This is a genomic window from Enterococcus sp. DIV2419, assembly GCF_051711865.1.
Taxonomy (GTDB): Bacteria; Bacillota; Bacilli; order Lactobacillales; family Enterococcaceae; genus Enterococcus; species Enterococcus faecalis.
The window spans coordinates 227,501-285,171 of the sequence record NZ_JBIONS010000001.1 but is presented as its reverse complement, the minus strand read 5'-3'; the positions used below and the strand labels follow the sequence as shown (position 1 = coordinate 285,171).

The 57,671-nt window shown below is 41.1% G+C and carries 42 protein-coding genes, 4 tRNA genes and 1 riboswitch (2 of these 47 running past the window's edge); of the genes, 10 read left to right on the top strand and 36 right to left on the bottom strand.

Features of this window, described 5'->3' with window-relative positions; all coding sequences use genetic code 11:
* A protein-coding gene (locus IGI97_RS01325; RefSeq protein ID WP_438737837.1) for a gluconokinase crosses the window boundary here: on the bottom strand, positions 1-695 show its start. It extends 826 nt beyond the left edge of the window; 695 of the gene's 1,521 nt are visible here — the first part of the coding sequence; the start codon lies at positions 693-695; its stop codon lies off the left edge, out of view.
* Between the two features lie 108 nt (positions 696-803).
* Here IGI97_RS01325 and IGI97_RS01320 point away from each other — a divergent pair, with 108 nt between their 5' ends.
* Entirely contained in the window at positions 804-1,496 is a 693-nt protein-coding gene (locus IGI97_RS01320) for a prepilin peptidase (protein WP_438737835.1), read from the top strand.
* Between the two features lie 48 nt (positions 1,497-1,544).
* Here IGI97_RS01320 and rpoC read toward each other — a convergent pair whose 3' ends face one another.
* The 5 genes from rpoC to IGI97_RS01295 all read right to left on the bottom strand — a co-directional run bounded on the left by rpoC (position 1,545) and on the right by IGI97_RS01295 (position 10,307).
* Positions 1,545-5,198 (bottom strand): DNA-directed RNA polymerase subunit beta', encoded by a 3,654-nt coding sequence (gene rpoC, locus IGI97_RS01315; protein ID WP_002354777.1) that lies wholly within the window; start codon positions 5,196-5,198, stop codon positions 1,545-1,547.
* 166 nt (positions 5,199-5,364) lie between these two features.
* Positions 5,365-8,979: a DNA-directed RNA polymerase subunit beta gene (rpoB, locus tag IGI97_RS01310; RefSeq protein WP_002389470.1), complete on the bottom strand. Its 3,615-nt coding sequence runs from the start codon at positions 8,977-8,979 to the stop codon at positions 5,365-5,367.
* Between the two features lie 370 nt (positions 8,980-9,349).
* Positions 9,350-9,691, bottom strand: a complete 342-nt coding sequence (locus IGI97_RS01305) for a type II toxin-antitoxin system PemK/MazF family toxin (RefSeq protein WP_002354774.1) — start codon at positions 9,689-9,691, stop codon at positions 9,350-9,352.
* Positions 9,691-9,921 (bottom strand): type II toxin-antitoxin system PemI/MazE family antitoxin, encoded by a 231-nt coding sequence (gene mazE, locus IGI97_RS01300; protein WP_002354773.1) that lies wholly within the window; start codon positions 9,919-9,921, stop codon positions 9,691-9,693. The genes IGI97_RS01305 and mazE overlap by 1 nt, the downstream gene beginning before the upstream one ends.
* Positions 9,922-10,091: 170 nt before the next feature.
* Positions 10,092-10,307, bottom strand: a complete 216-nt coding sequence (locus IGI97_RS01295) for a zinc ribbon domain-containing protein (RefSeq protein WP_002354768.1) — start codon at positions 10,305-10,307, stop codon at positions 10,092-10,094.
* A 138-nt stretch (positions 10,308-10,445) separates the two neighbouring features.
* Here IGI97_RS01295 and IGI97_RS01290 point away from each other — a divergent pair, with 138 nt between their 5' ends.
* Positions 10,446-11,438 carry a biotin--[acetyl-CoA-carboxylase] ligase gene (locus IGI97_RS01290; RefSeq protein WP_010778026.1) on the top strand — a complete coding sequence of 331 codons (993 nt, stop codon included), beginning with the start codon at positions 10,446-10,448 and terminating at the stop codon, positions 11,436-11,438.
* 263 nt (positions 11,439-11,701) lie between these two features.
* On the opposite strand, the gene IGI97_RS01285 is transcribed toward IGI97_RS01290, so the two are convergent.
* Complete coding sequence (locus tag IGI97_RS01285; protein WP_002375448.1) at positions 11,702-12,340, bottom strand: lytic polysaccharide monooxygenase; 639 nt, start codon at positions 12,338-12,340, stop codon at positions 11,702-11,704.
* Between the two features lie 428 nt (positions 12,341-12,768).
* Positions 12,769-12,935, top strand: a riboswitch (M-box (ykoK) riboswitch).
* 91 nt (positions 12,936-13,026) lie between these two features.
* Between IGI97_RS01285 and IGI97_RS01280 the strand changes: the two genes are divergently transcribed.
* Entirely contained in the window at positions 13,027-14,643 is a 1,617-nt protein-coding gene (locus IGI97_RS01280) for a phosphatase PAP2/LCP family protein (protein WP_438737833.1), read from the top strand.
* 268 nt (positions 14,644-14,911) lie between these two features.
* Positions 14,912-15,055 carry a type I toxin-antitoxin system toxin PepG1 gene (gene pepG1, locus IGI97_RS01275; RefSeq protein WP_277813408.1) on the top strand — a complete coding sequence of 48 codons (144 nt, stop codon included), beginning with the start codon at positions 14,912-14,914 and terminating at the stop codon, positions 15,053-15,055.
* Positions 15,056-15,244: 189 nt separating this feature from the next.
* Here pepG1 and IGI97_RS01270 read toward each other — a convergent pair whose 3' ends face one another.
* Positions 15,245-19,213, bottom strand: coding sequence for a WxL domain-containing protein (locus IGI97_RS01270; protein ID WP_438737831.1), 3,969 nt, complete (start codon positions 19,211-19,213; stop codon positions 15,245-15,247).
* Positions 19,214-19,598: 385 nt separating this feature from the next.
* On the opposite strand from IGI97_RS01270, the gene IGI97_RS01265 reads away from it, so the two are divergent.
* A complete protein-coding gene (locus IGI97_RS01265) occupies positions 19,599-19,742 on the top strand; it encodes a putative holin-like toxin (RefSeq protein ID WP_002387585.1) in 144 nt (47 codons plus the stop codon).
* Positions 19,743-19,932: 190 nt separating this feature from the next.
* Here IGI97_RS01265 and IGI97_RS01260 read toward each other — a convergent pair whose 3' ends face one another.
* From IGI97_RS01260 to pplA, 6 genes are all read right to left on the bottom strand, one after another.
* On the bottom strand, positions 19,933-22,992 hold the full coding sequence (locus IGI97_RS01260) for a WxL domain-containing protein (protein ID WP_438737829.1): 3,060 nt from the start codon (positions 22,990-22,992) through the stop codon (positions 19,933-19,935).
* A 211-nt stretch (positions 22,993-23,203) separates the two neighbouring features.
* Entirely contained in the window at positions 23,204-27,001 is a 3,798-nt protein-coding gene (locus IGI97_RS01255) for a WxL domain-containing protein (RefSeq protein WP_438737828.1), read from the bottom strand.
* On the bottom strand, positions 26,988-27,350 hold the full coding sequence (locus tag IGI97_RS01250) for an LPXTG cell wall anchor domain-containing protein (protein ID WP_002368511.1): 363 nt from the start codon (positions 27,348-27,350) through the stop codon (positions 26,988-26,990). Before IGI97_RS01250 ends, IGI97_RS01255 begins: the two co-directional genes overlap by 14 nt.
* Before the next feature lie 387 nt (positions 27,351-27,737).
* The gene (menA, locus tag IGI97_RS01245) at positions 27,738-28,685 is read right to left on the bottom strand and encodes a 1,4-dihydroxy-2-naphthoate polyprenyltransferase (RefSeq protein ID WP_002387591.1); all 948 of its coding nucleotides are present in this window, start codon (positions 28,683-28,685) and stop codon (positions 27,738-27,740) included.
* A 13-nt stretch (positions 28,686-28,698) separates the two neighbouring features.
* A complete protein-coding gene (locus IGI97_RS01240) occupies positions 28,699-29,766 on the bottom strand; it encodes an FAD:protein FMN transferase (protein WP_002354751.1) in 1,068 nt (355 codons plus the stop codon).
* Between the two features lie 254 nt (positions 29,767-30,020).
* Positions 30,021-30,950, bottom strand: coding sequence for an extracellular electron transfer flavoprotein PplA (pplA, locus tag IGI97_RS01235; RefSeq protein ID WP_002368513.1), 930 nt, complete (start codon positions 30,948-30,950; stop codon positions 30,021-30,023).
* 277 nt (positions 30,951-31,227) lie between these two features.
* Here pplA and IGI97_RS01230 point away from each other — a divergent pair, with 277 nt between their 5' ends.
* From IGI97_RS01230 to IGI97_RS01215, 4 genes are all read left to right on the top strand, one after another.
* The gene (locus IGI97_RS01230) at positions 31,228-33,174 is read left to right on the top strand and encodes an NAD(P)/FAD-dependent oxidoreductase (protein ID WP_002354747.1); all 1,947 of its coding nucleotides are present in this window, start codon (positions 31,228-31,230) and stop codon (positions 33,172-33,174) included.
* A 217-nt stretch (positions 33,175-33,391) separates the two neighbouring features.
* Positions 33,392-33,814 (top strand): NusG domain II-containing protein, encoded by a 423-nt coding sequence (locus IGI97_RS01225; RefSeq protein ID WP_002358956.1) that lies wholly within the window; start codon positions 33,392-33,394, stop codon positions 33,812-33,814.
* Between the two features lie 11 nt (positions 33,815-33,825).
* Entirely contained in the window at positions 33,826-34,383 is a 558-nt protein-coding gene (locus IGI97_RS01220; protein ID WP_002354743.1) for a Gx transporter family protein, read from the top strand.
* Positions 34,384-34,420: 37 nt separating this feature from the next.
* A complete protein-coding gene (locus IGI97_RS01215; protein ID WP_002358954.1) occupies positions 34,421-35,407 on the top strand; it encodes a polyprenyl synthetase family protein in 987 nt (328 codons plus the stop codon).
* Positions 35,408-36,290: 883 nt separating this feature from the next.
* Here the strand turns inward: IGI97_RS01215 and folP are convergent.
* The 18 genes from folP to IGI97_RS01125 form a co-directional block, all read right to left on the bottom strand.
* Positions 36,291-37,082 carry a dihydropteroate synthase gene (gene folP, locus IGI97_RS01210; RefSeq protein ID WP_438737825.1) on the bottom strand — a complete coding sequence of 264 codons (792 nt, stop codon included), beginning with the start codon at positions 37,080-37,082 and terminating at the stop codon, positions 36,291-36,293.
* Positions 37,075-37,668 (bottom strand): non-canonical purine NTP pyrophosphatase, encoded by a 594-nt coding sequence (locus IGI97_RS01205; RefSeq protein WP_438737823.1) that lies wholly within the window; start codon positions 37,666-37,668, stop codon positions 37,075-37,077. The genes folP and IGI97_RS01205 overlap by 8 nt, the downstream gene beginning before the upstream one ends.
* 3 nt (positions 37,669-37,671) lie before the next feature.
* Positions 37,672-38,241 (bottom strand): GTP cyclohydrolase I FolE, encoded by a 570-nt coding sequence (gene folE / locus IGI97_RS01200; protein ID WP_002383148.1) that lies wholly within the window; start codon positions 38,239-38,241, stop codon positions 37,672-37,674.
* Complete coding sequence (folK, locus tag IGI97_RS01195) at positions 38,235-38,720, bottom strand: 2-amino-4-hydroxy-6-hydroxymethyldihydropteridine diphosphokinase (protein ID WP_010778032.1); 486 nt, start codon at positions 38,718-38,720, stop codon at positions 38,235-38,237. The genes folE and folK overlap by 7 nt, the downstream gene beginning before the upstream one ends.
* Positions 38,721-39,083, bottom strand: a complete 363-nt coding sequence (gene folB / locus IGI97_RS01190) for a dihydroneopterin aldolase (RefSeq protein WP_002354733.1) — start codon at positions 39,081-39,083, stop codon at positions 38,721-38,723. It abuts the gene before it with no gap.
* A 197-nt stretch (positions 39,084-39,280) separates the two neighbouring features.
* Positions 39,281-40,630, bottom strand: coding sequence for a glutathione-disulfide reductase (gene gor / locus IGI97_RS01185; RefSeq protein ID WP_010820365.1), 1,350 nt, complete (start codon positions 40,628-40,630; stop codon positions 39,281-39,283).
* Between the two features lie 86 nt (positions 40,631-40,716).
* On the bottom strand, positions 40,717-41,115 hold the full coding sequence (locus IGI97_RS01180; RefSeq protein WP_002375430.1) for a hypothetical protein: 399 nt from the start codon (positions 41,113-41,115) through the stop codon (positions 40,717-40,719).
* A gap of 74 nt (positions 41,116-41,189) precedes the next feature.
* Complete coding sequence (locus IGI97_RS01175) at positions 41,190-42,743, bottom strand: hydantoinase/oxoprolinase N-terminal domain-containing protein (protein ID WP_438737820.1); 1,554 nt, start codon at positions 42,741-42,743, stop codon at positions 41,190-41,192.
* Positions 42,744-43,838 (bottom strand): DUF917 domain-containing protein, encoded by a 1,095-nt coding sequence (locus IGI97_RS01170; RefSeq protein ID WP_438737818.1) that lies wholly within the window; start codon positions 43,836-43,838, stop codon positions 42,744-42,746.
* Positions 43,839-43,857: 19 nt separating this feature from the next.
* Positions 43,858-45,132, bottom strand: coding sequence for a cytosine permease (locus tag IGI97_RS01165; protein WP_289865711.1), 1,275 nt, complete (start codon positions 45,130-45,132; stop codon positions 43,858-43,860).
* Positions 45,133-45,266: 134 nt separating this feature from the next.
* A complete protein-coding gene (locus tag IGI97_RS01160) occupies positions 45,267-46,829 on the bottom strand; it encodes a PucR family transcriptional regulator (protein WP_126254840.1) in 1,563 nt (520 codons plus the stop codon).
* A 23-nt stretch (positions 46,830-46,852) separates the two neighbouring features.
* Positions 46,853-48,100, bottom strand: a complete 1,248-nt coding sequence (locus IGI97_RS01155; RefSeq protein ID WP_002368523.1) for a peptidase U32 family protein — start codon at positions 48,098-48,100, stop codon at positions 46,853-46,855.
* Between the two features lie 27 nt (positions 48,101-48,127).
* Positions 48,128-49,048 carry a peptidase U32 family protein gene (locus IGI97_RS01150; RefSeq protein WP_002354722.1) on the bottom strand — a complete coding sequence of 307 codons (921 nt, stop codon included), beginning with the start codon at positions 49,046-49,048 and terminating at the stop codon, positions 48,128-48,130.
* Between the two features lie 180 nt (positions 49,049-49,228).
* Positions 49,229-50,263 carry an FUSC family protein gene (locus IGI97_RS01145; protein WP_002354721.1) on the bottom strand — a complete coding sequence of 345 codons (1,035 nt, stop codon included), beginning with the start codon at positions 50,261-50,263 and terminating at the stop codon, positions 49,229-49,231.
* Positions 50,264-50,480: 217 nt separating this feature from the next.
* The gene (locus IGI97_RS01140) at positions 50,481-52,976 is read right to left on the bottom strand and encodes an ATP-dependent Clp protease ATP-binding subunit (protein WP_010821975.1); all 2,496 of its coding nucleotides are present in this window, start codon (positions 52,974-52,976) and stop codon (positions 50,481-50,483) included.
* Between the two features lie 2 nt (positions 52,977-52,978).
* On the bottom strand, positions 52,979-53,446 hold the full coding sequence (locus tag IGI97_RS01135; RefSeq protein ID WP_002354715.1) for a CtsR family transcriptional regulator: 468 nt from the start codon (positions 53,444-53,446) through the stop codon (positions 52,979-52,981).
* A gap of 304 nt (positions 53,447-53,750) precedes the next feature.
* Positions 53,751-54,980 carry an aminotransferase class I/II-fold pyridoxal phosphate-dependent enzyme gene (locus IGI97_RS01130; protein WP_438737814.1) on the bottom strand — a complete coding sequence of 410 codons (1,230 nt, stop codon included), beginning with the start codon at positions 54,978-54,980 and terminating at the stop codon, positions 53,751-53,753.
* Entirely contained in the window at positions 54,958-56,265 is a 1,308-nt protein-coding gene (locus tag IGI97_RS01125; protein ID WP_010710020.1) for a PTS sugar transporter subunit IIC, read from the bottom strand. Before IGI97_RS01125 ends, IGI97_RS01130 begins: the two co-directional genes overlap by 23 nt.
* Before the next feature lie 145 nt (positions 56,266-56,410).
* On the opposite strand from IGI97_RS01125, the gene IGI97_RS01120 reads away from it, so the two are divergent.
* Positions 56,411-57,268 (top strand): MurR/RpiR family transcriptional regulator, encoded by an 858-nt coding sequence (locus IGI97_RS01120; RefSeq protein ID WP_002354705.1) that lies wholly within the window; start codon positions 56,411-56,413, stop codon positions 57,266-57,268.
* Between the two features lie 45 nt (positions 57,269-57,313).
* On the opposite strand, the gene IGI97_RS01115 is transcribed toward IGI97_RS01120, so the two are convergent.
* From IGI97_RS01115 to IGI97_RS01100, 4 genes are all read right to left on the bottom strand, one after another.
* Positions 57,314-57,387, bottom strand: a tRNA-Pro gene (locus tag IGI97_RS01115).
* An 89-nt stretch (positions 57,388-57,476) separates the two neighbouring features.
* Positions 57,477-57,550 (bottom strand) — tRNA-Arg (locus tag IGI97_RS01110).
* Positions 57,551-57,564: 14 nt separating this feature from the next.
* Positions 57,565-57,650 (bottom strand) — tRNA-Leu (locus tag IGI97_RS01105).
* Positions 57,651-57,665: 15 nt separating this feature from the next.
* A tRNA-Gly gene (locus IGI97_RS01100) sits at positions 57,666-57,671 on the bottom strand (it continues 66 nt past the right edge of the window).

Below are 57,671 nucleotides of genomic sequence, written 5' to 3'. Positions count from 1 at the left end.
ACCGTTTCCTCCTCAACACCAAGCATCTCTTGCCAAGAAGGCGCTAACGCTGGAAAAATGAACGTTGACGGGGCAACTTTTGGCAACTGTTCCTCCTCAATAGATAAATACGCTAAAATCGACGATTCCCATTGCCGCGTGTGAATATTAAATAAACCCATTCCTGAAGCACTACTATAATCTGTCCAGTATTCGCCAAAGAAACGGTAAAAAATGTAGTCCTTAATCCCAATAAACTTGGCCGCGCTCTGCGCAACGGCTGGCTGATTTTCCTGCAGCCAGCGAATCTTGTACAAAGGTGCCATTGGATGAACTGGCATGCCTGTCAATTGATAAAACAATTGGGCCGCTGGCGTTTCTTTTAACGCTTCCGCATAATCAGATGCTCGTGTGTCAGCCCAAGTAATCACTTGGGTCAATGGGCGTCCTTGCGCATCCATGGCAATTAAGCCATGCATCGCTGAAGCAAAAGAAATGAGCCCAATTGGTTGATTCTTCACTTGCTGTGTGACGGTTCGAATACAGTTCACCACAGCTTGGAACAGCGTTTCTGGGTCTTGCTCCGCCATTCCTTCAGTCTCTTGAATTAATGGATAACGCACATAGCTAGAAGCTACGACTGTGCCATTTGCTTGAAAAGCCACTGCTTTGGCTTGCGTGGTGCCAACGTCGACACCAATCGCTAATTTTTCCATTTGATTCCCTCATTTCTTGTTTCTTTTATTATTCCTAACAAAAAAAGATTTGTCTAGTCAAATGAAAAAGTTTAAAAAAAGCGTAGTTTATTTTTAAGGAGGTAACCTATGTTTTTCTTGAGTCTCTTTTTGATTGGTGCCTGTTTCGGTTCTTTTTTATGCTTAGTGGCGGAGCGCTTACCAGTAGGGCGTTCTTTGTGGTGGCCCTCTTCCCACTGTCAAGGTTGCCACCAGCCTCTACAACTCTATGAATTAATTCCAGTTGTTTCGATTTTGCTGCAGCGCTTTCGTTGTCGAAAGTGTCAACAGCCAGTAGCTAAGAGTTATCTTTTAGCAGAACTTGTCATGGGCGGCTTAACCGCAAGCTGTTTTTCAGCTGGCCTGACGATTGATGCTTTGATTCTCTGGTGGTGGCTGACGAGTGCTTTCACATTATCCTTGATTGATTACTGGTATTTAGTGGTTGAACCGAAGATTCTTTATCCTAGTTTTTTTGTGCTTTGCTTGCTGAAAGTGGCGGGTCAGCATTCGTTTTACTTACTGACTGGTCTTTTTTGTTTTTGTTTTTTCCGAGCCGTCTTACACTATTTTCCGGAAGCCATGGGGCGAGGAGATCTTTTGTTACTGGGTTTGTGGGGCTGTTTTTTACAGGTACCTCAGTTGCTGATGCTACTATTTTTTGCCAGTAGTTATGGCCTAATCTATGGCTACAGTTGTAAATTTTTGGGGTATCCAGTTGAACAGAAACTTCCTTTTGTCCCCTTTTTAAGTTTGGGTTTACTCACAATCAGTTGGTTATAGCAAATAAAAAAAGCCGCAAGGAGCATGCTCCTTACGGCTTTTTAGGGTTTATTTATTGATGTTTTTCATCGCATCTTCAGCAGCCATTTGTGCTTCGATGTCTGAAATACTATAAACGTTTTCGCTAGCTACGCCAACTTCTTTTGGTTCCATGTTACGGTAACGAGCCATACCAGTACCAGCTGGGATGATTTTACCAATGATAACATTTTCTTTCAATCCAAGTAATGGATCTTTTTTGCCACGGATAGCAGCATCTGTTAACACGCGTGTTGTTTCTTGGAAGGATGCAGCAGATAAGAAGCTGTTTGTTTCCAATGACGCTTTGGTAATACCAAGTAAGACTGGACGACTAGTAGCAGGGACGCCACCAGCAACTAATGTGTCGTAGTTACGGTCTTTAAATTCTGCGATGTCCATTAATGTTCCTGGAAGGATTTCAGTGTCACCTGGATCCATTACGCGGATTTTACGTAACATTTGACGAACCATTACTTCGATATGTTTGTCGCCGATTTCTACCCCTTGCATACGGTAAACACGTTGTACTTCACGTAATAGGTAGTTTTCAACAGATAAAACATCACGAACTTGTAATAATTGTTTTGGATCAATTGAACCTTCTGTCAACGGTGCACCACGGTGGATGATGTCGCCTTCAGCAACTTTCATACGTGCAGTGTAAGGGACAGTATAGGTACGTGTATCTGTTTTTCCTTTGATGGTTACTTCTTTTTGACGTGTGGCAGGATCTTCAGAAATATCGATAACTTCACCAGTTACTTCTGTAATCACTGCTTGCCCTTTCGGATTACGTGCTTCAAAGATTTCTTGGATACGAGGTAAACCTTGAGTGATATCGTCACCGGCAACCCCACCGGTATGGAACGTACGCATGGTTAACTGTGTACCAGGTTCCCCGATTGATTGAGCGGCGATTGTACCAACTGCTTCTCCGACTTCAACGTCAGAACCAGTTGCCAAGTTACGTCCGTAACAGTGCTTACATACACCATGTTTTGTGTTACATGTAAAGACAGAACGGATGGTTACTTTTTCAATACCAGCGTCCACGATTTCTCTGGCAAGATCTTCAGTGATTAATTGATCCGCACCAATGATGATTGCACCAGTTTCTGGATGAACAACTGATTTACGTGTATAACGACCTAATAGACGTTCGTCTAATGGTTCGATAATTTCGTTACCTTCACGAATGGCTTCGATTTCAAGACCACGGTCAGTGCCACAGTCGTCTTCACGAATGATTACGTCTTGGGCAACGTCAACTAAACGACGTGTTAAGTAACCTGAATCGGCTGTCTTCAAGGCCGTATCGGTCATCCCTTTACGAGCTCCGTGAGTTGAGATAAACATTTCTAAGACAGAAAGTCCTTCACGGAAGTTTGAGATGATTGGTAATTCCATGATTCGTCCATTCGGAGCGGCCATCAAACCACGCATACCAGCTAACTGTGTAAAGTTGGAGATGTTACCACGGGCTCCAGAGTCAGACATCATGAAGATTGGGTTACGAGCTTCCATACTTTCGATCAGTTTTTGTTGGATTTCGTCTTTGGCACCGTTCCAAACGCCGATTACACGTTCATAACGTTCGTCATCAGTAATTAAACCACGACGGAATTGTTTAGTAATTGTTTCAACTTGTTTGTGGGCAGCGTCAATGATTGCTTGTTTTTCATGAAGAACCATGATATCGGCAATCCCTACCGTCATCCCAGCATAAGTTGAGTGTTTGTAACCTAAGTCTTTCATGCGATCAAGCATTTTAGAGGTTTCCGTAATGTGGAATCTCTTGAAGACTTCAGCAATGATATTTCCAAGATTTTTCTTCTTGAATGGTAAAACTAATTCTTGCTCTTTAATGTGTGCAGGAATGTCTGTACCAGCTTCTACGAAGTATTTATCTGGTGTTTGAACAGTTAAGTTATAGTCTGTTGGTTCGTTCAAGTAAGGGAACTCAACAGGCATGATTTCGTTAAAGATGATCTTACCAACTGTGGTGATTAAGATTCGTTCTTTTTGCCAATCAGTAAATGGTTTGTCACCTAAAAGTGTTGTTTGAACCCCAATACGTGAGTGTAAATGCACGTAGCCATTTTGCCATGCTAAAACAGCTTCGTTCATGTCGCGGAAGATCATGCCTTCCCCTTCACGGCCTTCTTCTTCCATTGTTAGGTAGTAGTTACCTAAGACCATATCTTGAGATGGTGTAACAACTGGTTTACCATCTTTCGGGTTCAAGATATTTTGGGCAGCAAGCATTAACATACGAGCTTCTGCTTGTGCTTCTTCGTTTAGAGGCACGTGAACCGCCATTTGGTCTCCATCAAAATCGGCATTGTAGGCTTCACACACTAATGGGTGAAGACGGATCGCACGACCTTCTACAAGAACAGGTTCGAAAGCTTGGATCCCTAATCTATGCAACGTAGGTGCCCGGTTAAGTAAAACTGGGTGTTCTTGGATAACTTCTTCTAAGATATCCCAAACTTCATCTTCGCCACGTTCGATTTTACGTTTCGCATTTTTAATGTTTGTCGCAATTTCACGTTGTACTAATTCACGCATTACAAATGGTTTGAATAATTCAATCGCCATTTCTTTTGGTAAACCACATTGGTACATTTTTAAGAACGGACCAACGACGATTACGGAACGACCAGAATAGTCAACACGTTTACCTAGTAAGTTTTGACGGAAACGACCTTGTTTCCCTTTCAACATGTGAGAAAGAGATTTCAATGGACGGTTACCTGGTCCAGTAACTGGACGGCCACGACGACCATTATCGATTAAAGCATCGACCGCTTCTTGTAACATCCGTTTTTCGTTTTGAACAATGATGCTTGGTGCATTTAAGTCTAATAAACGTTTTAGACGGTTGTTACGGTTGATAACACGGCGGTATAAGTCGTTTAAGTCACTTGTTGCAAAACGACCACCTTCCAATTGAACCATCGGACGTAAATCTGGTGGAATAACTGGGATAACATCCATTACCATCCAGCTTGGTTGGTTACCAGAGGCACGGAAGGCTTCTAAGATGTCTAAACGACGGATGGCACGTGTCCGCTTTTGACCAGAAGCTGTTTTTAATTCTTCTTTTAATTGCGCAACTTCGCCATCTAAATCAACGTTATCTAATAATTGTTTCACGGCTTCGGCACCCATAGCAGCTTTGAAGGCTTGGCCATATTGTTCACGTTTTTCACGATATTCGCGTTCCGTTAACAATTGTTTTTTCTCTAATGTTGTGTCACCTGGTTCGATGACAACGTATGAAGCAAAATAAATGACTTCTTCCAATGCACGAGGGCTCATGTCTAAAACAAGACCCATCCGAGATGGAATTCCTTTAAAGTACCAGATATGTGAAACTGGTGCGGCTAATTCAATATGTCCCATACGTTCACGACGTACTTTTGAACGAGTGACTTCAACGCCACAACGGTCACAGACAATACCTTTATAACGGATACGTTTATATTTACCACAAGCACATTCCCAGTCTTTGGTTGGACCAAAAATGCGTTCACAGAATAACCCTTCACGTTCGGGTTTTAATGTACGGTAGTTAATTGTTTCGGGTTTTTTAACTTCCCCATAAGACCAACTTCTGATCTTTTCTGGTGAAGCAAGCCCTATTTGCATACTTTCGAATTTATTTACATCGATCAAAAGGAATTCCCTCCATTTCCTTATTTAGAGAAGCTGAGTCAGCAACTTGTTAGCAAATGGCAAGCATCACTTGAAAGAAGGTCTGACGACACTTGGAACAAGTAATGGCTTGCGCAGTTGCAACAAAGTCGCAGTTGAATCAACTCATCAGAGTGATAGCGACAAATTAGTCTCTGTCTTCGGCTGTTTCAATTTCTTGAACAACGTCTTGTGCTTCTTCTTTCACGACTGATTCTGCTTCTTTTTCCAGCTGTTTCGCTGATTGTTGTTCCGCAAATTTGGTTAGTGCGTCAACGGTGATTAAATCATCATCGTCATCGTCCATATCGCGTAACTCAATCTCAGCTTCCTCAATGTCCAAGACACGCATGTCTAAACCAAGTGATTGTAATTCTTTCACTAATACTCGGAATGATTCAGGCACACCTGGTTTTGGAATTGGTTCACCTTTAACGATGGCTTCGTATGTTTTCACACGTCCGACAACGTCATCAGATTTGTAAGTTAAGATTTCTTGTAATGTGTAAGCAGCACCGTAAGCTTCCAGTGCCCAAACTTCCATTTCCCCGAAACGTTGTCCACCGAATTGAGCTTTACCACCCAACGGTTGTTGCGTAACAAGAGAGTAAGGTCCGATTGAACGAGCATGCAATTTGTCATCAACCATGTGGGCTAATTTAATCATATACATGACACCAACGGAAATACGGTTATCAAATGGTTCACCTGTACGTCCATCGTAAAGAACTGTTTTAGCATCGCTAGCCATACCAGCTTCACGAACAGTTTCCCAAACGTCTTCATCGGTTGCCCCATCGAAAACAGGTGTTGCAACGTGAATACCTAATTGGCGAGCAGCCATACCTAAGTGTAATTCAAGTACTTGTCCGATATTCATACGAGAAGGTACCCCTAATGGGTTCAACATGATATCAACAGGTGTTCCGTCAGGTAAGAATGGCATATCTTCTTCCGGCATAATACGGGAAACAACCCCTTTATTTCCGTGACGTCCCGCCATTTTATCTCCTTCATGAATTTTACGTTTTTGAACGATATAGACACGAACTAACATGTTGACACCTGGTGATAATTCATCGCCAGCTTCACGAGTAAAGATTTTCACATCATGAACGATACCGCCGCCACCGTGAGGTACACGGAGAGACGTATCACGAACTTCGCGGGCTTTTTCCCCGAAGATTGCGTGTAATAAACGTTCTTCTGCAGATAATTCTGTAACCCCTTTAGGTGTGACTTTCCCAACTAGTAAGTCGCCATCTTGAACTTCAGCACCAATGCGGATAATCCCCATTTCGTCTAAGTCTTTCAACGCGTCTTCCCCAACGTTTGGAATTTCACGGGTAATTTCTTCAGGTCCTAATTTTGTATCACGTGCTTCTGATTCATATTCTTCAATATGCACAGAAGTGTAGACATCGTCTTTAACTAAACGACGGCTCATGATAATGGCATCCTCGTAGTTGTAACCTTCCCATGTCATGAAGGCAACTAAGACGTTTTGCCCTAAAGCCATTTCGCCTTCTTCCATAGAAGGTCCATCCGCTAAAGTATCGCCTTTTTCAACTTTTTCACCTAAGTGAACAATTGGGCGTTGGTTGTAGCTTGTTCCTGAGTTAGAACGACGGAATTTTGTAACCATATATTTGTCTAATGCGCCATTGTCGCGACGAACGCGAATTTCTTTTGCATCGACGAATTCTACGACACCGTCATGTTTACATAGTAAAGCAGCACCTGAGTCATGGGCTGATTTATATTCCATACCTGTACCTACCCACGGAGAGCGTGGTTGAATTAACGGCACCGCTTGACGCTGCATGTTGGCACCCATCAAGGCACGGTTGGAGTCATCGTTTTCTAAGAAAGGAATACATGCTGTTGCGACTGCGACTACTTGTTTTGGTGAAACGTCCATGTAGTCAACTTTGTCTACGGCAACTTCTAAGTTTTCACTTTGTAGACGCGCCATAACAACATCATTGGCAAATGTGCCATCTTCATTTAAAAGTGAGTTCGCTTGCGCTACGATATAATGGTCTTCGATGTCTGCTGTTAAGTAATCTACTTGATCAGTAACACGGCCTGTCGCACGATCAACACGGCGATAAGGCGTTTCGATGAAACCAAATTTATTCACTTTCGCATAACTAGATAAACTATTGATCAACCCGATATTTGGTCCCTCAGGCGTTTCAATTGGACACATACGACCATAGTGAGAGTAGTGAACGTCACGAACTTCATAACCGGCACGGTCACGAGTCAAACCACCAGGCCCTAAGGCTGATAGACGACGTTTATGGGTTAACTCACCTAATGGGTTTGTTTGGTCCATGAACTGTGATAACTGTGAAGAACCAAAGAATTCTTTGATACTTGCTACCACTGGACGGATGTTAATTAATTGTTGTGGTGTCAATGTTTCTGTGTCTTGAATAGACATTCTTTCACGAACCACACGTTCCATACGGGCTAAACCAATACGGAATTGGTTTTGTAATAATTCACCTACTGAACGGATACGACGATTACCTAAGTGGTCGATGTCATCGACATTGCCGATATCTTCCATTAAGTTGAAGAAGTAGCTCATTGAAGCAACGATATCTGCTGGACGAACTGTTTTTACGCTGTCGTCTGGATAGCCGTTACCAATCACATTTACGATACGTTCAGGATCTTTTGGTGAAAGAACTTGAATCACTTGGATTGTCATTGGTTCAGTTACTACCGCATCTTCACTTGGATAGTAAGTTACGCTGTTTAAGCCGTTGTCAATGTACTCGCCTAATGTTTCCATGATTTGGTGTGTTAAAACCGTGCCTTTTTCGACAATGATTTCACCAGTTTCTGGATCAACTAGCGTTTCAGCTAAGGTTAAGTTTAATAGACGTGTTTTTAAGTCTAATTTTTTGTTAACTTTGTAGCGACCAACGTTTGCCAAATCATAACGTTTTGGATCAAAGAAACGTGCAGTTAACAAGCTACGTGAGCTATCTGCTGTTTTTGGTTCGCCTGGGCGAAGACGTTCATAAATGTCTTTCAAGCCTTCTTCTGTACGAGAATCACTTGCATTTTTGTGTAAATCTTTTTCGATTGTGTTGCGTAAGCTTTCGCTGTCGCCGAAAATTTCGAAGATGGTATCATCTGAACCGAAACCTAAAGCACGAACTAACACAGTTAAAGGAATTTTACGTGTGCGGTCAATCCGAACATAAGAAATGTCTTTCGCATCTGTTTCCATTTCTAACCATGCACCACGGTTAGGAATGACTGTTGAGCCAAAACCTTCTTTGCCGTTTTTGTCCACTTTTCCATGGAAGTAAACACCTGGAGAACGAACTAATTGGGAAACGATAACACGTTCTGCCCCGTTGATGATGAAGGTACCCATTTCTGTCATTAATGGGAAATCGCCGAAGAAGACTTCTTGGGATTTAATTTCACCTGTTTCACGGTTAGTTAAACGTAATGTTACATGTAATGGCGCAGAATAGTTGGCATCATGTGCGCGGGCTTCTTCTACTGTGTACTTTGGTTCTTTTAATTCATAGTCAACAAATTCTAAGGATAAGTTTCCTTGGAAATCATCAATTGGTAAAATGTCTTCAAACATTTCACGAAGTCCCTCATCTAAAAACCATTGATAAGAGTCTGTTTGGATTTCAATTAAATTTGGTAATTCCAATACTTCACTGATACGTGCGAAACTTCTACGTTCGCGATGCTTTCCGTATTTTACTACGTGTCCAGCCAAGCTCTTCACCCCTCTAGTTATAAGTCTATCAAAACACCGATCCGAAAAATTACATTTACATTACATATATTAAATATATGTAACAAAAAGCATTTTTTGCAGTTTTTAAGCAAAAAAAAACCAAAAATAGAACATGCTTCCGAAAAATTTTCTGGCGTTTCTACTTTTGTTTTCCTATAAAAAACCGGAACGGACAATATTTCGCTCCTGCTTCGTCACTTTCAGATAGTTTTTGCTCTATAGATTCTACTACCTTTGTCTAGAAAAGTCAAGGGTTTCTTTAAGGTTTTCTTTTTCATAAAAAGGAGTTTTTTTGTAAAGGGTTTTAATGAAAAAATGCGTAATAAATAATTACGCATTTTTTCAACAACTAGAAAATATATTCAATTATTTGGTCAATTTTCGCCATATCTTTTAATGGCAAATGCTCAATTTGACTTAATTTTCTTTCAGTGAAGTCCAAAGATTTCAGTTGTGAGATCACTACTTGTCCTTGGGTTTCTATGTCATCGGGCAACGTATATCGAGTGGGAATATTTTTAATGGTGGAAGTAATCGGGCAAATCACAGCAAACATGGTTTTCCGATTAAATTCATATCTTGACACGACTAAACCAGGGCGTCTCTTCTGAATTTCTTTACCTGCAGCAGGATCAAAATCAATCCATACAATATCTCCTTTTTTGGGAATGTACTTCTTTTCAACGTTCATTAAAAAAGTTCTCTCCCCTCAGGTGCAAGATCATGCCACTCATCTTTTTCATAATACTCACCCTCTGGACCTTCACTAAATGGATCCTGAATTTTAGGGACTAATGTAATTGTACCGTCGTCAGAATACATCACAATATATTCTTGGTCGACTTTTGGTTTTTTACCATTATCAGTGGGTAAAGTTAAAACGACCGAGCTTCCTTGTCTTCTTGATTTAGTTGTTAGCATGAAATCACTCCCTTCGCTTCATTATACTATGCCTTTGCAATGATGGAAAGAATTTTAAATCACACTTAATGTGACTGGGTTTACTATATAATGCGTAATAAATAATTACGCATTTTCCCCTATCTTCTATTCACACAAAAAAACGAATGCAAAGATGCATTCGTTTTTGACTAACCGCCACCTAATAAAAAGTCTAGGACATTCATGCCGCCGCTTGTTTGGCTGCGGTAAAGTTCGGTGTAGCCGCATTGGGTACAGCTAATTGTAATAAATTTTTTATTTTGAACATCAAAAATTTTCGCAAAGTTCCCACCTGTTGCTTGAAATTGATCCGACACATAGTGCATGTTGCCACATTTCTCACAAACATATTGTTGCTTTTCCATTCCCCTCACTCCTTCTCAATAAAACAAGTATAGCAAACGCCTGCTTCATTTTCCTCCATCCTAAGATGGATTTTTTCACTAGTTGACCAAGCCTTTTCCTTTCCGCTACAATAAGCATAACGAATCGGAGGAAAAAATATGTCGACAAAAAGCCAAGTCCTAACTTTATTGATGAAACAAACGCCCGCATTCCTTTCCGGCGAAGAGATGGCACAACGTCTGTCCTTATCTCGCACAGCTATTTGGAAAGCGATTAATGAATTGAAAAAAGATGGCTATCAAATTACTAGCGTGCAAAATAAGGGGTATCGCCTTGAAAAATCAGATGTCCTTTCTGCAGAAGGCATTCAGTTGGCGTTATGGTCACAAACACCGCCTTTAACAATTACCGTCCTAGAAACATCTGAATCTACCATGACCGATGCTAAGCGGGCGATTTTAGACCAGACGCCCGACAATACTTTGATTGTTGCTGACATGCAAGAAATGCCGCGGGGCAGGTTCGGCCGGCCGTTTTTCGCTACGCCAGGTAAAGGGATTTACATGAGCATGGTGCTTCAACCGAACCAAAATTTTGAAGAAATCGCTCAATATACTGTGATTATGGCCGTAGCGGTCGCTCGAGCAATGGATGCTCTGGCAGGCGTTCACACAGAAATTAAATGGGTCAACGACCTTTATTTAAACGGCAAAAAAGTTTGCGGGATTTTGTCGGAAGCCATGAGCAATGTGGAAACAGGGCAGATTTCTAATGTTATCATCGGCATGGGGATTAATTTTTCAATTACAGAAACCGAATTTCCTGAGGACATTCGGCAGAAAGTGACTTCTCTTTTCCCAGAGGGTGAACCAACGGCGACGCGAAATGAATTAGTCGCCAACATTTGGAATCATTTTTATCAAATTTTAGACAAACGTTCAACGAAAGACTTTTTAGAAGAATACCGTCAACGCTCCTTTGTGATTGGCAAAGACGTCGCTTTTACCCAAAACGGGCAAGACTTCCGCGGCGTTGCGACAACCATTAATGGAAATGGCGAATTGATTGTCCAGTTGCCTGATGGCACGGCCAAAACGTTGTCTTCTGGGGAAATTAGTTTGGACCAGATTGGTGAATGGCGTCGAGGTTAAGTGGGGAAATTTAGAAAAAAGCAAGTGGGACATCAGTCGTTTTGACTGATGTCCCACTTGCTTCTTCTGAAGATAATCAGCTGAACAAAAGCAGCCCCTTCGGAAATAAGCCGAAATTGACTTTCTCACACAAGTGTTCGGCATATCTTAATCCTTCCAAGTGTTGAGAATCACGAAGAACGTAGTGATTCGATGATGAACAGAACCTACTTGGTTCTTGGCGCTAAGCACTTTTGTCTCAGCCACATTATCTTGATACCTGATTATTGAACATTAACATCTATCGCTTGATAAAATGAATTAATCGTGTCATTGATATCCCAAACGGCATAAATAACATGGTATCCTTTCCTATCAGCGGGAATATTTATTCTGTGTGTTTCTGTATCATTGACCATAAATCCTTGACCAGGAGGTAAATCTTGACCGATTGGTTGCCCTACTATGCCAATCAGTTCCATTTCGTCCATCGTTAATGGTGCATTAGGATTCCATCCAGGTTTCGTCATATAGTATCTAAAACGATTGGTCTTATGTTTTGCCGTCATCACCCATTTAAAATTATTCTCTCCTGTTGTTATATTACTTTTTACCCAACGAGTGGCTGTTTGTTCATCTAGTTTGGAATAGCTTGCTAAGCCAGCTGAAGGCAACCTTCCATTTAATTGACCCGTGTCTAATAATTTAGTTGGCGCTTCAATTCCTTGGGGTGTCGTGATAATTTCTGGCTGTGAGCTGTCTTGACCAGGTCCCCATCCAAATCCGTTTGCTTCCGCATTTTTGACTCGACTGACTGGGCTATCAACATAGCCGTGTGCATAACTCTGCTGTGCATCTCCTAAAGCAAAAACACTGATCATCGTTGCGCCTACTGCAATTATAAATAACATCATTTTTTTCATGTATATCGCTCCCTTATAAGCAAAACCCTTCAAAAAACATGTAATCTTAATCAACTGAAACATAAAATCTCCACAACATCATTTTTACTTTTTCGATAGCGACCATCAACTTTGTGCACAATTATTGTCGACATATTTATTTTAAATGAACTAGCAATTCAATAGCAACTGTCCGCCTTTTTTACTGAAAAAAACTTATAGCACTCTTATAAAAAATGTTTGTTTTTTAATTTATCATTATTGAACACCAACTATTTATAGCGGTTAACCGAGAACAGCCTTGCCCACTCTTTTTTTAGAATGCTCAAGTACTGTTTTTTTAACTGCTTCACTTCCCCACACCTTTAAATTTATTTAAAAAACAATAAATTTTCTTAAACTTCATTGTGAGAACCGCTGCATAAATTCTATACTTCTAGCGTTAGATAAAATAACCTTGTTAGGTGAGGCTCCTATCCAAACATAGGCTATTGCGCAGAAATGTCGAAAGACACCAATGTGTAAAACAGGAATGGTCGAATTAAGGCTCTTCTAAAAATAGCTAAGAGAAATCTTTACGTTGGATAGTGCTAAAGCTCAGACGATGAGAACCGATTGGCTTGCTGTGTCCTGTTTAGTCGCAAGCGCTTATTTACGATCGATGCTGGCTTAGTCTACTCTTTCAAGGGAAAAAGAAAGGGATTCTCATGCAAACATCGAATAAAAAATTTCCACTTTATGCCCTAACAACGCTTGGTTTTACTTTCCTCACTTTGTTAGTGGCGGCTAGTCCAAATTGGTTTCAACAAATGGACGAAGCTATTTATCACATCAAATGGCAATTAAATGCCCCACTTTTAACAGCGGTCAATCTGTTAGCAAAAACAGCCACGATTGGACCAATGCTACTATTCTTCTTATTATTGATGGTTTACCTTTTACGCAAAAAAGAAAAAATCCTAGCCTTTTGGGCTGTCAGTAACCTATTAGCTGTCGGCTTTTTAGGGAGCGTTTTTAAACATGTGGTGGGTCGGGCTCGACCAAATCTAGGTGCTTTAGCTGGCCGGAGCTCTGCTAGCTTTCCCAGCGGACATTCATTATTAGCAATGGCGCTGGTCTGTACGATTTTGATCATTTTGGCCTATCTTCATGTCGAAAAAACCAAAGGCATCAAAATTTTCTTACTTACTTATTTAGTTTTGATTGTGTTAGGTCGCTTAATCTTACGCGTTCATTATCCTAGTGATGTCATCGCTGGGATGCTCCTAAGTTATAGCTGGATCAACTTTTCATTTCAAATTGTTCAACGTTATTTGCCGGCACCTGAACCAGAGGAAGCAGAAGTACCGACACAACGCCGGCGCCGCCATTCTCGTAAAAGAAAAAGTTTATTCGTGGTCTTCAGTTTAACCCTTTTATTTTTAGGCACACTTTCTGTTTCGGCTTACGGCGTCAGCATGTATCGTAATTTGCAAAAAACGGCGAACACCATGTATAAACCAAGAAAATCTTCCACGAAGAGTCCCGATTTAGCCAAAGGTGAGCCGGTTAGTTTCTTAATTATGGGAATTGCGAATGACTCAAAACGCAAAACCGATTACCGCTCCAACGCCTTAATGGTGGTCACAGTGAATAATCAATTACAAAAAACTACCATCACCAGCATCCCTCGTGACTACTATGTGGAAATGGCTGGCACCAATGGCGAATACAATAAAATCAATGCGGCCCACGTTTTCGGTGGTGCCGATATGCAAATTAAAACGGTTGAAAATGTCTTGCACATCCCAATCAATCATTACTTTTCAATTGATATGGATGCTATGAAGGACCTTGGCGATGCGGTGGGCGGCGTCACTGTCGACAACGCCTTTGCTTTTGACGCTGAAGGGATTCATTATCCGAAAGGCAAACAGCATTTAGGTGGCTGGGAAGCTTTACAATACGCGCGCATGCGTTACGAAGACCCCGAAGGTGACTATGGTCGTCAACGCCGCCAACGAGAAGTTTTAATCGAATTAACCAACAAGCTACTTTCTTTTAACAGCTTGCTAAAATATCAAGAAATTCTGGACGTAATCGGCGAACATGGCGAAACCGACTTGTCCTTTGACCAAATGATGGCAATGCTAAAAAAATACACCCCCGCACTAAAAACGATTGAAACCGATCAATTAAAAGGCTACGATTACACTGGCGATGGCGTGACAGGGATTGAAGGTATTTCTTATCAACTTGTGGAAGAGAGTGAACGTCAACGTGTCGAAAATGCCATCAAAGAACAAATGAACCTCTCTACGAAAGACACTGAACAATCGCAATAACGACTAAAAAGCAGCGCCCCTTAATGAAAGGGGCGCTGCTTAACTTTGCCTAGTTAGACGGTCATTTCAAAAATATTAATTTTTGTCACCGTTCTTAAACGGTTTGACAATAGAAAAAGATGTTTCCGCATCGCTTTCTTTTTTTATTATAGCACAATTACCTAAAAAAATATATTGTAAACTAATTATTTTTTAGCACCACATGGTATAATGTATGTGTAGAGAAGTTATGGCGGTGGCTATCCAATCTGAAAGAGAGGTGATGCGTATGCACGTATTTCCGAAATTCACAGAAAGGAGAGGCCTTTTGTCAGCATATGAAACAATTCAGACGATCCTAGGGTTTGGTATGTTTACCATTGCTTTGATTGCGCTGATTGTGAAATTGCTTAAAAATGACAAGAAAAAATAACCGTCTACTTTGACCAAGCACGGTTATTTTTAAATAATAAAATTGGTCACCGTCTTAAACGGCTCTACATCAGAGAGATATGTTGGAAGCATATCTCTCTTTTCTTTATCATTATAGCACAACAACCCTAAAAAGACCATCAATAAAAAATGCCTGAGCCTCCTATTTCAAGGCTCGGGCATTTTTATTTTAGGGACCAGTCACCAAATTCCAAGTGACCGCAGCATTGTACTGTTGTCCTTTGGTTCCTTGGTTGGCTGGTACTTCTAATTTAATGTTCTCAAACGTAAAATCCAGTTGGTAGACGTCACTACCTGTGAACTGTTGGTTTGCGACAACACTGGTTGCCACATTATTCGCCGTTAAGCTCAAAGAACTAGTCTTACCAACTGCTTTGATTTGTTCGGTTGCTTCGTTATAATTTGTAAAACTTGAAACATTCGCTGGACCTAACAATAAACGAGTCGCTGTTGGCAGACTATCTGTGGTTGCTTTCGGTTGAGATAGTTGCGCTGTCATCTGCCAATTCGGTTGATTTTTCTTAATTCGCCAGTAAGGATTGCGTGTACCATTTTCGTAGTAATCGGCCGCTTTTTTCAAGCCTGATTGTTGCGTTTTACTAGCAATATTCATTTTTCCAAAATCAAAGGTTGGCACGCTGATAAAGCCTTCTGTTGGTGTAATTGTTCCTTGGGTTGTATCTGTCAGACGTACCGCATCCGCGGCGCTCACTGTCGCAAAATTTCCTGTAACATCAAGGGTTGCCGTCAAGCGTTGGTCTGATGTTCCTGAAATTTTGGTGCCAACAAGCGTCACGTTGGCTGTTTGACCTGCCGGTATTTCAAGACCTGTTAAGCTGATTCCTTCAGACCAAGTAGTCGCCGTTACTGGATAAATTTTCGGTGCTTGTCCGTCCAATTGGACAGAAAGTGACGTCGGCGTACCAATTCCTGCAGGCCAAGTAGTCGCTGATTTCACTGTCAGCGTTTTAAGTGGTGCCAGGCTAGTATTTTTCAGTGTTGCCACCCAATCTACACTATCGCCATTATTCACGACACGGTTGGTGCTGGTCAAAGTTAAAGCAGCAGTCGGCGTTTCTTCTTCATAGACCGCCGTCATATCGTCATTATCATCAAAATCCACCAAATAATTAGGAGTAGCCGTTGTCTTTAAGGTCGTTGGCTTGGCGGTTCCTTTATACCAACCAACAAACTTATAGGTTTTTGCCCCAGCCGCATAAACGCTTGGTAAAGCTTTTGAAGCAGTATAAGTAAAAGGATCACTGGTGACTGTGACTTGATTTCCTTGCGTAAATCCTTGAGGGGGCGTGATTTTTGCGCCAGATTTATCTACAAAGTTTTCAGTCACTCGGCGATTGGTAGCATAGTAATAGATTGGCTTATTAGGATACATTTCTACGCCTGTTGGTGCCACGCTACTTCGAATTAACGTAGCTTTGTACAAACTAGAGAAACTTTGTGTAGGCTCTTCTTTCCAATGAAACTCAATTATTTTGTATTGATTGGCTTTGACTTTCGAAGCAGAAAAGTAAGGTGGTTGTGCCCCCGCATCGTACGGATTACCACTAAACATATTCTCAACACGCCCTGCAACTGGATAATCTAGTCCTTGGTAGTTGGCAGGTTTGGTAAAAGAAATTTCTTGGTATTGTCTTGGAATCGTAATCAATGAATTTTTTGTTCCATAGAAATTCATCTGGGGAGTCAATACATATTCCTTTTGCGGGATCGTCAAAGTTTTAACGTTGCCTGTACTGTCGGCAGCTGAAACATTACTTAAAACCGTACTCAGCCCATCGATTGTTTCAACAATATCAGTAGTCACCTGAAACCCTGTCGGCTGAAGCAATTGCCCATCTTCCCCAACAAAACCAAATGTCACCGTATTTCCGCCGTATTTAATTTCTTCGTAAACAACGGTTAAATCATCGTTATCGTCAAACGTTGTATCATACTCAGGCGTTCGACTCGTTTCTAACACCTTAGGCTTGGTTTTGCCTTTATACCAGCCTTTAAATCGGTAAGCTTTATTGTTTAAAAAATAACTAAACGGCAATTCCTTCGCCAATTTAAAATGATAAGTATCACTGTCAATCACCGTTTGATTCCCTTGCGTGAAGCCTGTAGGCATTGGTACCTCAGCGCCTGCTTCATCAACATAGTGTTCAGTGACGCGGCGGTTTTCTAAGAAATAGTACATCGTGTTATCTGTCGTGAAATACGTTGGCTGAGCTTCCGTCGATGCCATACTTAAAGCTGCACTATATACCGTTTTGGTAACATCAGGTAGCCAATTACTTCTGTACATACGATAGCTATGAGGCGTCGGTAAATTGTATAAACTATAACGAGTACCATCCGTTGTTATCCGTTCATCTGCCTGACCACTAATATATCTTAACAACGTTGTCGCCAAAGGATAGGCGGTCGTTGAGCCAGTGTAGAATGAACCATGTGTGACTGTTGGGATTTGATAGCGCTTGGGAATAGTCAAACGAAAATCGGTTACCCCAGAAGAAGCAACTTTAATTTTAGGTACATAGGTTAGTGTTTGGCTAGGAACGGTTAACTGTTTTAAATTGCCTACATTAGCGCCTGTAATAGCCCCCACCTTCTGGACCACCTTATCCTCGACAGTTGTTAAGTTCGCCTGAATGTCTACATTCGTTGGCGCAACAAGCGCCCCTTTTTCATCAACAAAGCCAAACTTATAGGTAACTTCTGGAATAGTAGTGGTCATTTCATCGACTTCATCATAAAAAACATATAAATTGTCGGCATTATCATAAGTGACATCGAACTCTGGTGTCAATGAAGTTTCTAACTTAACGGCTTTCGGGTCCGCTGGTCTTGCAGGCCCTTTATACCAGCCTTTAAACTGGAAGTGACGATTCCCAGAACTAAAGAATTCTGGAAAAGCTTTTGGCGCTTTATAGTGAAAATTTTCTGAATCAACTACTGTTTTTGAAAGACTGGCATTATACCCTGGAGGATACGCTGGTAAGCCATTCGGGGTCATGTCATTATAATAAATGTTAACCCGTTTGTTAGGCACATAATAGTAAATGTGATCATCCGTAGTCAGATAAGCTGGTGTGCCGCCTGCAGTAGCCATGTTAAAGCCACGCGCAAACATATTTCCCGCTGGATCATTGTCCCAACTAGCACGAGAAAAGACAAACTGGTTAGGGATACCTGATACAAACATATTCAGCCTCGCGCCTGTGGTTTCCTCATTCGATACTTCTCCTGTAACATTCACCTGTTTCGTCACTGCCATTGGATAGATTTGTCCAGTGTAATTCGCACTGGGCGTGATTTTCGGAACATTATAGAACCGCGGCAAAGTAATCTTTTCATTTTGGATGCCGGAAAAATCATAACTCTTTATGGCTGTATCCCCAGACAAAGCTACTTTCGGCACCGTCAATTGCTTCGTGGTTCCCACATTATTAGTGGCCACGGCCCCGACTTTCGTCAAAGCGCCTTGCATAGTAAACTTCATAATATCCCCAGTAATCGAAACTTTCGCTGGATCAATAAAACGACCACTTTCATCTAAAAACGACATTTTGTACGTCTTCTCTGGAATATCGAATGTCTGCACTGCTCGCTGCGCACGCAGTGATTCTGGTGTATTAACTATTATTGGACTCGTCACTGACGCTTCAACTTGCCCGACTACTTGTTCAGTCTGTTCTGGTAGCTCTTCATCAGCTGGCGGTACGCCTACTTCCGTATCTGCCTCTGGAAAAGAAACGGGCGCCCGTCCTTGAACCCCCTCTGACGGGACTACTGTTTGGCGGTCCTCCCCTTGAACATCTGGGGCCGCCATGGTTTCAGCAATTGCTGGGATGCCATTTAATGAACTGATTAGTAAAGAACCACACAAAGCGATTGCAAATAAACGGTTTCTTTTTTGATTCATGCCATTCTCCTTTTTTATGTAACTTTTTATTGTTATTTTTATTGTCCTATGTATGATTTTTTGTATGATTTTCATTTTATCAAAAAAAGGCCCCACTGAAATTTTAAATTTTGATACGACAACTTGATATTTCCAATGATTCCTTTTATACCAAGGAGGAGCCACTGTTTTTTGGTAAAAAACAGCCTGGAAATCAGTGGAATTCACCATTTTCTCTCTAATTTCCGCTGATTTTTCTTGATATTTATTGAAAAAAACTCAAAATGTTAGTAATCAGAACTAACATTTTGAGCTTTTCTTCTCTATTCTTAACAATTAGGGAACAGGAAAATCTTTTAAAGCTTAAAAATGACAATAAAAAATAACCGTCAACTTTGACTGAGTACGGTTATTTTTTGTAACTAAAAAGGTCACCGTCTTAAACGGCTCTACATCAGAGAGGTATGTTGAAGCATATCTCTCTTTTCATTGCTATTATAGCACAATTTCCTAAAAAAATATATTGAAAACTAATTATTTTTTAGTTCTAAATGGTATAATAAAAGTGTAGAGAAGTTATGGCGGTGGCTATCCAATCTGAAAGGTGGTGGTGCTTATGAATGTAAGTACTAAAATCTATGAAAGGAGAGGCCTTTTGTCTATCGCAGAAGCTTTAGCTCTGATGATTAGTTTCGGTTCTTTTATCGCGACTTTAATCTTCGGAATCCTAAAGGTTGTTAAAGAAGACAAGAAAAAATAACCGTCTACTTTGACCAAGTACGGTTATTTTTAAATAATCCAAAAAGTCACCGTCTTAAACGGCTCTACACTAGAGAGGTATGTTACAGCATATCTCTCTTTTCAATGCTATTATAGCACAACGACCATCAAAAGACCATCAATAAAAATGCCCGAGCCTTAGAAAAATAAGAGGCTCGGGCATTTTTATTTTAGGGGCCAGTCACTAAATTCCACGTGACGGCGGCTTGGTATTGTTGGCCAGCCATACCTTGGTTGGCTGGCACTTCTAGTTTGATGTTAGCAAACGTGAAGTCCAGTTGGTAGACGTCACTGCCTGTGAACTGTTGGTTTGCGACCACCGCTGTTGCGGTATTGTCGGCGGTTAAAGTCACGGTGCTGGTCTTGCCAAGTGGTGTCCTGGTTTCTGTTGGTTGGTTGTAATCGGTAAAGCTGGCAGCAGCAGCCGTTCCTAGCAACAAGCGAGTCGTTGTTGGCAGGCTGTCTGTGGCTGATTTTGGTTGCGACAGCTGGGCCGTTAAACTCCAATTGGCTTGGCTAGTATTCAGGCGTAAATATGGGTTACGGGTGCCATTGCCGTAGTAATCGGCGGCCTTCTTCAAGCCATATTGTTGCTTACTTCCTGAAATTGCTAGTTTACCAAAATCAAATGTCGGGGTACTAATAAAGCCGTCGCCGTCAGGACTCGTAACTTCTTGATCCAAGTCTTTAATACGGACCGTATCTTTGGCGGTTAAGCTGCCAAAGTTGCCCGTTACTTCAACTTCAGCGGTTAAAACTTGACCAGGATTTCTTGTAACGGTGGTTCCTAATATGTTCATTTTTAATTGACCGCCAGCTGGTAAAGGCTGATCCAACGTGATGGACACTCCTGCACCGGTCGTCCATTGTTCTTTGGTGACAGGAAAGGCTTTGGTGTTTTGACCCGTTCCTTGTACAAATATCGTGTTGGGTGCGCCGATGCCAGCCGCCCAAGTTGCCGTTGGCTTGATTTTAATGGTGGTTAACGGCGCTTCGCCTGTGTTCTTCAGTAGCGCCTCCCAGTAATCCATTGTGGCGCCATTTTCGACTATGTCAACAGCGCCTGTTAACGTTAGTTCCGCGGTGGGAATCGCTTCTTGGTACACAGCAGTCATGTCGTCCTCATCATTAAAAGTTGGTGTAAAACTTGGGGTCGTTGTCGTCTTTAATGTTGCTGGCTTGGTTTTGCCTTTAAACCAGCCTTGGAAGATATAGGTTTTTTCACCAGCTTGGTAGATCTTCGGCAAAGCTTTTGCGACAGTGTAGACATAGTTTTCACTGTCCACCACTAGCTGATTTCCTTGTGTAAAGCCAGTTGGTGGCGTGATTTTTGCGCCACTTTCGTCTACAAAATGTTCAGTGACCCGCCGATTTTCTAAGTAATAATAAATGGTGCCATCAGGGGTCGATAAATTATAGTTGCCCCCAGCAGTTCCTGAATAGATACTCATTGAGTAAAGTGTCTTCGTGGGGTCCCACGTCCAGTAAGAACGGCGGGCAGTATAGCGTGTGGCACTTTTTTGGGTCAAGTTATACGCAGTGGTTCCCACTAAACTACTAACAATGTTGTCGGGGTTTTCGATGCCACGGCGCACTTCATTTGGTACTGGATACTTGGTTTTATCCCCTGTATACGCAGTAGTTGGTGAAATCGAAATCGTCTGGTAATACTTAGGAATTTCAACACTCACTTCTTGCGGGCCATAAGTTACGATTGTCCCATCGTCTGGGCGTGTGTAGACTTTTTGCGGGATGGCTAATTTCTTTAATTGACTTGCTGGCATATCGATTCCATCAATTGTGGGAAAAGTCGTCATTTCCCCTGTGGCTCCGTCACTTTCACCCATGGTCGCACTTAGCTTAAACTTGGCGGGATTAATCAAGTTTCCTTGCTCATCAACATAGCCGAACAAAGCTTCTCTCGCTGGCAACGTATAGGTTTTCATCACTGCTTCTTCATAGACCACATGCAAATCGTCATTGTCATCATAGGTCACCGCATAACTAGGCGTTTTGGTGGTTTCCAACGTGCTAGGTTTCGCATTCCCTTTGTACCAACCTTTAAATAAATACGTCTTCCCATCACTGCCTGTGTAACGTTCAGGCAAGGTGCCTTCTTGGGTAAAAGTAAAATCCTCCCCTGTTACAATGGTTTTCTTATCCTGCGTATAACCTTCTGGCGCAGGAATCGCCCCGCCTGCGGGATTCTCAAATTTTTCCGTGACACGCCGCTTTGTTAAATAATAATACACAGGACCCGCTGTTCCTCGTCTTTGGTGCGAACTAGTTGGACCGCCGACATCTCCATAAAAATAGGTCAGCGCATACGTAACGCCTCCTGGTGCCGTAGCTACCGTATATTTAAACGTCTTTTTAGGACCAAACGTCAGCTTATTGGGCATTTTTTCATTGGTTAACTCTAATTCCGTCTCCGCATTGGCGCCCACATAGTTCGTCACTTTGCCCCCAACGTTCGCAAAAACCGTTGGCACTGGATATTGCGTAGTGTCTCCTGTATAAAACGTACTTGGTCGAATGTCCAGGCTTTGATACTCCTTAGGAATAGTAAACGACACTTCAGAAACGCCATAAATATTACTTGGATTCTGGTTATTTGTATCATATTTAAAAGCTGGTGACGTTGGAATAGACAGTAACTTTCCGCCATTCACAGTGGTGGGCTCAAGGGGGGTTCGTTGTAATTTCTCTTCATAAAACGAAAACGTGGAAAGATTGACCGCCATCGTAATTCGGTCGGGATCAAACAACGTCCCGTCTTCCTCCACAAAGAAAAAGGGAATCTCGCGCCCTTCCACAGAAGAATAACCAATCGCTCGAGAAGCAATTCTTGCCGTTTCCTGTGGCGGTACTGTTTTCGCTTCACTAGCGACCGTTGCCTGTGACTCTTCGGTTGTTTGTGTCGTCTGGCTCGCTTCGTCACTAGACTGAGATGTTGCTACTCCTTGCTCCGTCGCCCCAGTAATCGTTTCCGCTAACACAGTCACACCAACCACTGAATCCATGAACAAAGAACAACTTAACCCAACAACTAGCCATCTTTTCCAATTTACTCGCTTCATCTTGCTCCTTCTTTCTATGTAAAAATTCAATCTATAGTCTCTATAAAGTCCTTTCTTAATCAGTATCCTGTTATTATCGATACTGATAACTAGCATTTTTTTATTTATTTTACCAAAGAACACACAGCTTGAAATTTCAAATTTTGACATATTGAGTGCCGTTTTTTAGTGATTCCTATCCTTTCAAGGCTGAGCGCCTCTGTTCCCTTTGAAAATAAGTGTTATTTTAGCGAAAATCAAGGATTTAAACGCTCTTTTGATGAACTCCAACTGTTTTTTCCTTAATATTTAAACCAAAAAGCTCAAAATGTTAGTGATAACCACTAACATTTTGAGCTTTTCTCATGATAACTTAACTATTTTAAGGACCTGTAACTAGGTTCCATGTAACTGCGGCCTTGTATTGTTGCCCTTTAACACCTTGATTGGCTGGCACTTCAAGTTTGACATTATTGAAGGTGAAGTCCAACTGATAAACATTACTACCTGTGAATTGCTTGTTGGCAATAATACTCGTTGCTGTGTTGTTGGCTGTTAAGCTAATGGCACTCGTGGTACCGACCGTATTTTTCAACTCGGTTGGTTGATTGTAATTGGTAAAGCTAGAGACAGGCGCCGCCCCTAATAATAAGCGGGTCGCTGTAGGCAAGCTGTCTGTCGCTGATTTTGGTTGTGACAGTTGCGCTGTTAAGCTCCAATTGGGTTGCGTTTTCTTAATCCGCAGATACGGATTCCGTGTGCCGTTACCGTAGTAATCCGCGGCTTGTTTCAAGCTGTGTTGTTGCTTAGTTCCTGCAACGCCCACTTGGCCGAAGTCGAAGGTTGGCACACTGATGAAGCCTTCGGTCGTTGGTGTGACTACTTCTTGATCATTTGGACGAATTCTCACGAAGTTATCCACTGTACGATCTTTAATACCACCAAATACTACAACTTCTGCTTTCAAAACAGTGTTTGGTTTCCCTGTTGCGCGAGTTGTGAAAGCAACTGAAACTTTTTTGCCGATAGGAACGGCATTTGGTAAAGGAACCCCCTCTGTCCAAAGTGTACTATTTACTGGGATTGATTTTGTCGTTTCTCCTTCTGGTGTCACTTCCATAAAGGTCGGGATCGTCAGACCAGCTGACCAATTGGGCCCTTTTTTCAAGGTGAGATTTTGTAAGGGTGCTTTGCTAGTATTCGTGATCGTTGTTGTCCAGATTACATTGGTATTCGTATCAATCACTTCTTTTGGTCGAGTTAATGTGACACTAGCTGTTGGTATTTCTTCCTTATACATGGCGGTCATATCGTCATTGCCATCAAAGGTCGCATTGAACGTTGGAGTTGTTGTTTTGTTCAACGTACTTGGCTTGGTTTTCCCTTTATACCACCCTTGGAACGTATAGACTTTGCCACCTGTAGTATACGTCGCTGGTAAAGCTTTTGCCGCTGTGTACTTGAAGGTGTTACTGTTCATTGGTACTTGGTTACCTTGGGTGAAGCCTGTTGGTGCAGTGATTTTGGCACCGTTGACATCCACGAAGTTTTCGGTGACTTGTTTGCGAGTGACTTTGTAGACAAGTTTTGACTTATCCGCAGGGTTGGCGTTAAAAAGAAACATTACGAGAAGATAGTTAACTCCTGGTGTGCCACTATATCCTAAATGCGTGTAAAAAAGTCTATTATTTGCATTAGAAAAATAGGTGCCATCTGAATCAAAATTAAGCAAGTTAAGAGATTCTGAACTAAGGTCAACCTCTGCTGGTGCTACATTTGGGTCGAAAACCAGTGAGCTATTGTTCGTGTACACATATCTATAGGATTTCAGATTGCTACTTTGAGCTGTGTCTAATTGAATGCTGTCAACATATTTTAGTTGTTGGTCGATGGCTAATTTATCAACATTAAACTGTAATCTGTTGGTAGCACTGATTGGTTGTCCATTATTATATTTTTTCAATAATTCTTGGGACAATGGCATACTACCATTATTAATACTTACCGTATATTGCCCATTACCATTATTTTTTGAGGTCACGTCATATAAATCGGTTCTTAAGTACGCACTCGTACTTTGCGCATAGTACTTACCACTAAAAGTTAACGCCGGTGTGAAAGCCCCGCCTTTTTCATTCACAAAGTTCATATCGACTGATGGATACACTGTCGTAACTGTTTCTTCTTCATACACCACATTCAAATCATCATTGTCATCGTAGGTCACTTGATAACTTGGCGCTTTGGTAGTTGTCAATGTGTTGAGTATGGACTTGCCTTTGTACCAACCTTTGAACTTGTAGGTCTTACCGCCTGTTGTGTAAGTGTCTGGTAAGGTGCCTGCTTGTTTGAAAGTGTAGGCGTCGCTTGTAATCACCGTTTTTTTACCTTGGGTGAAACCTGTTGGCGGTGTGATTTTAGCGCCGTTGGTGTCTACGAAGTTCTCGGTGACTTTGCGGTTTTCTAAATAATAGTAAACAGGGCCACTCATTGTATAATAATTGACTGGGTCATCGATGCCAGACTCTGTCCCAAATAACGTTTTCGTATAAAATTCAGGTTGATCGGCTAAAGCATTAAAGCCAAACGTTTGGCCCGACAGCTGTTTCAACTTGTTGTAAGTGGTCACAGGCATGTGTGACATTTCTACTTGATCTATATTATAGATTTTAGGAAGAGGAAAAGCTGGGTCGGTTTTGCCATCTGATTTGGTAATATTGATTGATTTGTACCGTTTGGGCAATGTAAACGTAATGTCACTCGCGCCATAAAACGTATTGACGCGATATTGTTCAAAATAGTTGACAGGCACGGACAAGTTTTTCAGTGTCGCTGTATCTGTCCCCGTTAAGTTACTGCTCATTACTGTTTTTTTATTATTTTCATTTAAAGTAAGATTATACTTCATCTGCACTTGGTCGGGGGCAATTAATTTGTTCGTCGCTTCATCCACAAAGCCAAATTGATTGGTCGAAGCAGGCAGCTCGTACCCTGAAAACTCCTCATAGACCACCGTCAAATCATCATTGTCATCATACGTGACTTTATAGCTAGGTGTTTTAGTGGTGGCCAAAGGCTCGGTTTTGGTTTTCCCTTTGTACCAGCCTTTGAATCGGTAAGATTTCGTGCCAACTTTGTAGGTCTCGGGTAAAAAACCACTTTGTTGGAACGTGTAAGGATCACTATTAATGACCGTTTGTTTCCCTTGGGTGAAATTACTTGGTGGCGTGATTTTGGCGCCACTTGTATCTACGAAGTTTTCGGTGACACGGCGGTTGGTCAGATGGTAATAGATTGGGCTACTCACAGTCTTATAACCTATGTTATTACCTTTCACATCAAAGTCATTTATACGATACAAAAAATTAGTAAACTTTACACCTGCAGGATCTCCTCCAAAAAATGTTTCCCGTGGTGTATAAACATTGTCTCCTTTACTGGTCAGCGCCAATGCACTAATTACACTACTTTGAGTCAAAGATAGCGGTCTAGTACCTGCTAGTGCAATAGCAGGTAACGGATAAGTAGAATCAATTTTACCTTCTCTATTGTAGAGACTCGCTGATGCATAATATTTTGGTATGCGAATTGAAAAGTTTGTGTACACCTCTTGAGTTCCTTCATATGACGGTCCTGGTGGCATAACTACAGAAGTTGCTGGCATTATTACATTCTTTAAGTTTCCTACGGTTGAAGCACTCCCTTGAACCATACTAGTCCACTTTCGATTATAACCATCTGTCTTCCATGATCCTTTGGCATAGCTATACGTAATTGGTATAATATCTGGATTTATTAATTGACCTGATTCATTCACAAATCCAAACTGATAAGTTTCTGCAGAAAATGAATAAGTTGCCTTCATATTGATTTTTTTTGGTTTAGGAATGATTGGTGTTTCTGCTTGTTCCACTTCTGCTTGCGGTTCTTCTTTCTCCGCTTCTTTCGTTGCTTCTTCCTGACTCGTGTCAGTTGTTACTTGACTATTTTCCGTACTGGCTTTCGTTGTTTCTTCCTTCACGCTACTTGCTTGCGTCTCTTCCTTGGCACTACTTTCGGCGGTCGGACTACTTTCAATCGTCACGGTTTCCGCAACTGCCGTCACACCAGAAAAGGCGTTAATTACTAAAGAACTACACAAGCCAATGGTTGCTAATCGTTGCCACTTAGTTTGCTTCATGTCGTCCCTTCTTTCTATGTACGATTCCCGCCAAACCGATTAAGGCGAAGCCGAGAATGCTCAAATTTGCCTGACTCTTGCTCCCTGTACGAGGGAGCGTTGAGCCAGTTGTGGTGGTCTGTGTCGAACCACCACTTCGTTGATCTCCTTGCGGAGGACCAGCTGGTTCCTTGGGATCAGCAGCTGGCGCATCTGTTTTCGGTGGGGGATCTTTAGGAGCGGGTGTTCTCGGATTTTGGTAAAATTCAATCCCCACCGAACTAGAACCACCATCAGACGCTTCAACATTTATAAAAAAACTAGGAGAAGATAGTAGACACACAATCATTAAATAACGCTTTTTTTTCATTGAAAAACCTCCTTTTAACTCGCTAGCCTTTCTTGCCCTTTTACACAAGAAAGACAAAACAACCTTTTGTTACTCCTCTATAATAACAAAGAAACCCCCAGCAGAAATTGACGATTTTTTCGCACCCCATGCGAAAATTTTGAAGGTTCCTATTCTGACAAGAGTTACAACAGCTGTTATTTAATAATCGGCTCAAAAAAAGGGCGATTTCGGCAAATTTTTACCAAAATCCCCTGACAAAATTTTAAGATTCCGCTCTTTTTAACAAGAAAAGCTCAAAATGTTAGCAACGAATACTAACATTTTGAGCTTTGTTTGATTGTTTTGACGCAGGCCTCTGAAAAAAAACAGTATTTTTTTCGCCCAGCCCGCTATTTTTTCGCAAGACTAACCAAGTAAGGCGCTAATGAATAGCCCTAAAGCATAGGTGCCATTGAAAACCATTAAGTTCTTAATGGAATGGCGAAAACTTTTCGGCTGCGGCAATTCTTGTTTAAACGTTTGAATATTTTTCCAAATGACAGGTAAAGTGGCAAATGTAATTAACACAGGCCATTGATAAATACCACTAATGAAGCCGAATAAAATCACCAGATACCCAGCTAGCGCTAACACTTGAAACAGCACAATCCCCGATGGGCGCCCAATATAATAGACTAATGTATAACGGTGGTTCTCAATATCCGTGTCTAAGTCCCGTAAATTGTTGGCGAGCATGATGTTAGCAATCGAACAGACCAAGGGCAAGGACGCCACGACAATCGCAAGCACCGCCCAGAGATTGCCGTCTAAGCGAAAGGCGCCGCTAGCAAAATCGACCGTTAAGTAAAAAGGCGGATTGGTGACGACGTTCAAGTAAACGGTTAAGACGAAGATGCCTAAGCCCATCGTGAAGCCACTGAAAATTTCCCCCAAGGGCATGCGAGATAACGGAATCGGTCCATACGTGTAGAAAATCCCGATGAAGCAGCAAATCCCGCCTAAAACAAGGAAGAGCCAGCCGGTTTGAACCGTCAAGTACGCACCCACAACGGCAGTGAAGGCAATCATGGCGAAAATCATGTTGCGGACCAGTTGTGGTGAAACGCCTGATTGTCCGATAATATTTTCTTCATATTTATAGACGTCTGATTTGGCTTTTTTGAAGTCCATGTAATTATTAATGGCGGTAGTGGCCATATCAAAGACCACCATGCCAATGAAGAAAACCAGCGTGTTGCCCCACTGAACTTCCCCGAAATAGGTCATTGAAAACAAGACCCCGATAATGAAGGGAAAGAGACTGGCAAGCTTCGTCTGAATTTCCACTACTTTTAAAAACACATTTAAAGACATTTTTAGTCGCTCCTTATTTCAAATCGGCCCGATTCCCCATCGTATAGCCAGAGTCTTTGCCGATTTCAAAGTTGCCTTCGATATCTTTGCTGATGTAGACTTTGTCATCTTTTGTGACGAAAATGGCATCGGTTCCTTTCAGACTTTCGACATATTCTAGTCCTTTTTTGACGCCCATTGAGAAGACGGCTGTTGAGAGACCATCACCATCGATGGATTTGTCGGTGATAATGGTGACACCCGCGATGTCGTTATCAAACGGATAGCCAGTTTCACGATCAAAGAGATGGTGGTAGGTTTTGCCATCGACTTTTAAGTAGCGTTCATAAATTCCTGATGTGACTAAGGTTTTGTTGCTTTCTTTGACTTGACCTAAGACTGTGTTGCGGGCTTTATTCGGATCTTGAATCCCGACTGTCCAATCCATGTCTTTGCCACGCGGGCTGTGTCCTAAGACGTAAACATTCCCACCTAAATCGACAATAGCGGTGGTAACGCCGTTGTCTTTCAGAACTTTCACGACTTCATCGGTGATGAAGCCTTTGGCAATTGCGCCTAAATCTAGTTGCATGCCTTTTTCTTCAAGATAAACGGTTTGCTCTTTGTCGTTGAATTTGACTTTCGTGTAATCGACAAGTTTCAAGGCTTGATCAATTTCGGCTTGGCTTGGTTTGCGGGCATCATCGAAGCCAATGTGCCACATAGAGGTGATTGGGCCAATTGCCATGTCAAAGCCGCCGCGGGAGTCTTTGCTGTATTCATAGGCTTTTTTCAACAAAGGATACAAGTCATCTGAGACTTTGACTGGTTTCACGCCTGCTTCTTGGTTGATTTCATCAATTTCTGAACCTGGTTGGTTGACGGTGATTTTATCGCCTAGTTCTTTGACACGGGCAAAGGCTTTCGGTAAGACGTCTTCTTTGCCATCATCGTAGATGCGAATTTGAACGTAGGTACCAAGCATTGTTTGACGGTCAGAGTATGGTTCTGTATTAATTTTCGCTTCTGGTTTTGAGGAACAAGCAGCTGCCACAAACAGCACTGCTAGAACACTCACCATGAGCAGAAGTTTCTTTTTCATAGGATTCCCTCTTCTTTCCTTCTTTAATTAAAAAATAAGTTCTCTTGCATAGTAGCCTTTTTTGGAAAAAATGAAAAGTCTTTCTCTTGGAAATTCACAAATTTCTGTGAAAAAATTTGTGAAATGATGGACAGAACTAGCGAAGAAAAAGGGGCGGGAAAGTCAGCTAACCGACTTTTTCCCAACCCCTCAATGGTGTCAAGTACTTGCTGAAAAGCATTTCAGGAACTACTTCACGATTCATTTATTATTACTTATTTTGTTACGATGTTGTCAACAACGATTTCAGTTGTGTCGCCTTTTTCAGCAGCGTTCACTAATTGTTGTGCGTAGTTGATGAATGAATGTGTGCTGTGTGTTGCACCAGTTACTACTTCAACACCTGCAGGTGATCCGTCTTCTTCGCCCATTGCTTTAACAAATTCTTTGTTTAATGTTTCGATATATTCTTTTGGTCCAACGCCAGCAACGTCTTTCATTTTGCTTTCGTATTCAGTGTCATCTTTTTTAGATTTGCCGTCAGCGTTCACGTTATCGTAGTTAGATTCAGTCACTTTACCATCTTTCACAGTCATTGAGAATGTTGTGTGGTAGCCGTTTGAGTCATTTTTTTCTTTCAATGAGTACGTACCATCTTTCAATGTTGCCCCATTGTCGATTTCGATTGTGTCTGTGTTACCAGCTTGTGCTGCTTGGATTAATTGTTGTGCATAGTTTTGGAATGATTCAGATGAATGAGTCGCACCAGTTACTACTTCCACACCGCTTGCGCTTTGTGCTTTAACAAAAGAATCGTTTAATTGTTTGATGTATTCTTTTGGTCCAACACCAGATTTTGCTTTCATGCTTTCTTCATACTTAGTGTCTTCTGTTTTAGATTTGCCGTCAGCATTGATGTTGTCATATTTAGATTCAGTGATTTTGCCGTCTTTTACAGTCATTTCAAAGACTGCACGGTAACCATTTTTTTCATTTTTTTCTTCTAATTTATACGTACCATCTTTTAAATCGCCACCGGCAACTTTTTTCGCTGGTGCTGATGATTCAGTTGATTTTTTCGTTTCTGAAGATGCTGCGCTAGAAGAGTTCGTTGTGTTGTCTTTCTTGTCTGCGCCACAGCCTGCTAATACTAAACTAAATAATGCAATTGCCGCAAAACCTTTAACAAATTTATTCACTTTCATTGATAGTCACCTTTTCTTTCATGATTTTCACAAACATTAAAAGTTTGTGATACATTACACATTATAATGGTTTTAAAAACGTTGTCAAGACCATCCCCTAAAAATATTTACATTTCGGTCTTTTTTTCATCAAAAACTCATCGTTGGAGTAAATTTGTTGACAATTAAAATTTATATTAGACAAATTCGTGAAATACTTATATAATGTTAGTCGATTGTGTACTTATTAATCATTATCACTATTTTACTACTTACAATATTAAGGAGCGGATTGTCAATGACAAAGCAAAATATTGTCGTTGTAGGTGCTGGGTATGCTGGCGTTTCAGCTACTAAATTTCTAGCAAAGAAATTTAAAAAAGATACGGACGTAACAATCACATTGATTGATCGCCATTCTTACCACACTATGATGACCGAATTGCATGAAGTAGCAGGCGGACGTGTTGAACCAGAAGCAATTCAATACGACTTACAACGTTTGTTCTCACGCAAGAAAAACGTAAAATTGGTAACAGATACTGTTACTGGGATCGACAAAGAAAACAAAGTTGTGAAAACTTTAGCAGGTTCTTATCCATTTGACCAGTTAATTCTGGGTATGGGTGGCGAACCAAACGACTTTGGAACACCAGGCGTGAAAGAAAATGGTTTCACCTTATGGTCATTTGATGATGCAGTGAAAATTCGTCATCACATTGAAGCAACCGTTGCTAAAGCAGCCATCGAACCAGATGCTGAAGTACGCAAAGCAATGTTAACATTCGTTGTCTGTGGTTCTGGTTTTACTGGGATCGAAATGGTCGGCGAATTAATCGACTGGAAAGATCGTTTAGCGAAAGATGCCAAAATTGATCCAGACGAAATTACATTAATGGTTGTTGAAGCAATGCCAACCATCTTAAACATGTTATCTCGTAACGATGCTGCCAAAGCAGAACGTTATCTAGAAAAGAAAAATGTTCAATTATTATTGAACTCACCAATCGTTGAAGTTGCAGCAGATCACATTAAATTAAAAGATGGTTCTGAAGTACCAACGCATACGTTAATCTGGACAGCTGGTGTGAAAGCAACTTCTGATGCCGCTGACTTTGGTTTAGAAGCAGCACGTGGTAGTCGTTTAGTTGCGAATGAATACATGCAAGCAAAAGGTTACGAAGACAAAAACATTTATATCATTGGTGACTTGGTTTATTACGAAGAAACACCAAATACACCAACTCCTCAAATCGTTCAAGCAGCTGAACAAACAGGTCATACTGCGGCTGCCAACATCGTTGCAGATATTAAAGGCGGCGAAAAACATGCCTTTAAAGGAAACTACCAAGGATTCATGGTTTCCATCGGCGCGAAATGGGGCGTTGCCAACTTATTCGATAAAATTCATTTGAGTGGTTTCTTAGCCATCATTATGAAACATATCGTTAACTTGAAATACTTCTTTGATATTCGTTCTGGTTACTACATGTTCCAATACATTATGCACGAAATCTTCCATATTAAAGATGATCGTTCTGTTGCTCGCGGACATACGTCTCGTTACGGCAATGTCTTGTGGAGTGTTCCGCTACGTGTCTTCTATGGTATGGTTTGGTTAGTCGAATCAATGAAGAAAATTGTCGGCAACGGCGATTACTTGAAACCAAGCACTTGGTTTGGTGACGGTTCTTGGTTCACAGATAAAGTCGTTTTCCCATTCCCTTGGTTACAAGAACAAGTAACAACAGGTGCTTCTCAAGCAACTGAAACAGCAACAACTGCTGCAAGTGGTGCGGCGGATGCGGCGGCAAGCGGTGGTGCCGATGCGGCAACACAAGCAGCGCACTTTGGTTTAAGCTACGCTTACGGCGAAACACCAATGCAAGTGTTTGATCACATGCCTAAATGGTTCGAAAGCGTAATGAAATTTATGATGCCAAACCAAGAAGTTGCTTTGTTCATGCAAAAATTCATGACAATCGTTGAAGTATGTATTGCTTTAGCATTGATTGCTGGTTTATTCACTTGGTTATCAAGTGCTGCTACAATTGGTTTAACAATTGCCTTCTGTTTATCTGGCATGTTCTATTGGGTAAATATCTGGTTTATCTTTGTCGCTTTTGCTTTGATGAACGGTTCAGGCCGTGCTGTCGGTTTAGACCGCTGGGTAATTCCATGGATTCAACGCAAACTTGGTAAAGCGTGGTATGGTACCCCGAAAGCTAGATACGGCGGTAAGTAAGCAATCGATCATCGATTGACAACTACGAGCAAAAGCTGAGACACATGTCTCCAGCTGACTATCATAGGATTTAGTATGTGGGACAGCAGTCAAGCATGACTTTTGTCCCACATATTTTCTTTTATATAATATGGTGGCTCAACTGGAAAAGAATACTTCTTTTCCGTTCATTATGTTATGATAGACAAGAAAAAAACACCAAAGGAGAGAGAAGAAAATGACGATCAAAGAATTCATTAAGAAAAGTCGCTTGAAAACATGGGACGTTATTATTATTGCTGTTTTAGTTCTTGGTTCTTTTCTGCCCCTTGTTGTTTTTGCCATGCAAAACCGTGGTCAAGAAGCGGCTACGTATCAGGCAGTCTTGAAAGTAGACAACAAAGTAATCAAAGTCTTTGACTTAAAAAAGGACGGCCCGCATTATACATATAAATACGAAGCAAAAGACGGTGATTACAACCTGATTGAAGTAGATGGTGATCGTATCCGCGTGAAGGAAGCCAACTGTGCTGACTTAGTGGATGTTCGACGAGGCTGGATTTCCAAACCTGGTGAAACCCCGATTGCCTGTCTACCCCACAATTTGTTTATCACCGTGGAAGCTTCTGATGGGAGTGAAGACGGTAGCTTAATTTATTAAGCACGACAACTATGAGCAAATTACACAAGAATATTTATATTGCTATGCTCGTTGCCCAAGGGGTCATTATTGGCTTAATCGAAAATATGATTCCTTACCCTTTCGCATTTGCTCCTGGGGCAAAGCTCGGTCTAGCAAATTTAATTACTATTATTGCGATTTTCACCATGCGTAAGCGTGATAGTTTTTTCCTAGTCTGTTTACGTTTGATTTTAACGACATTACTGGGCGGTACACTTTCGACCTTTTTCTATAGTGCCAGTGGTGCCTTATTAAGTTATTTCGGCATGTTGCTTGTCAAGCAGCTGGGGCCAAAACGGGTCAGCATTATCGGGATTAGTGCCGTTGGTGGTTTCTTACACAACGTTGGTCAGTTGCTAACGACCTCTTTCTTTGCTCATTCGTGGGCGCCGATGCTGTACTTACCATTTCTATCTCTGTTTGGGTTACTTTCGGGGATTGCCATTGGGATTGCCGCTAATTATTTACTACAACATGTCCAGACGTTACGAAAATTCCAACTGAATTATGAACAAACAACGAAACATAAGTGGAGTCAATTTTTCTAATTGAAAACCTGTCCGCCACAATTAAAGGAGTCATCTTATGAATATACATCCTATGTGGAATACCTATCCTACGTTATCAAAAGAATTAACAACTACTCTTCGCTTGATGGAACAAGCGGTTCAAATCGATAATCAAGAGATTCAAGCTGCTGTCCATGACATGATTCATTCTGGCGGCAAATTGCTACGTCCAGCCTACCAACTGTTGTTCTCTTATTTTGGTGAACAGCGGGACCCTAAAAAGGCGACAGCGTTAGCGGCTTCCATTGAATTACTGCATACCGCCACGTTAGTTCACGACGATATTGTCGACGAAGCCGATACGCGTCGTGGCTTGCCAACATTGCGTTCGCGCTTTGGAAATAGCACAGCCGTGTATACAGGCGATTATCTTTTTGTTTGCTGTTTCAAGCTCTTATCTGATTATTCTTCTTCATTAAAAAGCATTCAATTAAATTCGCGCAGTATGGAAAAAGTCCTGACTGGTGAGCTTGGTCAAATGGACAATCGCTATAATTTCGAGGTAACGATTGACCAATATTTAAAAAATATTTCCGGGAAAACAGCGGAATTGTTTGCGCTAAGTTGTTTTGTCGGTGCCTATGAAAGTGGCACCTCCCAACGTTTTGCCAAACGTTGTGGTGAAATCGGCGAAAATATCGGACTGGCTTTTCAAATTATTGATGATATTTTGGACTATACACAAACTGCTGACGCTATCGGCAAACCCGTCTTAGAAGACGTACGTCAAGGCGTGTATTCTTTGCCCTTGATTTATGCACTTGAAGCCAATCGTGAAGTCTTGTTGCCACTTTTAATGAAAAAAGAAGCCTTGACCGATGAAGAAACACAGGAAATTTATCGTCTTGTCCATGAACTAGGTGGCGTAGAAAAGGCCCAACAATTAGCCACTCATTACACAGAAAAAGCGCTGAAAGAAATCAGCAAACTTCCTGAAACAAAGGCCCAAGCGAAAGAACAATTGTATGAAATTACACAAACGATTTTGACAAGAGAAAATTAAAAAAGCCGCTGGATCCTATTGAGGATTTAGCGGCTAGCTTTTTAGGTGATATCTTGGTATAATAAACACGAAGAGAGCGTACTAGACATACGCTCTCGGGTAGACCGTTTAAGACGGTAGCTTTAATTGTGGATAAATAAACCCGTCAATCCTTGCTAAAGATTATGACGGGTTTATTTTTTGTCGTTTTTATTACTGATTTTGACAATTAATGTTGCGAAAGCAATCGCAAGCATCAATGCTTCAAAGACAGTCACTACTATTCCTTTCTAGGGAAAGAGCAAACAAGCAAAAACATTGGCAGTCCCCCTTTTTTGAGAAATTGCCACCGTCATAAACTTCCTACTTGTGTAGTATAACACATTTGTACCTTCCTAGAATACGCTTACTTTTTTATTTACTATTCGACTTTTCCGTTTCAACTTGCTATAATAAACACAAAGAGAGCGTACTAGACATACGCTCTCGGGTAGACCGTTTAAGACGGTAGCTTTAATTTATTGGTTAATAAACCCGTCAATCTTCGCTAAAAGTTATGACGGGTTTATTTTTTGTTGTTTTTATTACTGATTTTGACAATTAATGTTGCGAAAGCAATCGCAAGCATCAATGCTTCAAAGACAGTCACTACTATTCCTTTCTAGGGAAAAAGCGAACAAGCAAAAACATTGGCAGTCCCCCTTTTTTGAGAAATTGCCACCGTCATAAACTTCCTACTTGTGTAGTATAACACATTTATGCCTTCCTAGAATACGCTTACTTTTGTAATAAAAATCGCGCACCGTTTACTGGGATAAAACGATTCAGCCAACTAAAATTTTTTAGACTAAACAGACCGACCATCAAAAAAGATGGTCGGTCTGTTTAGTCTATTGCTCCGCCTTTACTCCTTCTCCGACAATGCTCGCCAGACATCAAATGTTTGTTTTAAGCCTTGGACATTATGAACACGTAAAATTTCTACGCCTTGTTGTGCTGCATACAAGGAAGCAGCGGCTGAACCAAAATCACGGTTGGCTGGTTCTGGTTCGTTCGTTAAAGCGCCGATGGTTCGTTTGCGAGAAACGCCGTACAGTAACGGATAATTTTGGTAGCGAAAGGCGTTAGGATCTTTTAACAGTTGAAGGTTTTCTGCGACAGTTTTATGAAAGCCAATCCCTGGATCGAAACAAATTTTTTCTAAGGAAAGCCCATATTTTTGGCATTGTTCAATTTTTTCTGTATAAAATTGGTGCAACTCTTCTTTTAAAGAAAGGGATTGGTGTTTTCTGGAATGCATAATCACAACTTGGACTTCAGGATATTGTGCGAGGACTTCTGCCATCCCCGGAGTGTCTAATCCTTTGATGTCATTAATCATTGTGGCGCCAGCTTGGATCGCGGCTTCTGCTACTTCGGGATAGTAGGTATCCACAGAAATCGGCGCTAGCGAAGTCTCACGTATTTTTTTTATTAATGGTAATACTCGGTCTGCCTCAACTTGTGGAGAAACTTCTTCGTAGCCAGGACGTGTGGATTGGCCGCCAATGTCTAAAATACCGGCCCCCGCTTCTAGTAGATGAAGCGCATGTTGATAGGCCACGTCGACCGTTGTGTAGCTACCGCCATCAGAAAAAGAGTCGGGGGTCGTGTTGACAATCCCCATAATTTGGTAATTCTTTTTTAAATCAATCATTGTCACATTGCTCCTTTATCTGCTGAATCATCTTTCGTAAAGCCCGCATTCTAGGACTTATCTTCATTCGTTCACTCGTGGACAACTCCGCTAAGGTTTTGCCTCGGTCTGGTAAATAAATAATCGGATCAAAGCCATAACCACCTGTACCGCGCGGTTCAACTAATTCACCAGTCAAAGTGGCTTCCGTTTGCAACAGTTTGTCGTCATCGAGTACATAGACCAATGTGGCTGATAAGGTTAACTCTCGAGTCGACTGTCGCCCTTCAAATAAGTGCAACAGTTCGCGGTTCTGTTCTTCCGGATTGGCTGAATGGAAAAAGCGGCTTGTATGAATACCTAATAAATCAGGAAAATCAGTTAACGTTAAGCCGCCATCATCACCTAACACTGGGCGGCCAATTAATTGTTGGAAAAAGCGAGCTTTTAGATAAGCATTTTCAGCATACGTAGTGCCAGTTTCTGCAGGTTGTTCTTGACTGGTGGTATACTTTCGATAAGAGACAAGTTGAATAGCGGGGTCCTTAAGTCCTGATTGCATTTCTTTTAACTTACCTTGGTTATTCGTGCCAACAATGATTTCCATTTTCTAACGTATCTCCATTAAAAATTGATTTTTCCACTCTTGTTCTTTAAATAGTCCGGTAAATTGAAATGTTTTGGTGCTACTTTGTGGTGTTTTCACGCCGCGCATCGTCATACACATATGTTCCGCTTCAATGGCTACTGCAATGCCTTTGACGGGAATATTTTCTTGGAGTTTGCGGGCAATTGTCACTGTTAAATCTTCTTGAACTGTGGGACGTTTGGCACAATGTTCTACTAATCTTGGTAACTTGCTTAGTCCCAATACTTTGCCACCTTCTGGCAGATAAGCGACATGTACTTTTCCATAAAATGGCAATAAATGGTGTTCACACATTGAATAAAAGGCAATATCTTTTACTAGAACCATTTCGCCTTCATTTAAGCTATCAAATAATTTATAATCATCAAATTCAGGTTCGGTTAATCCACTAAAAACTTCTGCATACATTTTAGCTACGCGTTTGGGTGTATCAATGAGTCCTGCCCGTTGAGTATCTTCCCCCACTGCTTCTAAGATTGTGGTAACTGCCTGCTCAATTTGCGCTTGTTTTTCCTGCTCCATCTCTACCATTCCTTTTCGCTTACTCGCACTTCTTCTTGATTGCCACTGCGCTGAATCCACGTAGCTATTGGCGTGCCCAATAGTTGTTCCTCTGCGTAAACATCACTTAAGGGAATCAAAACAAATGACCGTTTTGTTAATTCTTGATGAGGAACTTGTAGGTGGGGCAACGTGACTGACTGCTCCCCTAATAATAAAATATCAATATCAATAATCCGCGGACCCCAGTGAATTAATTTTTTACGTTTCATTGCTTGCTCAATCCCTTGGGTAACAGCCAATAACTCTTCAGCGGTATAGCTAGTATCAATTTTCAATACGGCGTTCAAAAAATCATCTTGGTCTGTATAGCCGTAAGGATCCGTTTCATAAAGTTTTGAAGAAGCCACGACCTGAATCTGCGGGTCTTCGTTTAAATAATTGCGGGCTTTCACTAAATTTGCGTATGGATCGCCGACGTTACTACCTAATGCTACATAGCCAATCATCTATACTTCTCGCTCCATTTCAATTTCAATATTGTCAAAAAGGCCGGGCATCGGCACACTATATTTTCTAATTTTAATGATAATTTTGTTCAATTGTTCTTGATAATCTGCGGAAATATCATCTAAAATAGCACTCGCTAAACCTTCGATTAAATCGTACGAGTGATTGTTTACTCGTTGGGCAATCAATTCATTCACTTCGGCATAATTGACTGTTTGGGTGACATCATCTGTTCGCCCTGCCTCGGCTAGCGACAACTGCATTTCAAGGTCGATTTCTACTTGCTGTCCTAGACGTTTTTCTTCTGCCAAAACACCATTTTTTGTGAAAAATTTCAAGTTGTTGATTCTAATTTTATCCATCCTCTAACTCCCTACCCTCTGTTTTGCTGATTTTTTTAATCATAGCATATTTCTTGGAAAAGTCAGTAGTTAAAAGATGGAAAAGTGGTTATTGGTATGATATAAAAAATTACTTTTTACGAATCCAATAGTATAACTCGTGTATTCAAAAAAGAGCGTTGCATCAGCAACGCTCTTTTTTGGGGTCTATTCGCCTTTTATCGCATTGTTACAAATTCTTCTGAGCCTGTTGGATGAATCGCAACAGTATTATCAAAATCTGCTTTGGTCGCGCCCATTTTAATAGCGACTGCAAAGCCTTGTAGCATTTCGTCAACACCGATGCCGATGCCATGCAAACCGACAATTTTTTCTTCTTTGCCGACACAGATTAATTTCATGTCGCATTTTTGACGGTATTCTCCTAAAGCGAAATACATTGGTGTAAAGCTAGAGCGATAGATTTTCACTTGGTCTTCACCATATTCTTCAAGCGCTGCTTTTTCCGTCAAGCCAATTGTCGCAACTGGTGGATGGGTAAAGACCACCGTTGGTACCAAGTTATAATCCAAATATAAATCGGTTTGTCCGTTAAATAAGCGTTCAGACAGGCGCCGACCAGCGGCAATCGCGACTGGCGTTAAGTCGATTTTCCCAATGACATCGCCGACTGCGTAGATGCCATTTTGCGTGGTATTTTGGAATTTATCTACTTTGACGTAGCCTTTTTCATCAAGGGCTACTTTCGTATTTTCTAAGCCTAATTGATCCGTGTTCGGCTGACGGCCTGTCCCGAAAATCACGGCATCTGTCGTGATTGATTCACCATTTTCAAATGTAATAACGTACTCATTCTGCGCCGTTTTTTCAATTTTAGCTGGTGTTGCATTCGGATGAATTTGCATGCCCATTTCTTGATAGCGTTCTACGACTTTTTCAGAAAGCATGTCATCAAAGCTTCGTAATGGTCGTTCATGACGGAAGGCCCAATGTGTTTCCGCGCCTAAGCCATGTAAGGTTCCTGCTAATTCGGCTGCGATGTAACCTGCACCGACAAAGACCACACGTTCTGGCATTTCTTCTAACGCAAAGAAGCCGTTTGAATCTAAGGCATATTCTTCTCCTGGAATACCTAGTTTTTTCGGACGACCACCTGTCGCGATTAAAATGTGCGGCGCCGTATATTCTGTCCCATTGACTTCAATTGTTTGCTCCCCAGTAAACGTAGCGTAACCATGGATACGTTCAATGTTGTTACTGTCTAAACCACGATTATACGCACCATGTAAGAAGTCGATATATTTTTCACGATTTTCAACTAATTGTTTAAAGCTAAAATTTTTGATTTCAACATCAAACCCGTAGCCTGCTGTGTCTCTTTCCATCATTTCCATCATGCTGCTGGCTTGCCACATGACTTTTTTAGGCACACAACCAACGTTGACACAGGTCCCACCAATTTCGTTGCCCTCAATTAAAAGGACGTTAGCTCCGTGCATTCCTGCGCGGTTAGCAGAAGCAATCCCGCCACTACCGCCACCAATAACAATATAATCATAGGTTTTCATTTATTCTGGCTCCCTTTCAATTTGAACTTTCTCCCTTATTATCGCAAAAAATAGCAAAAAAAGACAGTCGTATTACTTACTTTTGTTTAGTTTTCTGCTGCTTCTGTTTCATGGATTCGTTCCGTAAAAGCACTGGGGGAAAGGAATTCAATCGTAGCATTGTCGAAGGGAATTCCTAAATCTTCTTTCGTTACGTTTGGATTCATTGTAATGACGTAAAGTGTTTTGCCTAAGGAAAGTGCAATCCCAATTTCTAAATAACTTAGTCGGTCAAAGTCACCATTAATAAAAACGTAGGTTGCTTCGTGAAGATACCGTTTTATCACTTCAATATCTGTAAACATTCCGGTTTGAACACAATCGGCTAACCCGAAGCCCACACCCCCCGCACAGCCATGCTCATCTTCAAACAGCTGAGGATCTACCAAAAGGTCCGTTTGAATACGAGGGTTTTGACCAATTTGGTAGGCGAATAATTTAGCCATAGTTATTCCTCCTTCTTTTTCTTTTACTATAGCACAAAAAGGAAACCCTCATATGCCAGAGGATTTCCTTTCTTTTAATACATATTCCCAACCACTTTTACTCGTAAGCGGGTTGCATTTTCTGGATGATAGGCGAGTGGTGTTTCTTCCACCTCGACTAACTCGATTGTGCCAGGAACTGCACCCGCAAGTTCAGCTTGTTGGACGGCTTTTTCTTGGGCATCGGCCAACGCCGCGTCTCGTTGGATTTTTGAATAGACATAAATTTGTTCGTATTGTCCGCTAATCTGAGCGATAGAGGCACCGATGGCATTCGCCACTGCCCCGTTTTCGTTGCGAATTAGCGCTTTAACGCCTGTCAATTCTTCGGGGATGATAATACTTCCACCACCAACTAAAACGACCGTCACGTCTGCAGAACTGGTTTTCATGCGATCAATCGCTTCACTGACCAATTCGCCAATTTTTTGGTACACTTTTTCCGCAAACGCTTGGTCTAAATGAGCCACTTTACTAGAATCACCAACTTGGGCATGGCCTAAGCGAACCGCAATATCAGTGGTCGTTAATTGTGTGCCGCCAAAAACAAGGGCCTCTTGTGTAATACGGTAGCCGACACTATCGGGGCCAACTGTCACAGAACCATCTGGTTGTTCACGCACTAGACTGCCGCCGCCGACACCGATTGACACGATATCTGGCATTCTAAAATTGGTCCGTACTCCGCCAACATCAACGGCCAGTGAAGATTCTCTTGGAAAGCCATCCACTAACACGCCAATGTCTGACGTTGTGCCACCAACATCTAAAACAACCGCATCTTTCAAACCAGCTAAGTAAGAAGCGCCACGAATACTATTTGTTGGTCCACAAGCAATGGTTAAAATAGGAAACTGTTTGGCATACGTTAACGACATTAACGTACCATCATTTTGACATAAGTACACTTGGGCGTGATGAATTTTTTCTTGTTCTAAGGCTTGTTCAAAGCCTTCGCTGGTCACTTTAATTACTTTGTGCAACGCAGCATTCAAAATTGTCGCATTTTCCCGTTCAATTAAACCGACAGACCCAATCATTGAGGAACAAGATACAGGAACATCTGCCCCTAACACTTCCTTCGCAAGTGCTTGAACAAACAATTCTTGGTCATTTTTTAAAGAAGAAAAAACGCCAATTACTGCGATTGCTTCTACTTCTCCTCGCCAAGAGGCCAAAATCCCACGTAATTCTTCTTCGTCCAGTGCAGTCAATGGTTGTCCATCATATTCGTAGCCGCCATGTGCTAAAGCATACGTTTCTGAAAGAGTGTCCACTAAATCCTTGGGCCAAGCTGTGTAAGGCAAGACCGAAGCGGTTGCTGGATAGCCCAAACGAAGGACCCCAACTTTTGCTAATTTTTTTCGCTCAACAATGGCATTCGTACATTGGGTCGTGCCCAACATTGCATGTGTGACTTTGGTTGGGTCCACTGCTGATTCTGCCAAGACTTTATTTAAGGCACCGGCAATCCCTGTTTGAATATCATCGGTTGTTGGAACTTTCACTGAATGAATCAAGTTTAATTGATGATCTAAAATAACAGCATCTGTATTTGTGCCGCCGACATCGATACCGATTTTATACATTTATTTGTCCTCCTTCGCTACTAAGTTTTCTAGTGGTTGATAATCCATTTCGTAGCCGAAATACCGAGGACCCACTGTTTCGATACCTTTTTTCGTTCGCCAAGCGGCATTCGCTTTCAAGCCCATTACTTGGACACGTTTGCCGTATTTCAAGCTTTCTGTTGTCACAGGCGTTAAAGTTTCTAAATCTACCATACAAATCAAATCAGGCGTCATCGCAATCACCTGACCATCTTTCTCGGCAATTAAATTTTCATTTTGAAAATGGACGACTGCTTCTGAACCAGCATCACTGTTTAAGCCACTCAATTTGACACGTCCCAAATTGAAGCCACCTTTTACTTCTCGTTCCACATCTAGAATTTTTCCTTGGAACAATTCAAAGCCATACGTAACTTCTACTAATGCTTGGCGTTTTTCTTGTTCATCTGCATAGGTACCTCGAATCACTTTGCCAATTTCTTCTGATAATGTCACGATGTTGTGAATACCATAGTCTTGTAATTGTTTGCCTGTCGCGGGATAAATGCTCACTAAAGCACTGGCGCCCATTTCAACCGTTTGAACACGAGCAAGACGTTCTGTCCAAGTATTATCAATCGTTTCCATAATGCCAATATTTCCTTTTTCATCGGTAATTGCCATAGGGGTCGCTGACATCCCATTCAAATGGAACGTTACCATAGGCAATTCTGGAAAGGCCCGCCCCATACCATCACAATCCACCAAGGGAATGCCTAGCTTCGCTGCAACAACAATTGGAATCATTGAATTGACGCCCCCAGCTTCCATTGGAAAGGTTCCCGCAATCGTTTCTTGGTCTAAATATTTTCCTAACTTCTCAAAGACACGGACGAATTCGTCGCCTTTGGGAAATTTTTCAATTGCGACAGATGGGGCACCCATCATTGCGGCGGGTAGGAAAAAATCCTCCGCGGCAATTTCTTCTGGAGAAACCAGTTTGACAGGTCCGTTTTCTTCGATGGCGGACAAAGCCATCATTTTACCAATGTAGGGATCACCGCCACCTCCTGTCCCTAAAAAAGCTGCTCCTGTAGCTATATTCTCAATTGCTTCTGCATCTAAATAACGCATTCTCCGACACTCCTCTTCTTCATTCCATTTCTAATGATTCGGTGTTCGTCTGTTGACGTTTTGCACCGAAATAATAAATAACAAACGATAAAACAATGCCAATTAGCGGTTGGTTAGGCAATTGAGGGGCATTGGGAAAGAAACTCATAATCACCGGAATGCCCCCCACTGCAGCACCAATTAGCCATGAAAAAACACCTAATTTATTCACGCCAGGCGTTGGCTGCCATTTGGTTCGATCACCTTTGTTAATCAACCAATAGGCAGCAATCATTACACCAGCCACTGGTGGAACCATCGCAGAAAGGACAGACATAATCGGCGTAAAGTAATTTAAAATCCCCACGACTGCTAATAAGGTTCCAATGGCGCCGGCCGCACCGACAGCGACTTTTTCTTTTTCTTTTGGAATATCAAAGACATTAATCAAGGCCAGTCCGCCAGAAAAAGCATTCACGGCATTCGTGGTCCAAGTTGCTAAAATTAGCGCAATAATTCCTAAAAATGGAAAACCGAGATTCATAAAAACTTCCGTGATATCTGCGGTGTTCGAAGCAATGGTCAAGACCGCACCAACGCCAATCATCAACAAGCCTGTCGGTAAAATCCCTAAGGTGGCCGCTTTAACCACATCTTTACGAGAAGAAACATATTGAGAGTAATCTCCAGCAATTACTGCGCCTAATGCAAAAGAACCGACAGTCATTGAAAGACCTGACATAAAGCTTCCTGCTGTTTGAGGTGTATATTGACTAACAGCTTCCCAACCGTTGTTTCTTAACGAAGCCACCAAGCCATAAAGACAAACCAGAACTAACACAGGAACCGCAAAATAATTCAGAATTTTCAATATTTTTATGCCATAAAGAGCCGAAATAAGCATGATAATTCCCCAGATTAAGGAAGAAAGCGACACAGGTAAATCAATGCCGTAAATTTTTAAAAAGTTCGTGAAGGCGCCGCCGCTGACATTGGCTTGCAAACCAAACCAACCTAAGCAAGCAATCGCTAGAATAATGGAAATAATCTTTTGCGAACCTTGAATGCCAAACACTTGAGAAGCGACTTTGACAGAAGGTTCTTGTAAGTCGGAACTTTGAATTCCTTGTAAAATCATTAAAATAACAATAATACCGTAACCAATAAATCCTGTTAACAAAGCTTCCCATAAAGGCATGCCTGCAACTAACGTTCCTCCAATAATTAATCCTGGCACGCTAATCATTGCGCCCGCCCAAACAAATGCTAAGCTAAGCCACGATTGTTGTTGCTCGTTTTTTAATTTCATTCTCATTCCTCCTTAATTATTTTTTCAATTATAACGAAAAATCAGTCATAGGTCTTTTTCAAATTGAAAAAAATATCGAGGAAGTTTTGGCTTAAAATAAAAAAGCAGACAAATCGGCTACTGCCGATTGTCTGCTTTTTTCATTCATTCGTGACCAAGCGATATAAGATCATCGCCAAATAGACTTCATAGGCTTCGGCGGCGTTAGTCATATCATAGCCGAGCGCTTCATTAATTTTACTGATACGATATTTGACCGTATTTTTATGAACAAATAGGCGTTCGCCGCATTCTTTAAAATCACTACTTGCATCTAGTAAAAACGTCCCTAATGTCATTAACTGCTCTGATTCTTTTAAGAGAGGTTGGATAACTGCTAAGCGTTGTTGGATTGCTTCTTCTCCTGCTTGGAGACACGTCATCATTTGTTGAACTGTACGAATTTCCGCGATTGATAACACTTTTCTTTGTGGATAGACGCGCTTTAAAAACGGCGCGACTTGATTAGCGGTTTGGTAGCTGACACGCACTTCAGTCGTGTTACGAACTTTCGGACAAAGGATGATTTCACCTAAATAGTCCTGATAGTCTGTGGCTTGCAAGTATTCTTTACTAATCGTGGCTTCAGGCTGTTTGTGTAAATAATTACCTAAGAGAACAATCAGGTAATTTTCTGTTTGCTGGACAATCGTTGTTTGGTAATAGTAACGTAGGAAATCTTTCAAATCTTGCTGAATAGCGTGGATTTCTTGTCCTTGTTGCCAAATGGGCAAAAGCCACATCGTTTCGACAGAAGAAATATTAATCATTAATTTTTTGGCTAATTGGTACATCTTATCACTTTCATCGTTAATGATTGCTTGGACTAAGGCATACTCACTGACTTCGTCATAGTTTTTCCCCCATAAATTCAGAGCCATCTGAACGACTTCCACCGCTTGATTCATCTCAAAAGAGGTTAACTGCTCTTCTTCTCGAATGAAGTAAAGCTTCAATGTTTGTCCATCTTTCTGAGGAAGTTTTTGCGAGGTAATGAAGTAGGTCGTTTCTCCCAGCGCTACTTTCTCTTGTGATTGATAAAGTAACTTGGTTAAGGGCAATTTCGTGCTTCGCGGCCAATTGATGGTGCTGATGATTTCATTGGTATAGGTGGTTAACGCAATATTGACTTTTAAAAAATCGGATAGGATTTTCAAGGTCATTTCCACACTGCGGTTTTGTTCAGGCAAAAGGGAAACTTTTTCCAAGAGGTCCGTTGCAAAAGAAGTCATTTTATTTTTATTGACTAACAATTTCATGACTTCATAGATGACTTCGTTATAGCGTAATGTGGGATCGTTTTTAGGCATTTGGATTAAAATAAAACCTAAAGAATCCGCTAATTGAATCACTTCCTCTGCAACTTTCGGTACGATAATCCCGACGTAGTACAAGATTAGGCCTACTTCGCCTAATTCATGGAGATGCCGAATCGTTTCACATTGCTTCACCACATCATGACGAATGGCACAAAATGAACCAATCAAAATTTCGCCAGCATGGTATTCATTTGTTTTGTGAAGTTTTTCCGAAAACAAAGACATATCAGAGACTTCTAAAAAAGAAAGAGAAGCAACAGATGTGTCCAATTGGTTTTTACCAGAAAGTACCGTTGCTTCTCGCAAAGACGGTAATTTTAATAAATCATTCACGCGGACACTCATATTTACTCCTCCTTTTGGCTGGTTTATTTTTTCTTACGAATCATATCGCCGACTGCAACAGGTTGCGTCACTTCCATTGTTAATAACATCATGGGATTAGGTGCCCGATCGATCGCTTCACCGTCTTCATTATACATCTCTTTAACGGTTTGGTGGAAATGGGTAAACCCGGGACCATAAAATTCAATTTCATCGCCGACACTGAAAAGGTTCCGTTGACGAATTGTCGCGACTTGCGTCTTTTCGTTGTACGCAATCACTTCGCCAACAAATTTATATTGTGGAATTTTACGACGTTCGCCGAATAATTGTTCATTTTCACTTGGTGTATTGTAATAAAATCCAGTTGCTAATTCACGTTGTGCTACTTTCCATAATTCATCAATCCACTCTTGTTGGCAGACATAGTTTTCAGGATCTTCCATGTAAGAATCGACGGCTTTTTTATACACATTAGCGACTGTCGAAACATAGTGAATGGATTTCATGCGGCCTTCAATTTTAAAACTATCGACACCATTTTCAATTAATTCTGGAATATGTTCAATCATAGACATATCTACGGCACTCATTGAAAACTCTTCTTCAACTTCCCCTTCACTGGTTTTGCTCCGACGTTCTGTCCCAAAAGGCATATCAAATAACTCATATTTCCAGCGACAAGATTGAGAACAACCGCCACGATTGGCATCCCGCATCGACATATGATTGGACAAAGTACAACGTCCTGAATATGAAATACACATTGCTCCATGAATAAAGGCTTCAATCTCAATGTCCGTATTTTCACGAATCGCTGCAACTTCCTCCATTGAAACTTCGCGCGCTAAAACCACACGTTCTAAGCCTTCATTTTTCCAAAATTCTAATGTTTCATAGTTGGTTGCTGAAGCTTGTGTCGATAAATGGATAGGTAAACCTGGTGCTTCTGTCGCACAAATTTCGATTAAAGCTGGATCGGAAACAATCACAGCTGAAATTCCGATGTCTCGCAATTCTCTGAAAAACGCTCCTGCCCCTTCCTGGTTTCCTTCATGAGTGACCATATTGGCAGCGACATAAACTTTCGCATTATGTTCGCGGGCAAAGGCTACGCCTTCCGCCATTTCTTCTGGCGTGAAATTTCCTGCGCGGCTACGCAGACCGTAGGCATTCCCTCCGATATAAACGGCATCGGCACCGTAACGAATTGCGACTTTTAGTTTTTCTAGCGTCCCGGCTGGAGCCAACACCTCGGGACGCTTCAATGTTCGTTCTGTCATTACTTTCATGTTCTTCTTCCCCTTAAATGAATCAATTTATTTTATTGCATCGGCACTTAAATCAAAGAAACCATTGTCTAAGCCACGACCTGTTGGATGTAATTTTTCAATTTCAGCTGTTGCATGAGCTGCTTGATCTTCTGACCAAGTTCCCGCTTCAAGTGCTGCTTTCGCTTCAGCAAATAAGCGAGCAATCGCGACAAAATTTTCACCTGGCGTGTAAAGGCCATCGAGCTTCCATGTGCGATAGTGATGGTCATACAAGTTTGTTAACTCATTCATCAAGTTCACATCGTTATTGGCAAAAATATGCGTACCATGACTATCTTCATAAATGGAATAGTGGGTTTCTGGTTTTTTGGGTTCAGAAATAAACAGCCCTTCGTCTTTCGTAACCCCTTTGTCGTTCTTTGTGTAATTGTAGTAATTTTGAATTAATGGGCGTTTCGATTGATGAATACACGTCGCCCCATAGACAAGAATTTCAGCTGGAACTGCTAAGTTTTCTTCCATTGCGACCATTTCTTCAAAAGGTACTTCCCGAGCTAGAACAGCTCCGATGGCTCCTCGTTTACTCCAAAAATTGATTTGACGTGAGCTCGTTACTAAGGTTTCGCCATCATAAACGTAAGGAATTTCTAATCCATCTCGTTGCATAATAAACACAATACCCGGATCACCCAAAGTAATTTTATCGACGTTGATTTCTTTTAAAAATGTCAGATACTCTGGGACTAATTTCATTTTTTCAGGGTGCATAATGCCATTTACTGCAACTAGCACTTGTTTGCCCATTTCATGTGCACGTTTCACAATCTCGCGTTGTTCATCTCGTGTAAAAGATACGGGCAAACGCAACCCGAATGTTTCTTCTCCAATATATAATGTATCCACACCTGTTGCGAGTAATTCTACAGCCTGCTCAACAGATTCTGCAGTTGCAATCAGTTCAATCATAAATATAGCCTCCTTCTTTATGACCGTTTAATAGTATCATACGTTCACAAACTTTAAAAGAGCCTATCTGTATTAAACGTACATTTTTCACAATGTTTCCGAAAAAATTTTGGTAGAGAAGCGCCATCCGCTTACCTACCAAATGCTCTTTTTTTTAATTACTGGTCATCTGTTCTTTGGTCACTCGTTCAAGTGATATTTTCGTTCATAAAACGTTACTACAACGGTGAATAGCCACGCTGCTGCTAAGCCTAACAAGCTGCCTAAAACAATCCCTAAAAAGCGGAATTGAATCAACGTTATCACGTACTGCTGACGAACGAGCAATGAAAGCATCAGAGCCATAGGCGTTGTGAAAAATTGCGCCAATCCATAATTACGACGAATAAAATACTCAACGGTCACAAATAAGATTGTAATCACGACAATCGATTCAAAAGTTGTCAAAGCTAAATTAAGCAGAAAAGCGGAAATAACCAATCCAATCGTTGTGCCAAAAATTCGCTGAATATTTCGCTGCTTAATCGCACGTAAATTGTCTCCTTGTAAAATGGATGCACAGGAAACGACTAGCCAATATGGATTCTGTAAATGTAAACTTTCGCTGATATATACAGCAAAAAATAAGACAAAGCTATAATATATGCTATCTAATGGCGCTTCTGGATGCCGATAAATTCGTTCCCGTAATGATCGCTTAGCTAGCGGGGCACTGATTTCCTTCTCTGTAAAATGCAACACTAGTGCAAACAAAATGGAAAAGCCAATGCCTAATAACATACAGCCACTCATGAACGGAATTTTTGCTAACGGAATGCTCGTACTGGCACCCATCGCTGTCACCATCACACCAAAGAAGGCCCCTGGTTTTGAAATATCGTAGACTTCAAAGAAAAAGCGGCCACCAAAACCGACCAGGGCAACAACAATGGGAATGAGCCATGCAATATGGGTCGATAACATGCCTAACAAATTTCCTAAAAAAAGGTAACTACCGACCACAGATAAACGAGTCATTAACTGTTTTAATGGTAGCGGCTGATAATATAAAAAAGTAAAAATACCTAACGAGCCAAAGCTTGAAATCAATAATTGATGATTGATATAGCCCAAAAAAAGAATGCTGAACATAACCAAGCCAGCAAACACTAGTCGAAAAGGATTATCCTTTGGACGTTGATAATGTAGTAATTCTCGAAAAAAAGATTGTTCCATTCCATCACCCCTCCTTATTAACGTAGCACAGAAAAATCAATCTGGCAATTCTCAAAAAGAAATCGCCACTGGAAAATAGAAAAAGGAGCGTGGGACAAAAATCACTTTGGATTTTTGCTCCACGCTCAAAAACTGATACACGGCGAGAACAGAAGCAACCCCTTCGGCTTATTTCTCGGAGTTAAACACTTCTGTCCCGACCTCCTTTGCATCTCATCTATACAGTTTGTAATTCTTTCGCTTCTGTTTTTGGTGCTTTTGGTGCCCGCACATTTAACGTAATTTTGCCTTTGCTAGCGCCTAAAGTTACTTTATCCCCTAACTGAATTTGACCAGAAAGAAGGGCTTCACTTAAACGATCTTCCACTTCTTTTTGCAAGGCCCGACGAATTGGACGTGCGCCATATTCTGGATCAAACCCGACTTTACCAATAACTTCAATTGCAGCTGGTGTGATTTTCACTTTAACCTCTTGTTCGGCCATCCGTTTCACGACAGATTGACTCATAATTTTCACGATTTCATGAATTTCCTCTTGTTTCAAGGAATGGAATACAACCGTTTCATCAATTCGGTTTAAGAATTCTGGACGGAAGGCTTTTTTCAATTCTTCCATGATTCGTTTTTGCATTAATTCATGATTTTTAGAAATGTCTTTCACATTGAAGCCGACATGTTTTTCTTCACGAATCGCTGTTGCCCCTAAATTGGAGGTCATGATTAAAATCGTGTTACGGAAATCGACTTTTCGTCCTTTGGCATCCGTTAAATGGCCATCATCTAAGACTTGTAATAAAATATTAAAGACATCTGGATGGGCTTTTTCTACTTCATCTAGCAAAATAACGGAATAAGGACGTTGACGAATTTTTTCAGTTAGTTGGCCGCCTTCTTCGTAGCCGACATAACCTGGAGGAGAACCGATTAAACGGCTAGTGCTGTATTTTTCCATAAACTCAGACATGTCCACGCGAATCAAAGCTTCTTCGCTGCCAAACATCGCTTCGGCTAAGGCTTTGGCAAGTTCCGTTTTCCCAACCCCTGTTGGTCCTAAGAACATGAAGGAACCAATCGGTCTTGCTGGGTCTTTCAAGCCACTACGCGCACGACGGATAGCGCGTGAAACAGCTTCAACTGCTTCATTTTGGCCAACGACCCGTTGATGTAAAATGGTTTCTAATTCCATCAATCGTTCGCTTTCTTTCTTCTCTAGCTGCTGCAAAGGAACGCCTGTCCATTGTGAAACGACTCCAGCCACATCTTCTTCTGTTACTTGCGTACTGTAACCAGACAGACTTTTTTCTTTCACTGCAATCAATTCTTCTAGTTTTTCCATCACTTGTTTTTCTTTTTGACGAATCCGAGCAGCACTTTCAAATGATTGGTTTTGAATGGCCTCTTCTTTTTCCGTAATTAATTGAGAAATTTCGGTACGCAATTCATTAATTTCTGAAGGTTGATCTGCCTTATCTAAACGAACTTTTGCTGCAGATTCGTCCATTAAATCAATTGCTTTATCTGGTAATTGGCGGTCATTTAAATAGCGAATCGATAATTGAACCGCTGCATGTAGAGCTTCATCTGTAATTTCTACGCCATGATGTTTTTCATAGCGTGAACGCAAGCCTTTTAGAATTTCTTCTGCTTCTTCTGGCGTTGGTTCTGCTACTTGAATACGGGCAAAACGACGTTCCAAAGCGGCATCTTTTTCAATATATTTTTGGTATTCATCCAGAGTTGTCGCACCAATTGTTTGCAACTCACCACGTGCTAAAGCAGGTTTTAAAATATTTGAAGCATCAATCGCCCCTTCTGCACCGCCAGCACCGATCAAGGTATGCAATTCGTCGATAAATAAAATGACTTGTCCATCTTGATAGATTTCATCGACAACTTTTTTCAAGCGATCTTCGAACTCACCTCGATATTTAGTTCCAGCAACCAAGGCACCCATGTCTAGCATCATTAAACGTTTGCCTTGCATATCTTCAGGGACTTCCCGGTTGACAATTTTCTGGGCTAAGCCTTCTGCTATCGCTGTTTTCCCAACACCTGGTTCACCGACTAGGACAGGATTGTTTTTGGTACGGCGACTCAAAATTTGAATCAAACGACGGACTTCGGTACCGCGACCAACTACTGGATCCAAGCTTTGTTCTCGTGCTAACTTGGTTAAATCTCTTGCTAAAGAATCCAATGTTGGCGTCCCTTGTGGCGCATTTTTATTTTGACCATTCCGACGACGTTGTGCGCTATTGGGTTCGGAAACGCCCATTTTTTTCAATAATAATTGACGCATTTTGGATAAGCTTAATCCTAAATTCACTAAAATTCTAGACGCTAAAATTTCTTCGTCTCTTAACAAGCCTAATAATAAATGCTCGGTACCAATCTTTTGAGCCCCTAAGCGCTTCGCTTCATCTCCCGCATAGGCAAAGATTTGTTTGGCTCTTGGTGAATAAGGTAAGTATAAGTTGTTATTCCCCATTGGACTTTGCATGGTGCCATAGCCACTTAAATGCTCAATTTCTTCACGGATGTCTTCTGTGTCAGTATTCAATTGTCGTAATGTTTTTCCGGCAATCCCATTTGGTTCTAAAACGAGTGCTAATAATAAATGCTCAGAACCGACGGATTGATGACGAAAATACTTCGCTTCTTCTTGGGCAATCGCCAGTACGGCTTTCGCACTTTCTGTAAATAGTTCATCCATAGTTATTCCTCCTCATAGCTCAAGCGCTCTAAAAATGAACGCATTATTTGAGCTCTTAGAAAATCTTCGTGATTCCCCAGACCATTCAATGTGCTTTTACTTAAAGCAGCTAGCATTAAATTGCCTTCCTTTTTCGTAATCACTTCTTCTTCATACAATGTTTGAATAAATGTTAGCGCATCTTTTTCTGTTAAGGTTGCGCCAATCAATTGATCCATTTGTTTTAGTAATTGATCGTTATCTGAAATTTGTACTTTGACAATGCGAATATAGCCGCCTCCACCACGTTTACTTTCAACTGCGTAGCCTCGTTGGATGGTAAAACGTGTATTAATTACATAGTTAATTTGTGAAGGAACGCAATTAAATAAATTAGCCATTTCCGCCCGACGGATTTCAATTTTATTACTTTCTTCTAAAATCTTTTTTAAATAAGCCTCGATTAAATCTGACGTATTTTGATTACTCATAGTCTTCCATCCTTCTTCTCTCTTGACTAATATTGACCATTATTATATCGAACTTTGCCTATTAAATAAAGAGGAACGCTTTGACTTTAATAAAAAAATGCAAAACAGGAGGAGCAACCTCAGTCAAACTGACTTAAGTTCCCCTCCTAAAATTGAAAATATGTTATTGAATCACAGAGGCTGAGACAAAAGTGTTTAGCTCCAAGAAATAAGAAGAAATTTCCGAAAATTGTTCTTTAATTTTTGGAGAATTTCGGCTTATTTCCGAAGGAGTTGCTTTTGTTCAGCTGATTATCTTAATGTCTCACAAAAGCGTTTCTTCGCCGTAGGCTTGATCCAAGGCTTGTTGAATATCTTCGATAATAGATGTTGGCTCTTCCAAACCAACGTACATGCGAATGTGCGCTGGCGACAAGCCTCTTTTCTGAACAGCCGCCAAGTTATTACCTTTGAATACAGGCAAAGCCAAACTTTCAAAGCCACCCCAACTGACCCCAATTGTGACCAGCGTCAATGCATTCACAAATGTTTTCAAACGTTCAAAATCGGTATCTTTTAAATCAATCGCAAACAATGAGCCATAACCTGTTAAATATTTTTCTGCTAACGCTTGTTGTTGTTGATTTCCTACAAAAGGATGATATAAGCGGCTGATTCGCGAATCCTTTTGCAAAGCCGTCAGCACCGTTTGGATGGCTTGAGACTGATGCGCCAAACGAACAGGCATGGTACGAATACCTCGTAACGCTAACCAAGAATTGAAGGGACTATTGACTGCGCCTAATGCTTGATGACCATGTTCAAAAATTTGATCTACAAGCGCTGCTTTGCCAATGACAGCCCCCGCTACAATATCCGAATGACCACCAATATATTTGGAACAAGAATGAATCACTAGGTCCACATTATGGCATAAAGGATGCTGAAATAACGGTGACGCCCACGTGTTATCAATGACAGTGTATGCGCCAATTTTTTGTGCTAACGCAGTTATTTTTTCTAAATCTAGCAGTTCAAACTTTTGTGAGGACGGACTTTCAAAGTAAATGACTTTGGTGTTTTCCTGAACAAATTGAAAAAGTTCTTCTGTTTCTGCAACGTCTACTTTGGTCAAGGATACGCCAAATTTCTCTAAATATTGCACAAACGAAACAGATTCTCCATAAATTGTATTGACCATTAAAACATGATCACCTTGTTGGAGCAACGTAAACAGCGTTGCCGAAATAGCGCCCATTCCTGAGGCAAAAACTTTACATTTTTCTCCACGTTCCAAACGAGCAATTTTTTTCTCTAAAATTTCTGTTGTGGGGTTGGTGCCACGTGTGTAAACATAATTATTTTTTTCATCCATACTCGCTGCCATAAATTCTTCGTAAGTTGGAAAATAAAAGGAAGAGGTTTGAACCAACTCGGGCACCATCGGATGATACATTTTTTCTATTCCTTTTTCCACTTCACAGCAAATATTTTCATCATTCTCAACATGCATTTCCTTCACTCCTCTTTCTCTACAATGTTTCTGGTACTTCATGGGCTTCTTCTTTTTGATATTGTCGATCTAAGGCTTTTACAAATGGATAATAAATAACGACACTAGCGGCAACAGCTAAAACTTGCGTCACTGCACCTTGCCATTTTCCCACTAAAAAGCCCGAAAACAGAAAGGGCGTAGCCCATGGTGCTTGAATGTTTGTAAACATTGGCATGAACCCAATTTTCATTGACAGAAAGGCAATCAAGACCGATACAATCGGCGCGACCGCAATCGGAATCAATAATAAAGGGTTAAAAATAACTGGGAGTCCAAAAATCAAGGGTTCATTAATGTTGAAAAATGCTGGAACAAACGAAATTTTCGACATGGCTTTCATTCTAGATGAATGTCCGACGATGGCCATTGCAATAGCCAAGCCAATCGTGCAACCAGCGCCTCCAATTGTGGCAAATTGATCGAGCATTTGGACCGTGCCAAAGTTGCCACTTTGAGCAGTTAATTGTCCTAATTCCGCTAAGCTTTGGTTTTTGTCTGCATTCGCATACAAAATAGGATATAGCATGGAATTGATGACAGTTGGATGAATTCCAAACCACCAGAACAGTCCATTTAAGCCAGCCACAATAATAATTGCAAAAGGGGTTCCGATTAAACCTTGCAGTGGCGCTTGAATCACCGCATAAATTAATTGCGGGAAGGAATCCGCAAACGAAAGCCCAATCCCATTAATCAATAAAGCCACCGCTACCACAAAAATCCCAGGAATCAATGCACTAAAAGCTTGGCTCACCATAGAAGGCACGCTTTCAGGCATTTTGATGACTAATTTTTTCTTAATACAGAAACGAGTCAATTCAACCGAAAGAATTGACATAATAATGGCCGTAATCACCCCTTGCGTTCCTAACCAATCAAACGATAAAACTTTCGTCACAACTTCGCCTGATTCAGTGGTCACCGTTTTCGGTAAAACGACTACGTAAGCAACAATGCCTAAAATTAATGAAGTTAAACGATCCATTTCGTAACTTTCCGCCAATTTATAGGACATCGTCCCAGCAAAAATAATTCCCATCATGTTGAAAGTTGCTCGATAAGCTGGTGAAATCATATCCGCCCAATCTGCACCGAAAATTCCAGCCATAAAATCGCCATACCCTGCTACTGGAAAATCTGTAATCAACATAAAAATCGACCCAATAATTGTTAACGGCATAATTGCAAAAAAACCATTTCTTAAGGCTTGAAAATAACGTAAACTTGTAATCCTTGAAACTTTAGGCACTACGGCTTGCTCCACCCAGTTTGTTAACTTATCCATTTCACTTCTCTCCTTAATCCTTTGTGATATCCTCATCATAAAGAAATCGCTTTCTGATGTAAATATGACTAACTGATTCTGTAACTATGTTTCATAATTCATACGCTTAAGGTATACTGAAAGCGAAACAAAGTACCACAGAGAGGTGAACCCATTGAATCTAATCGAATGTTTAGAACAAAAAGAACGCTATACATATAACGAAGGGCTAATTATTGATTTTATTTTATCTCATACTGAACGAGTCCTGCATATGTCGATTTATGAACTAGCAGAAGCCACCAACTCTTCAACCTCTACGATTGTTCGTTTGTGTAAAAAAACAGAGACTAGCGGTTTCAAAGAATTTAAAATCCGCTTGTCCCGCGACTTAGAAATTCACTACCAAGCAATCCGGAATGTTGATGCGAATATGCCTTTTTTAGCGCAAGATTCTGATTTACTAATTGCCAAGAAAATTGCGCAGTTAACGACTGAAACCGTTCAATCCACTCAACAGTTATTAACCGAGGCCATGTTAAATAAAAGCATTGATTTACTTTTAACCGCTGAAAATATTTTAGCAGTGGGTGTCAGTAACTCCTACATTCGCTTAACAGATTTTCAAACAAAGTTATTACGCATTCAGCTATTTATCCATTTAATCCCTTATCAAGCTGAACAATTTTATTTAGCCATCAATGCCACCAAAAATGACGTAGCCATCCTCGTCTCTTACAGTGGTAACACTGCAGAAATCGTAAATGAAGCACGGATTTTTGCAGAAGGAGGCACCCCGATTATTGCCATTACTTCAGACTTGAACAGCCAATTAGCTAAATACGCCACAGTGATTTTGCCCATTCCTAACGTTGAACATGCAGATTTCAAAGTCTCAACCTTTTCCTCTCAACTAGCCATCGAATATATTCTCAATGTCCTTTATTCCTGTATTTTTAGTCGCAATTTCGATAAGAATTACACATCACAAAAAAATACACCTACTTCGATACTTAAATTTTAAACAAAACAAAAAAACAGTACTGATGATCAGTACTGTTTTTCACAATCGGGAAGACAGGATTCGAACCTGCGACCCCTTGGTCCCAAACCAAGTGCTCTACCAAGCTGAGCTACTTCCCGGGCTATGAAGTTAAAGTAATAAAAAAAGACTATCGAATTAAAAAGAAACTCACGTGCACCTTTTTAAAACTTAGTCAATCACTCAACTATGCACCCAAAGGGAGTCGAACCCCTAACCTTTTGATTCGTAGTCAAACACTCTATCCAGTTGAGCTATGGGTGCTAAATATAAAACAATGCCGAGGACCGGAATCGAACCGGTACGGTGATCACTCACCGCAGGATTTTAAGTCCTGTGCGTCTGCCAGTTCCGCCACCCCGGCGTAATGAATTGGCTAAGCGGA

Bases quoted from the DNA above. Each gene is read 5' to 3' on its own strand.
- IGI97_RS01290 (WP_010778026.1), top strand. From the start codon at position 10,446: ATGTCGACAAAAAGCCAAGTCCTAACTTTATTGATGAAACAAACGCCC.
- IGI97_RS01225 (WP_002358956.1), top strand. From the start codon at position 33,392: ATGACGATCAAAGAATTCATTAAGAAAAGTCGCTTGAAAACATGGGAC.
- IGI97_RS01180 (WP_002375430.1), bottom strand. From the start codon at position 41,115: ATGGCTAAATTATTCGCCTACCAAATTGGTCAAAACCCTCGTATTCAA.
- folB (WP_002354733.1), bottom strand. From the start codon at position 39,083: ATGGATAAAATTAGAATCAACAACTTGAAATTTTTCACAAAAAATGGT.
- pplA (WP_002368513.1), bottom strand. From the start codon at position 30,950: ATGAAAGTGAATAAATTTGTTAAAGGTTTTGCGGCAATTGCATTATTT.
- pepG1 (WP_277813408.1), top strand. From the start codon at position 14,912: ATGCACGTATTTCCGAAATTCACAGAAAGGAGAGGCCTTTTGTCAGCA.
- folP (WP_438737825.1), bottom strand. From the start codon at position 37,082: ATGATTGATTTAAAAAAGAATTACCAAATTATGGGGATTGTCAACACG.
- IGI97_RS01205 (WP_438737823.1), bottom strand. From the start codon at position 37,668: ATGGAAATCATTGTTGGCACGAATAACCAAGGTAAGTTAAAAGAAATG.
- IGI97_RS01265 (WP_002387585.1), top strand. From the start codon at position 19,599: ATGAATGTAAGTACTAAAATCTATGAAAGGAGAGGCCTTTTGTCTATC.
- IGI97_RS01165 (WP_289865711.1), bottom strand. From the start codon at position 45,132: ATGAGAATGAAATTAAAAAACGAGCAACAACAATCGTGGCTTAGCTTA.
- gor (WP_010820365.1), bottom strand. From the start codon at position 40,630: ATGAAAACCTATGATTATATTGTTATTGGTGGCGGTAGTGGCGGGATT.
- IGI97_RS01175 (WP_438737820.1), bottom strand. From the start codon at position 42,743: ATGTATAAAATCGGTATCGATGTCGGCGGCACAAATACAGATGCTGTT.
- IGI97_RS01230 (WP_002354747.1), top strand. From the start codon at position 31,228: ATGACAAAGCAAAATATTGTCGTTGTAGGTGCTGGGTATGCTGGCGTT.
- IGI97_RS01170 (WP_438737818.1), bottom strand. From the start codon at position 43,838: ATGCGTTATTTAGATGCAGAAGCAATTGAGAATATAGCTACAGGAGCA.
- folK (WP_010778032.1), bottom strand. From the start codon at position 38,720: ATGATTGGCTATGTAGCATTAGGTAGTAACGTCGGCGATCCATACGCA.
- folE (WP_002383148.1), bottom strand. From the start codon at position 38,241: ATGGTAGAGATGGAGCAGGAAAAACAAGCGCAAATTGAGCAGGCAGTT.
- IGI97_RS01260 (WP_438737829.1), bottom strand. From the start codon at position 22,992: ATGTCAAAATTTGAAATTTCAAGCTGTGTGTTCTTTGGTAAAATAAAT.
- IGI97_RS01250 (WP_002368511.1), bottom strand. From the start codon at position 27,350: ATGAAAAAAAAGCGTTATTTAATGATTGTGTGTCTACTATCTTCTCCT.
- IGI97_RS01145 (WP_002354721.1), bottom strand. From the start codon at position 50,263: ATGGAACAATCTTTTTTTCGAGAATTACTACATTATCAACGTCCAAAG.
- IGI97_RS01255 (WP_438737828.1), bottom strand. From the start codon at position 27,001: ATGAAGCAAACTAAGTGGCAACGATTAGCAACCATTGGCTTGTGTAGT.
- IGI97_RS01130 (WP_438737814.1), bottom strand. From the start codon at position 54,980: ATGAAGTACCAGAAACATTGTAGAGAAAGAGGAGTGAAGGAAATGCAT.
- IGI97_RS01320 (WP_438737835.1), top strand. From the start codon at position 804: ATGTTTTTCTTGAGTCTCTTTTTGATTGGTGCCTGTTTCGGTTCTTTT.
- IGI97_RS01305 (WP_002354774.1), bottom strand. From the start codon at position 9,691: ATGAACGTTGAAAAGAAGTACATTCCCAAAAAAGGAGATATTGTATGG.
- IGI97_RS01155 (WP_002368523.1), bottom strand. From the start codon at position 48,100: ATGAAAGTAATGACAGAACGAACATTGAAGCGTCCCGAGGTGTTGGCT.
- IGI97_RS01150 (WP_002354722.1), bottom strand. From the start codon at position 49,048: ATGATTGAACTGATTGCAACTGCAGAATCTGTTGAGCAGGCTGTAGAA.
- IGI97_RS01135 (WP_002354715.1), bottom strand. From the start codon at position 53,446: ATGAGTAATCAAAATACGTCAGATTTAATCGAGGCTTATTTAAAAAAG.
- mazE (WP_002354773.1), bottom strand. From the start codon at position 9,921: ATGCTAACAACTAAATCAAGAAGACAAGGAAGCTCGGTCGTTTTAACT.
- IGI97_RS01280 (WP_438737833.1), top strand. From the start codon at position 13,027: ATGCAAACATCGAATAAAAAATTTCCACTTTATGCCCTAACAACGCTT.
- IGI97_RS01220 (WP_002354743.1), top strand. From the start codon at position 33,826: ATGAGCAAATTACACAAGAATATTTATATTGCTATGCTCGTTGCCCAA.
- IGI97_RS01140 (WP_010821975.1), bottom strand. From the start codon at position 52,976: ATGGATGAACTATTTACAGAAAGTGCGAAAGCCGTACTGGCGATTGCC.
- IGI97_RS01125 (WP_010710020.1), bottom strand. From the start codon at position 56,265: ATGGATAAGTTAACAAACTGGGTGGAGCAAGCCGTAGTGCCTAAAGTT.
- IGI97_RS01215 (WP_002358954.1), top strand. From the start codon at position 34,421: ATGAATATACATCCTATGTGGAATACCTATCCTACGTTATCAAAAGAA.
- IGI97_RS01285 (WP_002375448.1), bottom strand. From the start codon at position 12,340: ATGAAAAAAATGATGTTATTTATAATTGCAGTAGGCGCAACGATGATC.
- IGI97_RS01270 (WP_438737831.1), bottom strand. From the start codon at position 19,213: ATGGTGAATTCCACTGATTTCCAGGCTGTTTTTTACCAAAAAACAGTG.
- menA (WP_002387591.1), bottom strand. From the start codon at position 28,685: ATGTCTTTAAATGTGTTTTTAAAAGTAGTGGAAATTCAGACGAAGCTT.
- IGI97_RS01160 (WP_126254840.1), bottom strand. From the start codon at position 46,829: ATGAGTGTCCGCGTGAATGATTTATTAAAATTACCGTCTTTGCGAGAA.
- IGI97_RS01295 (WP_002354768.1), bottom strand. From the start codon at position 10,307: ATGGAAAAGCAACAATATGTTTGTGAGAAATGTGGCAACATGCACTAT.
- IGI97_RS01240 (WP_002354751.1), bottom strand. From the start codon at position 29,766: ATGAAAAAGAAACTTCTGCTCATGGTGAGTGTTCTAGCAGTGCTGTTT.